General features: G+C 71.8%; 50 protein-coding genes and 3 pseudogenes (2 of these 53 running past the window's edge). 22 read left to right on the forward strand and 31 right to left on the reverse strand.

All coding sequences use genetic code 11. The features are described 5' to 3' along the window. A protein-coding gene (locus tag DMA15_RS32705; protein ID WP_125516295.1) for a LysR substrate-binding domain-containing protein crosses the window boundary here: on the reverse strand, positions 1-194 show its 5' portion. 715 nt of this gene lie to the left of the window's left edge; 194 of the gene's 909 nt are visible here — the first part of the coding sequence; the start codon lies at positions 192-194; its stop codon lies beyond the left edge, outside the window. 70 nt (positions 195-264) lie between these two features. Here DMA15_RS32705 and DMA15_RS32710 point away from each other — a divergent pair, with 70 nt between their 5' ends. The 4 genes from DMA15_RS32710 to DMA15_RS32725 all read left to right on the forward strand — a co-directional run bounded on the left by DMA15_RS32710 (position 265) and on the right by DMA15_RS32725 (position 4763). Continuing rightward, positions 265-906, forward strand: a complete 642-nt coding sequence (locus DMA15_RS32710) for a maleylpyruvate isomerase family mycothiol-dependent enzyme (protein WP_125516296.1) — start codon at positions 265-267, stop codon at positions 904-906. A gap of 94 nt (positions 907-1000) precedes the next feature. Continuing rightward, on the forward strand, positions 1001-2656 hold the full coding sequence (locus DMA15_RS32715; protein WP_125516297.1) for a ubiquinol-cytochrome c reductase cytochrome b subunit: 1656 nt from the start codon (positions 1001-1003) through the stop codon (positions 2654-2656). A gap of 55 nt (positions 2657-2711) precedes the next feature. After that, entirely contained in the window at positions 2712-3581 is an 870-nt protein-coding gene (locus DMA15_RS32720) for a metallophosphoesterase (protein ID WP_125518155.1), read from the forward strand. Positions 3582-3704: 123 nt separating this feature from the next. Beyond that, on the forward strand, positions 3705-4763 hold the full coding sequence (locus DMA15_RS32725) for a vWA domain-containing protein (protein WP_125516298.1): 1059 nt from the start codon (positions 3705-3707) through the stop codon (positions 4761-4763). Between the two features lie 10 nt (positions 4764-4773). Here the strand turns inward: DMA15_RS32725 and DMA15_RS32730 are convergent, their stop codons facing one another. Beyond that, positions 4774-5526, reverse strand: a complete 753-nt coding sequence (locus DMA15_RS32730) for a restriction endonuclease (protein WP_125516299.1) — start codon at positions 5524-5526, stop codon at positions 4774-4776. 216 nt (positions 5527-5742) lie between these two features. Between DMA15_RS32730 and DMA15_RS32735 the strand changes: the two genes are divergently transcribed. Together DMA15_RS32735 and DMA15_RS32740 are read left to right on the forward strand one after the other, a co-directional pair. Next, positions 5743-6588, forward strand: a complete 846-nt coding sequence (locus tag DMA15_RS32735) for a TetR/AcrR family transcriptional regulator (RefSeq protein WP_125516300.1) — start codon at positions 5743-5745, stop codon at positions 6586-6588. Positions 6589-6699: 111 nt separating this feature from the next. Then, positions 6700-6927: pseudogene (locus DMA15_RS32740) on the forward strand (3-keto-5-aminohexanoate cleavage protein); the annotation flags it as partial. A 61-nt stretch (positions 6928-6988) separates the two neighbouring features. Here DMA15_RS32740 and DMA15_RS32745 read toward each other — a convergent pair. Together DMA15_RS32745 and DMA15_RS32750 are read right to left on the reverse strand one after the other, a co-directional pair. After that, complete coding sequence (locus DMA15_RS32745) at positions 6989-7210, reverse strand: hypothetical protein (RefSeq protein ID WP_125516301.1); 222 nt, start codon at positions 7208-7210, stop codon at positions 6989-6991. Positions 7211-7262: 52 nt separating this feature from the next. Then, positions 7263-8195, reverse strand: a complete 933-nt coding sequence (locus DMA15_RS32750) for a hypothetical protein (RefSeq protein WP_125516302.1) — start codon at positions 8193-8195, stop codon at positions 7263-7265. A 225-nt stretch (positions 8196-8420) separates the two neighbouring features. Here DMA15_RS32750 and DMA15_RS32755 point away from each other — a divergent pair. Beyond that, positions 8421-8513 (forward strand): annotated as a pseudogene (locus tag DMA15_RS32755) (thioesterase); the annotation flags it as partial. Between the two features lie 64 nt (positions 8514-8577). Here the strand turns inward: DMA15_RS32755 and DMA15_RS32760 are convergent. Further along, entirely contained in the window at positions 8578-9876 is a 1299-nt protein-coding gene (locus DMA15_RS32760; RefSeq protein ID WP_125516303.1) for an MFS transporter, read from the reverse strand. 158 nt (positions 9877-10034) lie between these two features. Here DMA15_RS32760 and DMA15_RS32765 point away from each other — a divergent pair, with 158 nt between their 5' ends. Both DMA15_RS32765 and DMA15_RS32770 read left to right on the forward strand, forming a co-directional pair. Further along, complete coding sequence (locus tag DMA15_RS32765) at positions 10035-11375, forward strand: 6-phospho-beta-glucosidase (protein ID WP_125516304.1); 1341 nt, start codon at positions 10035-10037, stop codon at positions 11373-11375. Between the two features lie 7 nt (positions 11376-11382). Next, a complete protein-coding gene (locus DMA15_RS32770) occupies positions 11383-11772 on the forward strand; it encodes a (2Fe-2S) ferredoxin domain-containing protein (protein WP_125516305.1) in 390 nt (129 codons plus the stop codon). A gap of 9 nt (positions 11773-11781) precedes the next feature. Here the strand turns inward: DMA15_RS32770 and DMA15_RS32775 are convergent, their stop codons facing one another. From DMA15_RS32775 to DMA15_RS32785, 3 genes are all read right to left on the reverse strand, one after another. After that, a complete protein-coding gene (locus DMA15_RS32775; protein WP_125516306.1) occupies positions 11782-12282 on the reverse strand; it encodes an FBP domain-containing protein in 501 nt (166 codons plus the stop codon). A gap of 96 nt (positions 12283-12378) precedes the next feature. Next, positions 12379-12927 (reverse strand): DinB family protein, encoded by a 549-nt coding sequence (locus DMA15_RS32780; RefSeq protein WP_125516307.1) that lies wholly within the window; start codon positions 12925-12927, stop codon positions 12379-12381. Positions 12928-12989: 62 nt separating this feature from the next. Then, positions 12990-14192, reverse strand: coding sequence for a serine hydrolase domain-containing protein (locus DMA15_RS32785; protein ID WP_125516308.1), 1203 nt, complete (start codon positions 14190-14192; stop codon positions 12990-12992). A gap of 245 nt (positions 14193-14437) precedes the next feature. Here DMA15_RS32785 and DMA15_RS32790 point away from each other — a divergent pair, with 245 nt between their 5' ends. Both DMA15_RS32790 and DMA15_RS32795 read left to right on the forward strand, forming a co-directional pair. Beyond that, positions 14438-16495 (forward strand): phospholipase C, phosphocholine-specific, encoded by a 2058-nt coding sequence (locus tag DMA15_RS32790; protein WP_125516309.1) that lies wholly within the window; start codon positions 14438-14440, stop codon positions 16493-16495. Positions 16496-16542: 47 nt separating this feature from the next. Further along, entirely contained in the window at positions 16543-17448 is a 906-nt protein-coding gene (locus tag DMA15_RS32795; protein WP_125516310.1) for a phospholipid scramblase-related protein, read from the forward strand. A gap of 43 nt (positions 17449-17491) precedes the next feature. On the opposite strand, the gene DMA15_RS32800 is transcribed toward DMA15_RS32795, so the two are convergent. Together DMA15_RS32800 and DMA15_RS32805 are read right to left on the reverse strand one after the other, a co-directional pair. Next, positions 17492-18436, reverse strand: a complete 945-nt coding sequence (locus DMA15_RS32800; protein ID WP_206302887.1) for a DMT family transporter — start codon at positions 18434-18436, stop codon at positions 17492-17494. Next, the gene (locus DMA15_RS32805) at positions 18433-19356 is read right to left on the reverse strand and encodes a phosphatase PAP2 family protein (protein ID WP_125516311.1); all 924 of its coding nucleotides are present in this window, start codon (positions 19354-19356) and stop codon (positions 18433-18435) included. The genes DMA15_RS32800 and DMA15_RS32805 overlap by 4 nt, the downstream gene beginning before the upstream one ends. 188 nt (positions 19357-19544) lie before the next feature. Between DMA15_RS32805 and DMA15_RS32810 the strand changes: the two genes are divergently transcribed. Beyond that, positions 19545-20129 (forward strand): TetR/AcrR family transcriptional regulator, encoded by a 585-nt coding sequence (locus DMA15_RS32810; RefSeq protein ID WP_125516312.1) that lies wholly within the window; start codon positions 19545-19547, stop codon positions 20127-20129. A 207-nt stretch (positions 20130-20336) separates the two neighbouring features. Here the strand turns inward: DMA15_RS32810 and DMA15_RS32815 are convergent, their stop codons facing one another. The 4 genes from DMA15_RS32815 to DMA15_RS32830 all read right to left on the reverse strand — a co-directional run bounded on the left by DMA15_RS32815 (position 20337) and on the right by DMA15_RS32830 (position 25109). Further along, positions 20337-21281, reverse strand: coding sequence for a DUF2510 domain-containing protein (locus DMA15_RS32815; protein ID WP_125516313.1), 945 nt, complete (start codon positions 21279-21281; stop codon positions 20337-20339). A gap of 146 nt (positions 21282-21427) precedes the next feature. Further along, positions 21428-22612, reverse strand: a complete 1185-nt coding sequence (locus DMA15_RS32820) for an anhydro-N-acetylmuramic acid kinase (protein WP_125516314.1) — start codon at positions 22610-22612, stop codon at positions 21428-21430. 332 nt (positions 22613-22944) lie between these two features. Then, complete coding sequence (locus tag DMA15_RS32825; RefSeq protein WP_125516315.1) at positions 22945-23931, reverse strand: acyl-CoA dehydrogenase family protein; 987 nt, start codon at positions 23929-23931, stop codon at positions 22945-22947. Next, positions 23931-25109 (reverse strand): acyl-CoA dehydrogenase family protein, encoded by a 1179-nt coding sequence (locus DMA15_RS32830; RefSeq protein WP_125516316.1) that lies wholly within the window; start codon positions 25107-25109, stop codon positions 23931-23933. The genes DMA15_RS32825 and DMA15_RS32830 overlap by 1 nt, the downstream gene beginning before the upstream one ends. A 174-nt stretch (positions 25110-25283) precedes the next feature. Between DMA15_RS32830 and DMA15_RS32835 the strand changes: the two genes are divergently transcribed. From DMA15_RS32835 to DMA15_RS32850, 4 genes are all read left to right on the forward strand, one after another. Continuing rightward, positions 25284-26102 (forward strand): SDR family oxidoreductase, encoded by an 819-nt coding sequence (locus tag DMA15_RS32835; protein ID WP_125516317.1) that lies wholly within the window; start codon positions 25284-25286, stop codon positions 26100-26102. 120 nt (positions 26103-26222) lie between these two features. Beyond that, complete coding sequence (locus tag DMA15_RS32840; protein WP_125518156.1) at positions 26223-26810, forward strand: TetR/AcrR family transcriptional regulator; 588 nt, start codon at positions 26223-26225, stop codon at positions 26808-26810. 46 nt (positions 26811-26856) lie between these two features. Beyond that, positions 26857-28014 carry an acetyl-CoA C-acetyltransferase gene (locus DMA15_RS32845; protein ID WP_125516318.1) on the forward strand — a complete coding sequence of 386 codons (1158 nt, stop codon included), beginning with the start codon at positions 26857-26859 and terminating at the stop codon, positions 28012-28014. A 160-nt stretch (positions 28015-28174) separates the two neighbouring features. Beyond that, the gene (locus DMA15_RS32850) at positions 28175-30820 is read left to right on the forward strand and encodes a tetratricopeptide repeat protein (protein ID WP_125516319.1); all 2646 of its coding nucleotides are present in this window, start codon (positions 28175-28177) and stop codon (positions 30818-30820) included. A gap of 190 nt (positions 30821-31010) precedes the next feature. Here the strand turns inward: DMA15_RS32850 and DMA15_RS32855 are convergent, their stop codons facing one another. The 4 genes from DMA15_RS32855 to DMA15_RS32870 form a co-directional block, all read right to left on the reverse strand. Then, a complete protein-coding gene (locus tag DMA15_RS32855) occupies positions 31011-32072 on the reverse strand; it encodes a nitronate monooxygenase (RefSeq protein WP_125518157.1) in 1062 nt (353 codons plus the stop codon). Between the two features lie 17 nt (positions 32073-32089). Then, a complete protein-coding gene (locus tag DMA15_RS32860) occupies positions 32090-32872 on the reverse strand; it encodes a CoA-transferase (RefSeq protein WP_125516320.1) in 783 nt (260 codons plus the stop codon). Next, positions 32869-33744, reverse strand: coding sequence for a CoA transferase subunit A (locus DMA15_RS32865; protein WP_206302981.1), 876 nt, complete (start codon positions 33742-33744; stop codon positions 32869-32871). The genes DMA15_RS32860 and DMA15_RS32865 overlap by 4 nt, the downstream gene beginning before the upstream one ends. Positions 33745-33833: 89 nt before the next feature. Further along, positions 33834-34589 (reverse strand): enoyl-CoA hydratase family protein, encoded by a 756-nt coding sequence (locus tag DMA15_RS32870; protein ID WP_125516321.1) that lies wholly within the window; start codon positions 34587-34589, stop codon positions 33834-33836. Positions 34590-34657: 68 nt separating this feature from the next. Here DMA15_RS32870 and DMA15_RS32875 point away from each other — a divergent pair, with 68 nt between their 5' ends. Together DMA15_RS32875 and DMA15_RS32880 are read left to right on the forward strand one after the other, a co-directional pair. Then, complete coding sequence (locus DMA15_RS32875) at positions 34658-35422, forward strand: SDR family oxidoreductase (protein ID WP_125516322.1); 765 nt, start codon at positions 34658-34660, stop codon at positions 35420-35422. 44 nt (positions 35423-35466) lie between these two features. After that, a complete protein-coding gene (locus tag DMA15_RS32880; protein WP_125516323.1) occupies positions 35467-36417 on the forward strand; it encodes an SDR family oxidoreductase in 951 nt (316 codons plus the stop codon). A 55-nt stretch (positions 36418-36472) separates the two neighbouring features. On the opposite strand, the gene pcaD is transcribed toward DMA15_RS32880, so the two are convergent. The 6 genes and pseudogenes from pcaD to DMA15_RS32905 form a co-directional block, all read right to left on the reverse strand. Then, positions 36473-37609, reverse strand: a complete 1137-nt coding sequence (gene pcaD, locus DMA15_RS32885) for a 3-oxoadipate enol-lactonase (protein ID WP_164551876.1) — start codon at positions 37607-37609, stop codon at positions 36473-36475. After that, a complete protein-coding gene (gene pcaB, locus DMA15_RS32890; protein WP_125516324.1) occupies positions 37606-38994 on the reverse strand; it encodes a 3-carboxy-cis,cis-muconate cycloisomerase in 1389 nt (462 codons plus the stop codon). The genes pcaD and pcaB overlap by 4 nt, the downstream gene beginning before the upstream one ends. After that, complete coding sequence (gene pcaG / locus DMA15_RS32895) at positions 38991-39560, reverse strand: protocatechuate 3,4-dioxygenase subunit alpha (protein ID WP_125516325.1); 570 nt, start codon at positions 39558-39560, stop codon at positions 38991-38993. The genes pcaB and pcaG overlap by 4 nt, the downstream gene beginning before the upstream one ends. Then, entirely contained in the window at positions 39560-40312 is a 753-nt protein-coding gene (gene pcaH / locus DMA15_RS37150) for a protocatechuate 3,4-dioxygenase subunit beta (protein ID WP_206302982.1), read from the reverse strand. Before pcaH ends, pcaG begins: the two co-directional genes overlap by 1 nt. 117 nt (positions 40313-40429) lie before the next feature. Then, positions 40430-41062 (reverse strand): annotated as a pseudogene (locus tag DMA15_RS37155) (CoA transferase subunit B); the annotation flags it as partial. Beyond that, positions 41062-41817, reverse strand: coding sequence for a CoA transferase subunit A (locus tag DMA15_RS32905; RefSeq protein ID WP_125516327.1), 756 nt, complete (start codon positions 41815-41817; stop codon positions 41062-41064). The pseudogene DMA15_RS37155 and the gene DMA15_RS32905, both read right to left, overlap by 1 nt. A 160-nt stretch (positions 41818-41977) precedes the next feature. On the opposite strand from DMA15_RS32905, the gene DMA15_RS32910 reads away from it, so the two are divergent. After that, positions 41978-42445: a MarR family transcriptional regulator gene (locus tag DMA15_RS32910; RefSeq protein ID WP_125518160.1), complete on the forward strand. Its 468-nt coding sequence runs from the start codon at positions 41978-41980 to the stop codon at positions 42443-42445. A 6-nt stretch (positions 42446-42451) separates the two neighbouring features. Here DMA15_RS32910 and DMA15_RS32915 read toward each other — a convergent pair whose 3' ends face one another. The 3 genes from DMA15_RS32915 to DMA15_RS32925 all read right to left on the reverse strand — a co-directional run bounded on the left by DMA15_RS32915 (position 42452) and on the right by DMA15_RS32925 (position 46453). Beyond that, positions 42452-43384: a DUF3048 domain-containing protein gene (locus DMA15_RS32915; protein ID WP_125516328.1), complete on the reverse strand. Its 933-nt coding sequence runs from the start codon at positions 43382-43384 to the stop codon at positions 42452-42454. 30 nt (positions 43385-43414) lie between these two features. Then, positions 43415-45208 carry an FAD-dependent oxidoreductase gene (locus DMA15_RS32920; protein WP_125516329.1) on the reverse strand — a complete coding sequence of 598 codons (1794 nt, stop codon included), beginning with the start codon at positions 45206-45208 and terminating at the stop codon, positions 43415-43417. A gap of 174 nt (positions 45209-45382) precedes the next feature. Further along, positions 45383-46453, reverse strand: a complete 1071-nt coding sequence (locus tag DMA15_RS32925; protein WP_125516330.1) for an ATP-dependent DNA ligase — start codon at positions 46451-46453, stop codon at positions 45383-45385. Between the two features lie 73 nt (positions 46454-46526). Here DMA15_RS32925 and ligD point away from each other — a divergent pair, with 73 nt between their 5' ends. Continuing rightward, positions 46527-47558 carry a non-homologous end-joining DNA ligase gene (gene ligD / locus DMA15_RS32930; protein WP_125516331.1) on the forward strand — a complete coding sequence of 344 codons (1032 nt, stop codon included), beginning with the start codon at positions 46527-46529 and terminating at the stop codon, positions 47556-47558. 22 nt (positions 47559-47580) lie between these two features. Here the strand turns inward: ligD and DMA15_RS32935 are convergent, their stop codons facing one another. Continuing rightward, a complete protein-coding gene (locus tag DMA15_RS32935; RefSeq protein WP_240660069.1) occupies positions 47581-49803 on the reverse strand; it encodes a family 16 glycoside hydrolase in 2223 nt (740 codons plus the stop codon). Then, complete coding sequence (locus tag DMA15_RS32940) at positions 49800-52238, reverse strand: ThuA domain-containing protein (protein ID WP_240660317.1); 2439 nt, start codon at positions 52236-52238, stop codon at positions 49800-49802. Before DMA15_RS32940 ends, DMA15_RS32935 begins: the two co-directional genes overlap by 4 nt. Before the next feature lie 286 nt (positions 52239-52524). Here DMA15_RS32940 and DMA15_RS32945 point away from each other — a divergent pair, with 286 nt between their 5' ends. Then, positions 52525-53535: a multicopper oxidase domain-containing protein gene (locus DMA15_RS32945; protein WP_125516333.1), complete on the forward strand. Its 1011-nt coding sequence runs from the start codon at positions 52525-52527 to the stop codon at positions 53533-53535. Between the two features lie 81 nt (positions 53536-53616). Here the strand turns inward: DMA15_RS32945 and DMA15_RS32950 are convergent, their stop codons facing one another. After that, positions 53617-55098 (reverse strand): HEAT repeat domain-containing protein, encoded by a 1482-nt coding sequence (locus DMA15_RS32950; protein WP_164551877.1) that lies wholly within the window; start codon positions 55096-55098, stop codon positions 53617-53619. Positions 55099-55234: 136 nt separating this feature from the next. Here DMA15_RS32950 and DMA15_RS32955 point away from each other — a divergent pair, with 136 nt between their 5' ends. Beyond that, entirely contained in the window at positions 55235-56293 is a 1059-nt protein-coding gene (locus DMA15_RS32955) for a LacI family DNA-binding transcriptional regulator (RefSeq protein WP_125516335.1), read from the forward strand. Between the two features lie 90 nt (positions 56294-56383). Here DMA15_RS32955 and DMA15_RS32960 read toward each other — a convergent pair whose 3' ends face one another. Further along, on the reverse strand, positions 56384-56981 hold the 3' portion of the coding sequence (locus DMA15_RS32960; RefSeq protein ID WP_125516336.1) for a glycoside hydrolase family 64 protein. Its footprint extends 641 nt past the window's final position; 598 of the gene's 1239 nt are visible here — the last part of the coding sequence; its start codon lies off the right edge, out of view; its stop codon occupies positions 56384-56386.

Raw genomic sequence — 56981 nt, forward strand, 5'->3', positions numbered from 1 at the left:
AGCACGGCCCGGCCCACCTCCGTCGGTGTCACCGTACGACCACCGCGGTCGAGAAGGCGGTGGCCCAACTCCCTTTCGAGGCCGCGGATTTGCGCGCTCACACCGGGCTGCGCCAGATGCAGCCGGGCGGCGGCACGGGTGAAGTTGGCCTCCTCGACCACGGCCACGAAGTACTGGAGTTGCCGGAGTTCCATAACTGACGATGCTAGTGGCGAGAACAGAAAGCTCTTGGACTTATGGCCGGACCTTGATCACCCTGGAGCCATGGGGAAGACGACAGAGGACGAGACCCGCATACGCGCCGAGATCGCCGCCGAACGCCGGGAACTCGCCGACTGCTTCGACGGGTTGAGCCCCGCCCAGTGGGACGCACCCTCGCTCTGCGCGGGCTGGCGCGTACGCGAAGTCGTCGCGCACATGTCCCTCGGTTTCCGCCATTCGCTGCCCAGGACCCTCCTTGAGATCGTCAAGGCCCGCGGCAGCCTGCACCGCATGACGGACCGCTGCGCCCGCGCGGACGCCGCCGCCTTCACGACCGCCCAACTCGCCGCATCGATAAGGGATAACGCGCACCACCCGTGGACGCCTCCGGTCGGCGGCTACACGTCGGCGTTGGGCCACGACGTGGTCCACGGCCTCGACGTCACGGTCGCCCTCGGCCTGGAGCGCGCGGTGCCGGTCGAGCGCGTACGCATCCCCCTGGGGGCCGTCGACAGGAAGAGCCTCACATTCTTCGGGGCCGATCTCACCGGTGTCGCGCTGCACGCCGACGACCTCGACTGGTCGTACGGCAGCGGCGCCCCCGTGCGGGGCGAGGCGCAGGACCTGCTGCTCGTCGCGTTCGGCCGCAAGGTGCCTCCGGGCAGGCTCCGCGGTGAGGGGTGCGAGCGGTACGTCCTGAGGTGAACGAGCAGTACGAGGGGGCCAGTTGTCACAAAAGGGCCTGTTGGATACGTCGCAGATGCGACCTACTCTGGATAGCCGCCTGAAAGGGAGTCGCATGAGCGGAAGCATCGAGCGCACCGGGCCGAGCGGACGACCAGGGCGACCGGGGCGGCCCGGCAGGGGCGAGCGGGTCGCGGACTGGGCGGATGGCCGCCTCGGCCTCCACACCCTGGCCAAGAGCAATATGCGCAAGGTCTTCCCGGACCACTGGTCGTTCATGTTCGGCGAGATCTGCCTCTACAGCTTCCTGATCCTGATCCTCACCGGCACCTATCTGACCCTCTTCTTCGAACCGAGCATGGCCGAGGTCACCTACGACGGGCCGTATGTGCCGCTCAAGGGTCTCCAGGTGTCCCGGGCCTTCGAGTCGACGCTGGAGATCAGCCTGGAGGTGCGCGGCGGTCTGCTGATCCGGCAGATCCACCACTGGGCGGCGATCGTCTTCGTCGCGGGCATGATGGTCCACATGATGCGGGTGTTCTTCACCGGCGCCTTCCGCAAGCCGCGCGAGATCAACTGGCTCTTCGGCTGGACTCTGCTGATGCTCGCCATCATCACCGGGCTCACCGGATACTCGCTCCCGGACGACCTGCTCTCCGGCACAGGCGTCCGCTTCGCGCACGGCGCGATCCTCTCGATCCCCGTGGTGGGGACGTATCTCGCCTTCTTCCTGTTCGGCGGGGAGTTCCCGGGCGAGGACATCGTGGCGCGGTTCTACCCGATCCACATCCTGCTGCTGCCGGGCATCATGCTCGGGCTGGTCGTGGCCCACCTGATCCTGGTCTTCTACCACAAGCACACCCAGTTCGGCGGGCCGGGAAAGACCGAGAAGAACGTGGTCGGCGCCCCGTTCCTGCCCGTCTACATCGCCAAGGCGGGCGGCTTCTTCTTCCTCGTCTTCGGCGTGCTCGCGATCATGGGCGCGGTCGCCTCCATCAACCCCGTCTGGGCGATCGGCCCCTACCGCCCCGACACGGTCTCCACCGGCGCCCAGCCCGACTGGTACCTCGGCTTCTCCGAGGGGCTGATCCGGGTGATGCCCGCCTGGGAGATCAACATCTGGGGGCACACGCTCGCCCTGGGCGTCTTCATCCCGTTCGCGCTCTTCCCGCTGATCATGATGGCGATCGCGGTCTATCCGTTCGTCGAGGCCTGGGTCACGGGCGACAAGCGGGAGCACCACATCGCGGACCGGCCCCGCAACACACCCGTGCGCACCGGGTTCGGCGTCGCCTGGCTGACGCTGTACTTCGTACTGCTGATCGGCGGCGGCAACGACATCGTCGCCACGCACTTCCACCTGTCGATCAACGTCATCACGTGGTTCGTGCGGATCGCCTTCTTCGTGGCGCCCGTCCTCGCCTTCGTCATCACCCACCGGATCTGCCTCGGCCTCCAGCACAGGGACCGCGAGAAGGTCCTGCACGGCAGGGAGAGCGGCACCATCAAACGCCTCCCGCACGGCGAGTACGTCGAGATCCACGAGCCCCTGCCGCAGGCGGAGTTGTACCGCCTGACCGCCCACGAACAGCCCCAGCCCTACGAGATAGGCCCCCTGGTCGACGCCAACGGCGTGGTCCGCAAGGTCCCCCGCTCCGCACGCGTGCGCTCGCGCCTCTCCCGCGCCATGTACGGCCCCAAGGCGCAGGTGCCCAAGGCGACGGCGGAGGAGTACCTGGCGATCCAGCGGGGCGAGGGAGATCACCACTGACGATCGGTACCGAAGATCACCACTGGCGGGGCAACTCGGTTAGCCTCGCACGGTGATGGCATCCGAGAGCACTCCGAAGCTACTGGCGATCAGCGACCTGCACGTCGCGTACGCGGAGAACAGGAAGTACGTCGAGTCCATCCGGCCGGAGACGGACGGGGACTGGCTGATCGTCGCCGGTGACGTGGCCGAACGCATGGCCGACATCGAATGGACGCTGCGCACGCTCGCCGCGCGGTTCGCCAAGGTGGTGTGGTCGCCCGGCAACCACGAGCTGTGGACCCCCAAGGAGGACCCGGTCCAGCTGCGCGGCGAGGAGCGCTACCAGCACCTCGTCGCGCTCTGCCGCGAGCTGGGCGTCGCCACCCCCGAGGACCCCTATCCGGTGTGGCGCGGCGCCGGTGGGCCCGTCGCCGTCGCCCCTCTGTTCCTCCTCTACGACTACAGCTTCCGCCCCGAGGGGACGCACACCAAGGAGGAGGCCCTCGCGGTCGCGCACGAGTCGGGCGTCGTCTGCACCGACGAGTACTTCCTGCACCCCGACCCCTACGCGACCCGCGACGACTGGTCCCGGGCCCGGGTCAAGCTCACCGAGGAGCGCCTCGCGGAGCGGCCCGCAGGCATGCCCACCGTCCTCATCAACCACTGGCCCCTGCTGCGCGAGCCCACCCGGATCCTGCGCTACCCCGAGTTCGCCCTGTGGTGCGGCACCGAGCTGACCGCGGACTGGCACGTGAAGTACGACGCGGCGGCCGTCGTCTACGGCCATCTGCACATCCCGCGCACCACCTGGCACGACGGCGTGCCGCACGTGGAGGCCTCCGTCGGCTACCCGCGCGAGTGGCGCCGGGACTTCCACCCCGACCCGCACCTGCGGCAGATCCTGCCGGCGCCGACGCCGCCGAAGGGCGAGTCGAAGGGCTGAGCCGAAGGGCTGAGCGGAGGCCGGGCGCGCGGGCGGCTGCCCCTGGGCGGAGGCGAGGGCCGTTGTCAGTGCCTCCCCATAGAGTGAAATCACTCGGTAAGCCTGGGGAGAAGGAGCAGCAGCATGTCCGCAAACAGGATTCAGCACAAGGTGAATCACGTCGCGCTGGTAGTGGACGCTTCCGGTTCCATGCGTCCGCACGAGAATCAACTCGTGCGCGTCGTGGACGAGTTCGTGGCGGGGCTGAAAGCCGAATCGGACAGCCTCGGCCACGAAACCCGTATCAGCCTCTACTCCTTCGACCACAGGGTGGAGAATCTGGTCTGGGACATGGACGTGAAGCACCTGCCGTCGATGCGGGGCCTTTACCGGGTGAACAACGGGGCGACGGCACTCATCGAGGCTTCCCTGAAGTCCCTGGACGACCTGGGGCACATATGGGAGGAGTACGGCGAGCACAGCTTCCTGCAGATCGTGGTGACGGACGGCGAGGAGAACGCCTCCGGCGGCGACCGGCGCCACGACGGCGACATGACCATCCTCGGCCCCTGGCTCGACAGGATCACGGCGAAGATGGGCGGACTGCCCGGCCACTGGACCTCCGCGATCCTCGTCCCGAACTCCCTGGCCAAGCGCACCGCCCAGAACTACGGCTTCCCGGCCGGGAACATCGCCATCTGGGACGCGGACTCGAAGGAGGGCGTCGAGGAGGCGATAGGCACCGTGCGCGCCGCCGCCACCAGCTTCCTGCGGGCCCGCGAGCAGGGCGTGCGCGGCACGAAGAACCTGTTCGCCGTCGGCCAGGACATATCGATCGACGAGGTCCGGGCGAACCTCGAACCGATTCCGGCGAACAAGTACCGGCTCTTGAAGGTCGACAAGGAGGTCGAGATCCGTCCCTTCGTCGACTCACATCCGGGTGTGACGTACGAACGCGGTGCGTGCTATTACCAATTGGGCGCCCGCGCCCAGGTCCAGCCGAACAAGGAAGTCATCGTGGTGGAGAAGGACACCGATCGCGCCTACACGGGCGACGCGGCACGCAGCCTTCTGTTCGGTACGGGAATTCAGGGAACCGTCTCGGTAAAGGCGGGCAACAATCCCAAGCTGGAGGTCTATGTGCAGAGCCGTTCGGTGAACAGGAAACTGAAGCCGAATACGCGCCTGCTCATCATGCTCTGAGCAATACCCCTCAGGCGTCGACGGCCACCAGCTCCCAGGGGCTCGGCCCGGTGCCTTCGCACCAGGCCTCAAGCTCCGCGCCGTTCACGCAGACTATTCCGCACTGCTGCGCGTATTCCAGGGCGGGGGCGGTGAAGTCGCTCGTCGTCACGAGCGCCGCGACGTCGGCCTCGTGGACGGTGAAGCAGGTGCCGCCGAAGCGCTGGAGGTCCTGGGAGCCGACCTTGTTCTCCTCGCCGTAGCGCTTGCACTGGATGACGATCCGGCGCCCGTCGGGGGACACCGCCAGGACATCCGCGCCCAAGTCGCAGGCGCCGCCCACCACAGCCACCTCGTGGCACGCGTCACGGACGCACAGGTCGGCTATGGCCTGCTCGAAGCCGTCGGCGTCGAGTGCGGTGTAGTCGACCCGTGTCCTCTCCTCGTCCTCGACGACGAGGGCGGCGGGCGCGCCCCGCGGCGGTTCGAGGATCTCGGAGGCCTGCTCGGCCGCCTCGTCCAGGACCTCGGCGGCGCGGCGCGCGTACCGCGCCGCGGAGAAGCGGCGCCACCTGGACCGGCCCAGGAAGGCGGCGGCGAGGCCCACGGTGATGAGTGAGCCGATCCACAGCGGCCTGCTCTCGGCCATGTGCGCCGCGGCGCGGACCAGGAACACCGCGCCGCACAGGATGACGGCCAGGAGGACGAAGAACAGGGCGGTCGCGCGCAGATCGAAGCGCCGCCGACGGTCTCTGCGTCGAACGGGGCGCGTGGGTACGGTCATTGCACTCCCTCACGGTGGACGCCTCGGCGGACGCCGGCGAAGATCACTCGTTTCCGGATGCCCAAGATCGACACGGCTAAAAGGGCGTTCGGTGAGGTGTGGGGAGTGACTGATGCGTCAGTCAGTTTGGCAATCGTGCCAGGTGGGCGTGGGGTGAGCCGTTTTTGGGCGTGCTTGTGTTGTGATTATCGCAACGCATATGTACCGTGGCCCACCATGCAGCCAGAGCAGGGGGACGGCGTGGCCGAGCGCGTGCGCAAGGTCATCGCCGACGCGGGCGTGACCCAGCGGGAGTTCGCGCGCCGGATCGTCATGGACCCCTCCAAACTCTCCCGCTCCCTCGGCGGCACACGCAGGTTCACCGCCGCCGAGCTGGCCCGTGTCGCGGCGACCGGCGGCGTCGACGCGGGCTGGCTCCTCGGCACCCCGGAGGCGGCGCCCCCGGCACGGCCCCGGCGCGCCGGTGGGCCGCTGCCGGAGGGTGGCAGGCCCCTCCAGATCGTGCGCGAGACCGTGCGCCTCATCGCGGAGCACGGCTTCCACGCCGTCCGCGTCCAGGACATCGCCGCGGCCTGCGACACCAGCAGCGCCACCATCCACTACCACTTCCCGGGCCGTGACGACCTCCTCGAAGCCGCCGTGCGCTGGTGCATCGACGAGGACACCGCGCGCCGCGCCGCCCGGATCGCGGACGCCGCCGACACCGCCGACGAGCTGCGCCGGCTCATCGAGCTGCAGATCCCGCGGACCGCGCGGCAGCGGTGGCAGTGGAGCGTCTGGCTCGACCTGTGGGCGGAGGCCGCGCGCTCCACCGCCGTGGGGCGGCTGCACACCGACTACTACCGGCAGTGGCGCGCCACCGTCGCCGACGTCATCCGGCGCGGCATCGCCGAGGGCGTCTTCCGCCCCGCCGACCCGGAGGCGGCGGCGCTTCGGCTGACCGCGCTGATCGACGGCCTCGCCGCGCAGGTCCTCGCCTCGGCGTCCGGCGGGGGCGGTACGAGCCCCGATGACATGCACGGGGCGCTTGTCGCGTATGTCGACGCGACGCTTGTCCTGTGACCGTCCTTGTAGCGGGTAGCGGCCGTTCCCGCACTGGCCGCCGTTCCCGTACGCAACACCCGGCCCCCGAGGGAGAGGTCCGCATGCCCGTGAACGACAACGTAATCATCACCTGCGCCTGACCCGCGCCTGTACCGCGAGGTCGTGGAGCGTATCAAGGAGACCGGCTCGGACGTCATCGTCAATCTGGCGGCGGGCATGGGCGGCGACCTCGTCATCGACCCCGACGAGCCGCTCAAACACCTGCCCGGCACGGATCTCGTCAGCGGCCTCGACTGCGGCTCGCTCAACTTCGGTGACGGCAGCAACCTCTACGTCTCCACCCCCGACATGCTCCGCCGGGTGTAGCTCTCCCCGGGGGACGCCTGCGGTTCAGACCGTGAGGTCGTAGCCGTGCTGGTCAGAGGTGGAAGGCGAAGTAGGCGTCGAGGTCACCGTAGTCCTTCACTGCCCGCAGCACCCGCAGCAGCTCGCGGCCCCGCGCCTCGATCAGGTCCTCCAGATCGTGGTGGGTCACCGCGGTCGAGGCGGGGTCGGCCAACTCCTCGGTCAGGCAGTCGAAGGCCCTTGCGGCGGCGGCGAACGGATCGATGCCGGGCAACGCGCCGTAGGGTTCCACCACGGCTCTTCCTGTTGGGTGCTTAGGTCTGGCTGGTTACCTGCGCACTCGTACGTCAGCCCGCCCGCTCATAGGTAAGGACGGTCTTCTGGTGGTTGCCGATCGTGCGTAGGCGCAGCGGGCCGTCCGAGGACTTCACGTCGAAGTCGTACTTGAGCTCCTCCGGCGGGCAGTTGACGGTCCTGGTGCCCTGCTCGAGCTTGAAGTTGCTCATGGACAGGTCGTACTGGGCGACGCCGGAGACAGTGGCGCTGCCCTTGCATCGCGGGCCGGTGCGGGACTCGATGACCACGCGTGCGCGTCTGCCCGACTCGACCTGGTGGATGGTCAGCTGCTGGCTGCCGTCCGTGGCTCGCCACCGGCCCACGAACCAAGGGTGGATGGGCTTGTACTCCGTGGCCACCTTGGCGAATCCGGAGCCTTTGCGCCAGGTCAGCGTGGTGGTCTGCAGCATGCTGCGATCGACGAAGTCCACTCGGGCGCCACCGTCGCGAATGCGGACCTTCGGCCAGACGAGGTAGTTTTTGGTCGGGTCGGCGGTCCAGGAGGAGAGGTCTCCGGTGGCGACGGCCGCGATCACCTCTTGCGGTTCTTCGCCGTCGCTGCAGTACTGGCCGAAGCCGGCCGCGAGCCACACGGTGTCCCGGTACGCCTTTGCCCTGATGCCGTCGCACGGTTTGGTGCCGGTCTCATAGACCGTCTTCCGGGCGGACCAGGCGTCGTCAGAGGTGTGGCGATGCTGTGCCTCCAGGCCGCGGCGAGTGAAGCGGAGGGACACCTGCCGGCCGTCGGACAGTTCGAGGACGGTGTGGTCGTCGTCGTCCTCGACGACCCGTGAATCAGGCTTGTCCTCCGGTGCGTGGTGGGATTTCGTGTGCTTCGCGTTGCTGCCGGACGGTCCCTTGTCCGTTTTCTCGCCGCAGCCGCCGACGGCTGCGCCGAGCATCAGCACCGCTACCGCCCACGCCGCTGTGCTCTTCGTTCTCATGCCGTGTCAGCTCCCCTGTACGCCGTGCCGCGATGCCCGGGCCGGTGGGTGGCACGAACTCGGCGATGCTAGTCGGTGGGCGGCCCGCCCCGCTCGGCCCCCGGCACGGTGCGGCCCCGGCGGTTCCGTCACTCGTCGAGGACGGCGGCGACCGCACCCGGGCCGCCGCCTCCCGCGCCTTTCTACGAGATCGCCGGCAAGTCCGTGGTCACGATGAAGAGCGGGCACGAGATGTACGTCGTCGAAGGCGCCGGTGCCGACCCCGCCCCGGACGCGGTGCCGGCGGCCACCACGGAGTTGCTCGCGGTCCACGTCGACTGATGTGCGGTCCGGATGTGGCTGGTCGCGGAGTTCCCCGCGCCGCTGCCGGGACGCCGGTGGCTCAGCGGTCCAGTTCCTTGTGTGCCGTTTCCGGCAGCCGCAGATAGACCACCGACGACACGAGGCACAGCACGGCCACGTACACGGGGAAGAGCCCGGGTGAGCCGATCTCCTTGAACAGGGTCCCCACGTACGGGGCCGTGCCGCCGAACAGCGCCACGGTCAGCGAGTACGGAAACCCGATCCCGGCCGCCCGAACCCTCGCCGGGAACACCTCCGCGTTCACCGCCGCCGAGATCGACGTGAACCCGGTGAGCAGGACCATCCCCGCACACTGCACGAGCAGCAGCGAACCGAACGAACCGGAAAGGGACTTGAGCAGCGGCACGCTCAGGACCGCGAAGCCGATGCCGAAGAACAGCAGCAGCGGCCTGCGCCCCACCCGGTCGGAGAGCGCTCCGCCGACCGGCTGGAGCAGGGCGAAGAACGCGAGCGAAAGGGTGCCCGCGAGCAGCGCCTGACCCTTGCTGATGTCGGTGTTCAGCTCGGCGTACGTCGGCAGGTACGACGTCCACGTGTAGTAGGCGATGGTGCCGCCCGCCGTGATGCCGCAGATCAGCAGCGACTGGCGCGGGTGCCGCCGAAGCGCGTCGAAGAGCCCGGGGCGCTGGCCCTCCGCTGCGGGCGCCCGGTGTGTCTCGTACGCGCCCTGCCTGATCCAGAAGCCGACCAGACTGAGCACCGCCCCGAGCAGGAACGGCAGCCGCCAGCCCCAGCCGTCCATCTGGCCCTCGGAGAGCGTGGCCACCAGCACGGCCGCGACGCCCGACGCGGCCAGCTGGCCCGCGGTCGTGGAGACGTACTGGAAACTGGAGAACAGGCCGCGCCGCCCCGGGCCCGCCGACTCCACCAGGAACGTCGTCGACGCGGCGAACTCCCCGCCCACGGAGAGCCCTTGGAGCAGCCGCGCCGTGACCAGCACGACCGGCGCGAGCACCCCGGCGGACGCGTATGTCGGCGTCAGGCCGACCAGCAGACTGCTGCCGCCCATCAAGAGGATGGTGATGGTCAGCGCGACCCGCCTGCCGCGCCGGTCGGCGACGGCGCCCATCAGCAGACCGCCCACCGGCCGCATGAAGAAGCCGACCGCGAAGACGGCGAACGTGGAGAGCAGCGGCACCAGGGAGTTTCCCGAGCCCTTGGGGAAGACCTGGTCGGCGATGTAGGTGGCGAGGAAGGTGTAGGCGTACCAGTCGTACCACTCCACGGCGTTGCCGACCGACGCGGCGAGCAACTGCCGTATCGGACGCCGCTCGTGGGCGGGGGAGCCATCGGTGACCTGCTGGTCGTGCTGTGTCATGATCACGACCTTCCCCTGCCCGCAGGTGGCCCACACGTCGTGTCCGTCAGCCGGACACGCGGACACGGCCCGGTTCGCGGCCCGGGTCGGAACGCCGCCGCGCATCGTACGTAACGTGAGTCCCGGCGGTAATGGTCCGACAGAAGGCGGTTGAAGACGTGAAGCTGACGATTCTCGGCGGGGGCGGTTTCCGCGTGCCGCTCGTGTACCGGGCCCTCCTCGGCGACCGCGCCGAGGGGCGCGTCACCGACGTCGTCCTGCACGACCTGGACGCCGGGCGGCTCAGCGCCGTCGCGCGCGTCCTCGCGGAGCAGGCCGTGGACGTGCCGGACGCGCCCTTCGTCACCGCCACCACCGACCTCGACGAGGCGCTGCTCGGTGCCGACTTCGTCTTCTCCGCCATCCGCGTCGGCGGCCTCGAGGGGCGGGCCGCCGACGAGCGCGTCGCCCTCGCCGAAGGCGTACTCGGGCAGGAGACGGTCGGCGCGGGCGGCATCGCGTACGGGCTGCGGACCGTGCCCGTCGCCGTGGACATCGCCCGGCGCGTCGCCCGGCTCGCCCCGGACGCCTGGGTCATCAACTTCACCAACCCCGCGGGCCTGGTCACCGAGGCGATGTCGCGTCATCTCGGCGACCGCGTCATCGGCATCTGCGACTCGCCGGTGGGACTCGGCCGCCGGGTCGCGCAAGTGCTCGGCCACAACCCTGACGAGGCCTTCATCGACTACGTGGGCCTCAACCACCTCGGCTGGCTGCGCGGACTGCACATCGCGGGCCGCGACGAGCTGCCGCGCCTGCTCGCCGACCCGGAACTCCTCGTCTCCTTCGAGCAGGGCAGGCTCTTCGGCGCCGACTGGCTCCAGTCGCTCGGTGCGATCCCCAACGAATACCTGCACTACTACTACTTCAACCGCGACACCGTGCGCGCCTACCAGCAGGCGGAGCTGACCCGCGGCGCCTTCCTCCGCGGCCAGCAGGCCCTCTTCTACGACGACATGCGCCACCCCGACACCCCCGCCCTCAAGGCCTGGCACGACACCCTCGCCGAGCGCGAGGCGGCGTACATGGCCGAGAACAGGGAAGCGGCGGGCGTGGGGGAACGGGCCGAGGAGGACCTGGAGTCCGGCGGGTACGAGAAGGTCGCCCTCGCCCTGATGCGGGCCATCGCGCGCGACGAACGGGCGACGCTGATCCTCAACGTCCGCAACGGCACGACCCTCGCCGCCCTGGACGCGGACGCCGTCATCGAGGTGCCGTGTTCCGTCGACGCCAACGGCGCCCACCCCATGTCCGTCGCCCCGCTGCCCGGCCACGCCACGGGCCTGGTGTGCTCCGTCAAGGCCGTCGAGCGCGAGGTGCTCGCCGCGGCGGACAGCGGGTCGCTCGCCACCGCGGTCAAGGCCTTCGCGCTGCATCCGCTCGTCGACTCGGTGACGGTGGCCCGGCGCCTGGCGGAGGGCTACCGCGAGGTGCACCCCGGTCTCGCGTACCTGAGATGATCACGGCATGAGTCCCGTCGTCTCCATCGGTGCCGCCGCCCGCCGCCCCTGCACGCTCGTCGTGTGCCGGGGCTGCTGCTGCGGCGACGCGCGCAAGAACCCCGGCATCGACCACGCCTGGCAGCTGGAGCGGCTGCGGTCCGCCGCGGCGGCCTCGCGGGGCCGGTTCGCGGTGCGTACGAGCGACTGCCTCGGGCCGTGCGGCCAGGCCAACATCGTCGTCGTCCAGCCCTCGTACGAGGGGCGCAGGCGCGGTGGCCGTGCGGCCTGGGTCGGCTTCGTCACGGACGACGAGTCGCTGGAGGAGATACTCGCCTGGGCGCGGGCGGGCGGCCCCGGCCTCGCCGAGCCGTCACCGACGCTGGCGCTGCAACTGGTGGATCCGCGCGCCGTATAGCCGCGGCCCTCAGCCGGCGAGGACCTGGTCCATGAAGCCGTGCAGGTTCTGCAGGGTCCTTGCGTTCTGCTCCTCCGACGACAGGCTCTCCTCCAGGCGGCGGGCGAGCACCGTCGTCTTCTTGCCGCGTACGTAGAGGGAGCAGGCCAGGTCCGCGCAGATGTACAGGCCCACCGAGTTGCCCTGGCGGCCCGCCGCGCCGGCCTTGGGGGCCACGAGCAGCGTGATGCCCGAGCCGGACTGCGGGGTCACGCAGACCGAGCAGATGCTGGACTTGAGCAGGCTCTTGCGCGGCCCGCTCGACGCGCGCAGCGCGATGCCGACGGGCTTGCCGTCCCGCCACGTCACCGCGTAGCCGCGCTCGGGGGCCTTGGGGTCGCGCCAGCCGAGAAAGTCCAGGTCCGACCAGGGGGTCTCGGCGAAGTCCGTCGGCAGCGTGAGCCTGCTCGCCTCGCCCTTCGAACAGTTCACGAAGGAGGCGCGGATCTCTTTTTCACTGACGGGTTCCATGATCCGGAAGGTATCAACGGACAAACGGAACGTCCTCCTATTTTTCTCCGGCGATGGCGACGGTGAGGGCGGACTTCCCGGGCGGGCCCCCTCACGTCACAGCCCCACCGCGCCATCGATCCGCTCCCGGAGCAGATCCGCGTGGCCGTTGTGACGCGCGTACTCCTCGATCATGTGGATCAGGACCCACCGCAGCGAGATCGCGCCGGGCCAGGGGTCCTGCCCCGTGACGTCGAGGTCGGCAGCCTCGGCGGTGAACGTCTCGGAGAACTCCACCTCCGCGCGCCAGGCCGCCCAGGCCGCGGCGACGGCGTCCGGGTCCGCCACCGCGCCGTCGAAGTCCTGATCCGCGTTGTCCGGCGTGGCGTAGAGCGGCTCCGCGTCCTGTCCGGCGAGGCCCCGGCGGAACCAGCGGCGCTCCACGTCGGTCAGGTGGCGGACGAGGCCGAGCAGGGACAGCGCGGAGGGCTCCACGGAACGTCGGCCCAACTCCTCTCCCAGGCCCGCGCACTTGATCTCCAGCGTCGTGCGGTGGGTGCGCAGGATGTGGACGAGCATCGCGCGCTCGTCGCCGGTCGTGGGGGCGCCGGACCGCGGGTCGGTCTCCGCGCCGGTGAAGAAGGCGGCTCGCCTGTGTGAGGTCATGCCCTCATCCTCTTTCCCCGCCTCTGCGGCATGCGCGCCGCCCCCGTGCGACCGACGGCCCGTCAGCCACGCCGGTCCCGCAGCGACTTGTAGAGCGCGCCGACCAGATGGATGCTCCGCAGGTCCTCACCGGACGTTCCCGCGCCCATGCGGTTCATCGTGTACGCGTACGAGACGCGGTTCTCCGGGTCGGCGAAGGCGTACGACCCGCCCGCGCCACCATGCCCGAACGCGCGCGGGTTGGGGCCCGCCTGCCCGTACTGGTTGAGCATGAAGCCGAGCCCCCACTGCCACGTCTCGGCGAGCGGGGTGCCCGCGCGCAGCACCACGTCCGGTTCGTCGGGCCCGCCCTGCCGCGTGCGCAGCCGCTCCAGCGTCTCGGCGGCGAGCAGACGGCCGCCCGCCAGCTCCCGGTAGACCGTGGCGAGCCCGCGCGCGGTGGCGTGGGCGTTGGCGGCCGGGATCTCCGCGCCGCGGTAGGCGGCGCTGTTCACGTCGCCGATCGGCAGATAGCCGAGGGCCAGGGTGAGCGGCGCCAGCGGATGCTCGTCAAGACCGCCCACCGGCGGCGCGGGAAGCCGGCCGAAGGCGCTGCCCGCCGACAGGGTCCCGCCCGCCGCGCTCAGGGCCGGTGCCATGTCCGCGCACCGCCCCTGCTCGCTCTCCGGCGTACCGACGAACACGTCGGCGCCCAACGGCCCGGTCACCTCGGAGCGCAGGAAGGTGCCGAGGGAGACCCCGCTGACCCGCCGCACCAGCTCGCCGACCAGGAAGCCGAACGTCACCGCGTGATAGCCCTGGGCGGTGCCCGGCCGCCACCACGGCGCGCTGCCCGCCAGGGCATCGGTGACCCTCTCCCAGTCGTAGACGGCGTCTCGCCCCATCGGCTCCCGGGGGGCGATGAGTCCGCCGCGGTGGCTCAGCAGCCACCGCACCGGAATGTCCGCCTTGCCCGCCGCGGCGAACTTCGGCCAGTACCGCGCGACCGGCGCGTCCAGATCCAACTCGCCGCGCTCCACCAGCAGGTGGGCGCAGAGAGCCGTCATGCCCTTGGTCGTGGAGTACACGTTCACCAGCGTGTCGCGCTCCCAGGGGCGCCCGCAGGACCGGTCGGCGGCGCCGCCCCACAGGTCCACGACGAACACGCCGTCGACCGTGGCCGCGACGGCCGCCCCCAGATCGCCGCGCTCAGTGAAGTTCCGCTCGAACTCCTCGCGCACGCGCTCGAAGCCGGGCGCACAGGTCCCGTGGACGCGCACAGACATGGACTCTCCCCGGCGTTGAGACGGGCTCGGCGCCCCATCGTCCCGCATGGTTGGCCGCAGCACCTACCCCTGTGCGGCGTTCGGGAAACCCCCGCGCCACCTCCGTCAGAAGAGCCGCCTCGCGTCCCGCCCACCAGAGGTTGCGCTTCTCTTCACCCACCGGTCACGGGCCCTTCCGTATCGCTTGCTCCCCTTGGCACACTTCACCCGCTCGCGTCCCCACACCACATGAGGTCGACTCATTCATGACTGAACTCAATCGGCGCCGTTTCATGCAGCTGGCCGGCGGCACCGCGACCTACGCCCTGCTCAACGAGAGCATCGCCCGCGCCGCCTCCCTGCCCGCCAGGCGCGCCACCGGCACCCTCCAGGACGTCGAGCACGTCGTGGTGCTGATGCAGGAGAACAGGTCCTTCGACCACTACTTCGGGACGATGAAGGGCGTACGCGGCTTCGGCGACCCGCGCCCGGTGACGCTGCCGAACGGCAAGCCCGTCTGGAACCAGCCGAGCGCCGGCAAGGAGGTCCTGCCCTTCCACCCCGACGCCAAGGACCTCGGCATGCAGTTCATCGCGGGCCTCGACCACGACTGGGCCGGCGGCCACAAGGCGTTCAACAACGGCAAGTACGACCAGTGGATCCCCGCGAAGTCCGAGCGGACGATGGCCTACCTCAAGCGGTACGACATTCCGTTCCACTACGCCCTCGCCGACGCGTTCACCATCTGTGACGATTACCATTGCTCGTTCATCGGGGCCACGGACCCCAACCGCTACTACATGCTCACCGGTCACGTCGGCAACGACGGCAAGGGCGGCGGCCCGGTCCTCGGCAACCAGGAACTGGGCTATGACTGGACGACGTACGCCGAGCGCCTGGAGCAGGCGGGCGTCTCCTGGAAGGTGTACCAGGACATCGGCGACGGCCTGGACGCGGCCGGCCACTGGGGCTGGATCGACGACGCCTACCGGGGCAACTACGGCGACAACTCGCTCCTGTACTTCAACAAGTACCGCAACGCCAAGCCCGGCGACCCGCTCTACGACAAGGCCCGCACCGGCACCAACGCCAAGGCGGGCGACGGCTACTTCGACATCCTCACGGCCGACGTGAAGGCGGACAGGCTCCCGCAGGTCTCCTACATCGCCTGCCCCGAGGCCTTCACCGAGCACCCCAACTGGCCGGTGAACTACGGCGCCTGGTACATCGCGAAGGTCCTCGACGCGCTCACCTCCAACCCCGAGGTGTGGGCCAAGACCGCGCTCTTCATCACCTACGACGAGAACGACGGCTACTTCGACCACATCGTCCCGCCGTACGTGCCCAAGGACGCCGCCCAGGGCAAGTCCACCGTCGACACCACGCTGGACTACTTCCCGGGCAACTCCTCCTACGCGGCCGGGCACTACGGCCTGGGCCAGCGCGTCCCGATGATCGTCGTCTCGCCGTGGAGCACCGGCGGCTTCGTGAACTCGGAGGTCTTCGACCACACGTCGATCATCCGGTTCATGGAGCGGCGCTTCGGCGTGAAGGAGCCGAACATCTCGCCCTGGCGGCGCGCGATCTGCGGCGACCTGACCTCCGCGTTCGACTTCAGCGGCAAGGACACGGACCCGGCACAGCTGCCCGACACCGCCGCGTACGAGCCGCCGGACAACAAGCGCCACCCCGACTACGTGCCGAAGGCGCCCGCCAGCCCGGCCTTGCCCAAGCAGGAGCGTGGTGCCCGCCCCGCCCGCGCCCTGCCCTACGCGCCCCTGGTGGACGGCAGCGCGGACGCGGCCGCGGGCAAGTTCACGCTGACGTTCGGCGGCGGGGACAAGGCGGGCGTCTGCTTCCACGTCCGCTCCGCCAACCGCACCGACGGCCCCTGGACATACACCACGGAAGCGGGCAAGACCGTCTCCGACACCTGGAACTCGGCGTACTCCAAGGACGCGTACGACCTGTCGGTGTTCGGGCCGAACGGCTTCCTGCGCACGTTCAAGGGCCCCGGCAAGAAGGCGGGCCCCGAGGTCACCGCCCGGCACGACCGGACGACGGGCAACCTCAAGCTGACCCTCAAGAACGCGGGCAGCGCGGACGTGAACCTCACGCTGACCAACGCCTACGGAGGCACACCCCAGACGTTCAAGGTCAAGGCGGGCGCCACCGTCCTGCACACCGTCGACCTGCGGGCGACCAAGCGCTGGTACGACGTGACGGTGAAGTCCGACACCGACACGGGCTACCTGCGACGGCTCGCGGGCCACGTGGAGACCGGCGCGGCGGGCGTGAGCGACCCGGCGATCATCACGGCCTGAGAAAGGGACTGGCGGACGTCCCGTACACGGAAGGTAGGGTCTCCCGGGTGACAACGCATTCGAACACTCCTGCAGGCTGGTACCCGGATCCCCAGGGCGACCCCCAGCAGCTCCGCTGGTGGGACGGCTCCCAGTGGACCCAGCAGACCAGCCCGGCCCAGCAGGTCCCGCAGCAGCAGGCTCCGCAGCCCGCGCAGGCCCAAGCGGCCCAGCCGCAGGGGCAGTTCGCCCAGCCGCAGGGCCAGTTCGGCCAGCCGCAGGCCGCGCCGGTGGCGCCCCCGGCGGTCGACCCGGCGAAGGTGCAGCGCCAGGTGCAGAAGCAGGCGGGCGTCACGCCGAACGCCCAGGGCGGCGGCACGCTCTTCACCGAGCCGGTCTTGGTGGTCAACCAGAAGGCCAAGCTCATCGAGCTGACGAACGAGTACAGCGTGATGGACCAGGCGGGCAACACGCTCGGCTCGGTCGTGCAGGTCGGCCAGAGCACGCTGAAGAAGATCGCGCGTTTCGTCTCCAGCATCGACCAGTTCATGACGCACAAGCTGGAGATCCGCGACGCCTACGGCCAGCCGCAGATGCTGCTGACCCGCCCGCGGAAGTTCATGAAGTCCCGGGTGATCGTGGAGCACGCCGACGGCCGGCCGGTCGGCGAGATCGTCCAGCAGAACATGATCGGCAAGATCAACTTCGCGATGATGGTCAACGGCCAGCAGGTCGGCGCGATCAAGGCGGAGAACTGGCGCGCCTGGAACTTCGCGATCGTCGACCACGCGGACAACGAGGTCGCCCGGATCACGAAGACCTGGGAAGGTCTCGCCAAGACCATGTTCACCACCGCGGACAACTACGTCCTGCAGATCCACTACCAGCTGCCCGAGCCGCTCCTGAGCCTGGTCGTGGCGACGGCCCTGACGGTCGACACGGCCCTCAAGCAGGACTCCCGCGGCTTCGGGTGATCAGTGCCCGCCCCGCGGACGGACCGCAGGTGCCCCGCGTCCCTCAGTGGGCGCGGGGCACCGCGCGTTCCAGACCGGCCACGTTCACCCCGCGGATGACACCCGGTTCCACTGCCTGAACGGGGATCGACGCCAGGAAGTCCGCCTCCGGCCCGCCCGCGACGGCCCGCGGTGAGCGCGTGAGCACCACGACCCCCAGCGCCGCCACCGCCGCACCCGCGACGGCGAGCAGGATCCCGCCGGCGCCGCCCCGCAGCCGCTCGCCGAGCAGTGCCACGCCGATGATCGAGGCCGCCACCGGGTTGGAGAGGGTCACCACGGCGAGCGGCGCGCCGAGGCCGCCCCGGTAGGCGGTCTGCGAGAGCAGCAGCCCCCCGGCGGCGAGCGCCGCGACGAGCAGCGCCACGATCACGACCTGCGGGCTGAGCAGCGGGCCCGAACGGTCGGTCACGGCGACCGTCACGGTCTGCGTCAGCGCCGAGGCCACCCCGGAGGCGAAGCCGGACGCGGTCGCGTGCCGCAGTCCCGGCCGCGCGCCCGGGCGGGAGAGCATCCCGATGACCGCCATCGTGGCGGCGGCCACGACCAGCGCCTCGGGCACCGTCAGCGTGTCGTCCGGCGCCGGTCCCGTGGCGGTCAGGAGCAGCGCGCCCAGGCCGATGAGCGTGAGCCCGGTGCCTCGCCACTCAAGGCGCGTGACCCGGCGCCCCGCGAGCCGCGCGCCGAGCGGCACGGCGGCGACGAGGGTGAGCGCCCCCAGCGGCTGGACCAGCGTGAGCGGTCCGTACTTCAGGGCGGCCACGTGCAGCAGCGCGGCGGCCGCGTTGAGCCCGACCGACGACCACCAGGTGGTGCTGCCGAGCATCCGCAGGACCCCGCTCTCGCCCTCGGCGACCCGCGAGGCGAGCCGCTCCTGGGCGACGGCGGCGGCCGCGTACGCACCCGCCGAGACGAGGGAGAGCGCGACGGCGAGAAGCGTGGCGTTCACTGTCCGGCCCCTGAGGGGATCAGTTCGGAGGAGGGTGCGGGAGAGGAGGGTGAGGACGGAGAGGAGGGTGAGCGGGCGGGCTCCGGCTTGAGCGGAGGCGCGGGCTCGTTCTCTGGGCGGGTCGCCGCGGACCTCCGTACGACCAGCGAGCGGGCCGGACGCGGCAGCCGGATGACCGCGAGCGCGATGCCGAGCAGGGCCGTCGCCACGAGCGCGTCGAGCCAGTAGTGGTTCGCGGTGCTGACCACGACGAGCAGGGTGAACAGCGGATGCAGCAGCCACAGCCAGCGCCACCGCGTCGAGGTGGCGGCGATCATGCCGATGGCGAGCATCAGCGCCCAGCCGAAGTGCAGCGAGGGCATGGCCGCGAACTGGTTGGCCATGGTGTCGGTCGCGGGCTTTGCGGCGTAGACCGAGGGCCCGTACACCTGCGCCGTGTCCACGAGGTGCGCGGCGTCCAGCATCCGCGGCGGCGCGAGCGGGAAGCCGAGGTGGAGCACGAGCGCGGCCGCGGTCAGCGCGGCGAGCACCCGCCGCGACCAGACGTAGTGCCGGGGGCGGCGCGCGTACAGCCAGACCAGGAAGAGCAGCGTCGCCGGGAAGTGCACGGTCGCGTAGTAGGTGTTCGCGACGTGGATCAGCGTCTCGCTGCTCAGCAGGGCGTCCTGCACGGCGCCCTCGCCGGGCAGGCGCAGCGTCCGCTCCGCGTCCCACACGCGGTGCGCGTTGCGGAAGGCCTCGCCGGTGTGGCCGTTGGCGAGCTGCCTGCCGAATTTGTAGACGAGGAAGAGTCCTACGACGAGGAGGAGCTCGCGGACGAGGGGCGGTCGGGCAGATGTGTCCGGCTTCCGGACGGTCGCGTCCGGCTCCCGGACTGCTGAGTCCGGCTCCCGTTCGGCAGGCTCGGTTCGGGATTCCATCCCCCGGCCCCTTTGCGTGATGACTGGTGGTGCGAATGGTGGTGGTGCGGTGCCGAGCGAGTCGCCTCGCTCATCGATACGACAATGTACCGATACGTCAGTGTACCGATACGACGGCGTACCGGTACACTGGCGTATCGAAGAGGGCCGATCGCGCTGATCCGGCCGCCGTACCGAGGGGAAGAGCCATGACGTCGACGTCGAGTCGCTCGAAGATCACGCCCGAGCGTGAGCAGGAGTTCTACGACGCCGTCCTCGACCAGCTCCGCGAATGCGGCTACGAGGCTCTGACCATGGAGGGCGTGGCCGCCCGCACCCGGTGCAGCAAGTCCACGCTCTACCGCCAGTGGAAGACCAAGCCCCAGTTCGTGGCGGCCGCGCTGCGGGCCAACCGCTGCGTGCGGTTCGCGGGAATCGACACCGGCAGCCTCGCCGGGGACCTGCGCGAGGCGGCCCGGGCCGCGGGCGAGCAGTCGGGGCGGGACACGATGCTGGTCCAGGCGCTCAGCCACGCGGTCCTCCAGGACGTGGACCTGCAACGGGTGCTGCGCGAGACCCTGGTCGAGCCGGAGCTGCAGGCCATGGACGTGATCATCCGGCGCGGCGTGGAGCGCGGCGAGATCCCCGAGGGGCACCCGGCGGTGGAGTTCGTCACGGTGCAGCTGTTCGGCGTGCTGCGGGCGAGGCCGATCCTCGAGGGCGCGCACGCCGACGGCGCCTATCTGACCCGTTTCGTCGAGGCCTGCGTGCTGCCCGCGCTCGGCCTCACCTGATCGTGGGCCCGAGTCCGGTGGATGACGGGACTCGGGCCTGCCCGCGCCGCACCGTGGGGACGGGGGCGGCGCGCACCCCCGGGCCGGACGGGGTTCCTCCTGAGCGGCGAGGAACCCCGCCCGGCCCCTGGGGCGTACACACCCCGCCCGGCCCCTGGGGCGTGCACACCGCGCGCGTGCCTCGCCCGGCTCGCGCGGTGACGCGTGCTACACGTCCTGCCCGGCTCCCGCGCCGCCGCCGGTCGGCCCCGCCTCGATGCCCTTAACGATCTTGTCCATGGTGGACGGCGAAGGGGCCTGGTCGTTGTCGTCGATGCCCATGCGGATGATGACGAGCTTCGACTTGTCGGCCGGGGAGGGGAAGGCGAGCGATTCGACGTAGCCGTCGTCGCTCTTCTGCGTGATGGCCTTCCAGCGGACGTGGTAGCCCTTCTGGCCCGCCACGGTGATCGGCTTCGAGGCCAGCACCTTGTGCGAGGTGATGCGGCCGTAGGTCTTGCCGCCGTACCCCTGCTTCGCGTTCCGCTTGATGTCCGCCTTGGCGGCCGCCTCGGGCGTCTTGGCGTCGATGTCCAGCTTCTCGGCGGGCTGGGAGTACGCGCTGCCGCGCGTGCACTGCTCCTCGGGATTGCCGGGACACGGGATCGGCTCCGTCTGGACCGCGGCGCCGAACTTGGTGGGCACGCCGAGCCAGTTGTCCGGTACGGGGATCTTGATGCCGTTCACCGAGTCGTTCGCGAAACCGGAGTCCTGTTCCGGGGACTTCGGGTCCTGCGAGCCGTCCGGGGAGCGCGGTGCGTCGGGCGTCCTCGGGTTGCCGGGGTCCTTCGGGGCGCCGGCCGACGGCTCCTTGGCCGCGGAGTCGCCCTCGCCCCCGTCGTCATCGGCGGTCAGGGCGTACACGCCGCCGCCTATCCCGGCGAGGACGACGAGCACCACGCCGACGGCTATCGCGACGCGCAGGCCGCGCCGTGGCGCGGGGTCCTGCCCCGGATGGGCCGGAAAGGCCGACTGGGTCGGATACGCGTGCGTGCCCGCGGCGGCGCGCACCTGATCCGTCCATACGTTCCCGTCCCACCAGCGCTCGGTGGGCGGACCGCCGGCGGTCTGGCCGGGGTCGGGGTACCAGCCTGGGGGAGTCATCTGCGTCATGGGCGCCAGAGTATGAGCCCCGCGTGAAAGCGGCATGAGAGGGGGGCGTCAAAGGCGAGACGAACGGGCGATCGCTCTTGGCACTCGGCGCCCTCGCGTCCAGCGCCGCGGGCGACCGGCGAGGCGATCGGCAGGACGGCGGTGGCCTACCGTCCCCGGCTTCCATGGCCGTTGAGGACCAGCCGGGTCGGGGCGTCCTTCTCGGGGATCGCCTCGGGCCACGGCATGCCCCCGCGCCCCGGTGTGATCGAGCCCAGCACGCTCGCGTGACGTGCCCCCGTGCTCGTCGGGACCGTTCCCGGCAGGCCGTGCAGGGTAAGGAAGCCGAGGACCGCGAAGGCGTACGCCTCCTTCGCCGCGGACGGCAGCCCCAGCTCGTCGGAGGAGCGCACCGGGATGCCGCCCCCCAACTCGGCCCGCAGGAAGGCCATCAGCACCGGATTGCGCGTGCCCCCGCCGGAGACGACGACCTCCGACGCCCTCACCGAGCGGACGGCGTCGGCGGCCGTGCGGGCGGCGAGGCGGGTGAGCGTGGCGACGACGTCTTCCGTGGGCAGGGCCTCGTACCCCTTCAACGCCGTACGCAGATACGGCAGATGGAAGAGTTCCTTGCCCGTCGTCTTCGGTGCCGGACGCGCGTAATACGGCTCGGCGAGGAGACGGTCGAGGAGAGCCGTGTGAACCGTGCCCCGGGCGGCCAGCTCACCGTCCATGTCGTAGGCGAGGCGGCCGCCCGTCGCCTCGCTCACCGCGGCGTCGAGCAGGGCGTTGGCGGGGCCCGTGTCGAAGGCCGTGCCGTCGGCGGCGGTGATGTTCGCGATGCCGCCGAGGTTCAGCGCGGCGGGAGCGCCGGGGCGGCCGCTCAGCCACATCCGGTCCACCAGGCTGACCAGGGGCGCGCCCTGGCCGCCCGCCGCGATGTCGCGTGGGCGGAAGTCGGCGACCACCGGGAGCCCCGTGGCCTCGGCGATCCAGGCGGGCTGGCCGATCTGGAGGGTGCCGTGCACCTGCCCCTCCGCCACCCAGTGGTAGACCGTCTGACCGTGCGAGGCGACCAACTGCGCCCGCCCGTCGCACAGTTCGCGGTCCGCCTCGACCGCGGCGGCGGCGAAGGCGCGGCCGATGGCGGTGTCCAGGCGGCAGACGTCGGCGAGCGTGGTGGTCGCGGGCGGCAGCGCGGCGGCGAGCGAGGCGCGCAGCCCTTCGTCGTAACCACGGCTGATCAGCCCGAGAGGGGTGAGCGTCAGACGGTCCCCGTCGAGGGTCAGATCGGCCGCTGCCGCGTCGATCGCGTCGTACGAGGTCCCTGACATGAGCCCGATCACGCGCACGTGGGGCCTCCTTCTCGGTCGGCTCACCAATGAGCTTGATCATCGCATCCCGTGGGAGGCGGGTGGCGCGTCTTCCCCGAACGCGGCACGGGGTGCAGCCGCGTACCGGCCCCGCTCGGCCGGTTCAGCGCGCTTCACGGGAGCGCGGGAGGCGCGCCCGGCCGTGGCCGAGGCGCGGGGTGCGTCTCCCGCGCGGGCCGTGCGCCGAGCGCCCGCCCTCTGCGCCGCGTGTCCGCCTGGCGTCGCGCTCGCCCCTTCACTCGGCGAGGACCCACGTCACCTCTCTCTTCGGTATGGACCCCCGTCACCTCTCAGCTGGGCCAGGGCCCACCTCACCCCCACCCCGCGAGGGCCCGGCCCCGCCACACCCCCGGGTCCCCCCACGCCCCGCGCAGCGCCCGCGCCTTGGTGAGCCACAGGGAGAGGTCGAACTCCGCGGTATACCCGATCGCCCCGTGGAGCTGGAGCGCGGCGCGGGACGCCCCGTATGCCGCCTCGGCCGCCGTCACCTTGGCGGCGGCGATGTCCCCCGGCGCCATGGTCAGCGCGGCGCCGAGCACCAGGGGCCGGGCGAACTCCAGCCGGATCAGGACGTCTGCCAGCCGGTGCTTGACGGCCTGGAACGACCCGATCGGTGTCCCGAACTGGCGGCGCTGCTTCACGTACGCCACCGTCCTGTCGAGCAGTGCCAGCCCGACGCCGAGCGCCTGCGCGGCCGTGGCGAGCGCCGCCCAGTCCGTCGCGTGCCGTGCCGCGGCGGCCACGGCGGGGCCGGTGGCGAGCAGTTCACCGCCGGGCAGCGGCGCGGCCAGCCGCCGAGCGGGGTCGAGGGACCGGCGCACGCGCGCGTGCCCGGGTGCGAGCCGCAGCTCACCGTCGGCCACGGCGAAGACCAGGCCCGCCTCCTCCGCGTCGAGCGCGTACGGCCCCCCTTCGGGCAGCGTCAGCGTCGCGCACGCCGCCCCCGAGGCGAGCGAAGGCAGGAACCGCTTGGCCGGTTCCGGCTCGCCCAGCTCCGCCAGGCGCGCGAGCAGCGCTTCGGCCGCCACCGTCTCCACGGCAGGACCCGGCACCGCGTGCCGACCCAACTCCACGAAGGCGACAGCCGTTTCGACGGGCAGCGGGCCAAGTCCCTCGTACGCCCGCGGCACCGGCAGCGCGAACACCCCCGCGTCCGCGAGCCGCGCCCATACCGCGCGCCCCGGCCCGTGGTCGCCCTCGCCCCACGCGCGCGTGGCCGTCACCGTGTCCGCCGCACCCAGCATCGCGTCGAGCGAGCGTGCGAAATCGCGCTGCTCGTCGTCGAGGAGAAACCTCATCAGCGGCGTCCCTTCGGCAGTCCGAGCAGCCGCTCGGCGATGATGTCGCGCTGGATCTCGTTGGTCCCGGCGTAGATGGGCCCGGCGAGCGAGAAGACGTACCTCTCCATCCAGTCCTGCCCGGCCGCCGTGCCGTCGGCCAGCTCGCCCTCGGCGCCCAGCAGATCCAGCGCCGTCTCGTGCAGCGCGATGTCGTACTCCGACCAGAAGACCTTGTTGAGGCTGGACTCGGCGCCGAGCGTCTCCCCGGCCGCGGAGCGCGACGCGCAGGCCCAGGTGAACAACTCATAGGCGCGCGCCCCGATGACGGCGTCGGCCACCCGGTCGCGCAGCGCGGTGTCCGCCGGGTCCCCCCGCGCCCGCCACCGCCGCGCGAGACGGTCGGCGGCGGCGAGGAAGCGGCCGGGGGAGCGCAGCGTCAGACCGCGTTCGTCGCCCGTGGCCGCCATGGCGATACGCCAGCCCTGGCCCGGCTCGCCGATCACGTCCTCGTCGGGCACGAAGACGTCGTCGAGGAAGAGTTCGGCGAAGGCGGGCTTGCCGTCCAGGCGGCCTATGGGGCGGACCGTCACCCCGTCCGCGTCGAGCGGGAACATCAGATACGTGAGCCCCCGGTGCGGCTTGCCCGCGGCGCCCGCACCGGTGTCGCACGGCTCGCTGCGGAAGAGCCCGAACGCGCGGTCGGCGAACGCGGCCCGCGACGACCACGTCTTCTGCCCGCTCAGCAGCCAACCGCCGTCCGTGCGGCGGGCGGTGGAGCGCAGCGACGCCAGATCGGAGCCCGACTCCGGCTCCGACCAGGCCTGTGCCCAGATCACCTCGCCGGTCGCCATGGAGGGCAGCACCCGCGCGCGCTGTGCGGCGGTGCCGAAGTCGAAGAGCGTCGGCGCGAGCAGGCTGATGCCGTTCTGCGAGACCCGGCCCGGGGCGCCCGCCGTGTAGTACTCCTCCTCGAACACCAGCCACTTCACGGTGTCGACGCCCCGACCGCCGTACTCCTCGGGCCAGGACACCACCGACCAGCGGTCGGCCGCCAGCTCGCGCTCCCACTCCCGGTGGGCCGCGAAACCCTCCTCGGTCTCCAGGGAGGGCAGCGGCGCGGCCGGTACGTGCGCCGCGAGCCAGTCACGCGCCCGCTGCCGGAACTCCCCTTCCTCGGCGGTGAAGTCGAGGTCCATCAGCCCACCTCCCAGAGTTCTTCTCCCACACTTCCCTAACAAGTGTTTGGTAGGTTACCGTGTGGGCAGTCAAAGAGTCGAGGGTCAGTAGCCGTCAGGCCGGAAGTTCAGAAGCCAGAAGCCGAAAACCGAAAGCCATAAGTCGGAACGCAGCACCGAGCCGGAGGGCCGCCCATGGACGCACCCGTTTGCCCGCCGGGACACGACCTGCTCGCGGGGCGCACCGCCGTGATCACGGCGGCGGCCGGAGCGGGCATCGGTGGCGCCACCGCGCGCCGCTTCCTGGAGGAGGGTGCGCGCATCGTCATAGGTGACGCCCACTCCCGCCGCACCAAGGAGGCGGTGACCGCGCTCGCCGAGGAGTTCGGGGCGGACCGGATCGACGGCGTCCCGTGTGACGTGACCGTCGAGGCGCAGGTCCAGGACCTGTTCGAGCTGGCGGAGCAGCGCCACGGCCGTCTGGACATCGTGGTGAACAACGCGGGCCTCGGCGGGACGGCCCCGCTCGCCGAGATGACCGACGAACAGTGGGGCAAGGTCATCGACGTGACGCTGAACGGCACGTTCCGGTGCACGCGCGCCGCCCTGCGCCGCATGCGGGCGGACCCTCCCGGCGGTGGCGTCGACCGGGGCGGTGACGGCGTCGACGGCGGGGTGATCGTGAACAACGCCTCGGTGCTCGGCTGGCGCGCGCAGGAGGGCCAGGCGCACTACGCCGCCGCGAAGGCCGGAGTCATGGCCCTCACCCGCTGCGCGGCAATCGAGGCGGCCCCCCACGGCATCCGGGTCAACGCGGTGGCGCCGAGCCTCGCCGTCCACCCCCACCTCGCGAAGGTCACCTCACCCGAGCTGCTCGAACAGCTCACCGCCCGCGAGGCCTTCGGGCGGTACGCGCAGCCGTGGGAGATAGCCAACGTGATCGTCTTCCTGGCCAGCGGCTACTCCTCGTACATGACGGGCGAGACGGTCTCGGTCAGCAGCCAGCACGCCTAGGCGGAGAATGACCGTGTGTCGAAACCGAACCAGAGCGCCAGCGAACCGAACCAGCGCACCAACGAACCGAACCAGCGCACCGGCGCACCGAAGCAGACCGCCGGCAAGAAGAAGCCGCAGGTGAGTCCCTCGCCCGAGCGCCGACGCGAACTCCTCGGCATCGCCGCCGACGTCTTCGCCGAGCAGGGTTACAACGCCACCACGGTCCGCAAGATCGCCGACGCCGCCGGCATGCTCGCCGGCAGCCTCTACTACCACTTCGATTCCAAGGAGTCGATGCTCGAAGAGATCCTCCGCACCTTCCTCACCGAGCTGTGGGACGGGTACGACTCCGTGCTCCAGGCCCAGCTCGGCCCTCGCGAGACGCTTGAAGCGCTCGTCACCGAGTCCTTCCGGGAGATCGACCGGCACCGCGCCGCCGTCGCGATCTACCAGAAGGAGTCCAGGCACCTCGTCGCCCAGAAGCGCTTCCAGTACCTGTCCGACTCGCAGCAGCGCTTCGAGAAGGCCTGGCTGACGACGCTGGAGCGAGGCGTCGCGGAAGGCGTCTTCCGCGACGACCTGGACATCCGGCTCGCCTACCGCTTCGTGCGCGACACGGTCTGGGTCGCCGCGTCCTGGTACCGCCCCGGCGGCGGCCACAGCCCCGAGGAGATCGCCCGCCAGTACCTGTCGATGGTCCTGGACGGCATCTCCGTACGCACGTAGAGCGGCGCGCCGTCCCACGGCGTCCACGACCGAGGAGTACGCAGTCATGGCCGAGGCCTACATCGTCGAAGCGGTCCGCACCCCCGTCGGCAGGCGCCAGGGAGGGCTCTCCCGGGTCCACCCCGCCGATCTCGGCGCCCACGTCCTCAAGGCCCTCGTCGCGCGCACCGGCATCGACCCCGCCGCCGTGGAGGACGTCGTCTTCGGCTGCCTGGACACGGTCGGGCCGCAGGCCGGGGACATCGCCCGCACCAGCTGGCTCGCCGCCGGACTGCCCGAAGAGGTCCCCGGCGTGACGATCGACCGGCAGTGCGGATCGTCCCAGCAGGCCATGCACTTCGCGGCGCAGGGCGTCCTGTCCGGTACCCAGGACCTCGTCGTCGCGGGCGGCACGCAGAACATGTCGATGATCCCCATCGCCTTCGCCTCCCGGCAGGCCGCCGCACCGCTCGGCCTCACCGAGGGCCCGTACGCGGGCAGCGAGGGCTGGCGCGCCCGGTACGGCGACCGGCCCGTGAACCAGTTCCACGGCGCGCAGCTGATCGCCGCCAAGTGGGGCATATCCCGCCGCGACATGGAGGAGTTCGCCCTCCGCTCCCACCTGCGGGCGGTCCGCGCCATCGACGAGGGCCGCTTCGACCGCGAACTCGTCGCGTACGGCGACGTGACCACCGACGAAGGCCCGCGCCGCGACACGACCCTGGAGAAGGTGGCGGGCCTCAGACCCGTCCTGGAGGACGGCACGATCACCGCCGCCTGCTCCTCACAGGTCTCGGACGGCGCCGCCGCACTGCTCATCGCGAGCGAACGCGCCGTGCGGGAACACGGGTTGACGCCCCGCGCGCGTGTCCACCACCTTGCCGTGCGCGGCGAGGACCCCATCCGGATGCTCTCCGCGCCGATCCCCGCCACCGCGCACGCGCTCAAGAAGACCGGCATGACCATCGGCGACATCGACCTCGTCGAGATCAACGAAGCGTTCGCGCCGGTCGTCCTGGCCTGGCTGAAGGAGACCGGCGCGGACCCGGAGAAGGTCAACGTCAACGGCGGTGCGATCGCCCTCGGCCACCCCCTCGGCGCGACCGGCGTGAAACTGATGACGACCCTCCTGCACGAACTGGAGCGCACAGGCGGCCGGTTCGGGCTCCAGACGATGTGCGAGGGCGGCGGCCAGGCCAACGTGACGATCATCGAACGCCTCTGACCGCCCCTTCGTACGCCCCCGGGAGCCCCAGCCGCGCACAGGAAACGGACTCCCCCTCACCCCTTGTGGGAGTACCTGCGCCGACCGCGCTCCACAGCGGCCCCGACCCGGCTAGTCTCGACTTCTGTACGTCGATTGAGCGACCCCGGGAGGTAGCGCGATGACGCATGGACGGCCCGGAGGAGCCGCCGTGGCCCCACTCTGGGAGCGCGACGTCGAACTCGCCGCGGTGACCCAGGCCGTCGAGGAGCTGTGCGCGGACTCGACGAGCGGGGGAGGCCTGCTCGCCTTCAGCGGAGAGGCCGGCATCGGCAAGACCGCGCTGCTCGCCGAAGTGCGCCGCATCGCCGAGGCCCACGGCGCCACGGTCTGGTCGGCACGCGGCGGCGAGGCGGTCACCTCCGTCCCCTTCAACGTCGTACGCCAGCTCCTCCAGCCCGAACTGGTCTCCTTCTCACCCGACGAGGCACGCGAATACCTCGGCGACTGGTACGAGATCGCGGGCCCGGCCCTCGGCGTGGTCGAGCCCGGCGGACGCCAGGCGGACCCGAAAGCCGTCTGCGAAGGCCTCGTCGAAGCGGTCTCCCGCCTTGCCCAGCTGAAATGGCCGCTCGCCCTGCTCATCGACGACGCGCACTGGGCCGACCAGGAGACGCTGCACTGGCTCGCCGCGTTCGCCCAGCGGCTGGCCGAACTGCCCGTGCTCGTCGTGATCGCACACCGGCCCGGCGAGGCCAAGGACGGCGGCGCACGCCACCTGGCAGAGGTCACCGCCACCGCCCGCACCTTCAGCACCCTGCGCGCCCTCACCCCGGACGCCGCCGCGGGCCTCACCCGCGCCACGCTCGGCGAGCACGCCGACGCCCCCTTCTGCCGCGAGGTGTGGGCGGTCACCGGCGGCAATCCGTACGAGTCGGTCGAACTCCTCGCCAAGGTCCAGGACAGCGAACTGGAACCGGTCGAGAGCTCGGCGGACGCGCTGCGCGCCCTCAACCGCACGGCCAAGGGCCACGGACTCATCGCCCGCCTCGAAGACCTCGGCACCGATGTCACCCGCTTCGCCTGGGCGGCCGCCATCCTCGGCACCGCCATCTCCCTCGACACGGTCACCCGGCTCGCCGGAATGTCCCGCGCCACCGCCGAGGCGTGCGCGGAACGCCTGTGCACCGCGCGCATCCTGATCCGCGACGCGGAGGGCCTGGAGTTCGTCCACCCGCAGATCGCCAGCACGGTCTACCGCTCCATCCCCGGGGCGACCCGCACCGCCCTGCACGGCGTGGCCGCCGCGGTCGTCACCCACGACGGCCGGAGCCCCGCGGCCGCCTCCCGGCACCTCCTCGAGGTCCATCCGGAGGACGACCCCGAAGTGGTCGAGCAGCTGCGCCGGGCCGCCGCCGAACACCTCGCGGTCGGCGCGCCCGAAGCGGCCCGCCGCTGTCTGGAGCGGGCACTGAAGGAACCACCGCTGCCCGAGATCCACGCGCGCGTGCTCTACGAACTGGGCTGCGCCACGCTGCTCACCTTGCCCGCCACCACCATCAGGCATCTGCGCGAAGCGCTCTCCATGCGCGGCCTCGACCAGGAACTGCGGGTCGACGCGGTCTGCCGCCTCTCCCAGGCCCTCGTCCACAACGACCAACTGGAAGAGGGCCTGCGCGCCATCGACGAGGAGGTGGAGCGCCTCGACGAAGGACCCGCCCGGCTGCGCCTGCAAGCCGTCCACTACATGTGGGAGGGCATCCACGCGGGCGAGGAGGACTCGCCGGGACGGTCACGGCGGCTCGCCGCGCTCGCCGGTCCGCTCAGCGGCCGCGACAACTCCGAACGCGCCCTGCTGATCCTGCGCGCCTTCGACGCCATGACCCGCGGCGAGAACGCGGAGCTGGTCGTCGAGCTGTGCGACCGCGCCCTCGTCAACGGCCGCCTCGCGCCCGGCCTCGGCTGGACCGACACGGAATGGAGCTTCGAACTCCGGCTGATGCTCGGCGGTTCGTACGCCTTCGCGGACCGGCTCGACCGCGCCGAGAGCCTGTTCACCGAGGCCGTGCGCGCGTACGAGACAGCGGGCTGGAGCGGCGGGCATCTCGCCCTCTCGCACGCCTTCCTCGGCTATGTGTACCGCAGGCGCGGGCGGCTGATCGACGCCGAGAGCTCCCTGCGCGAGAGCCTGCGCCTCGCCGACCGCGTCGGCCAGGGGCTGCCCATGCACTGGGAGGCCGCCAGCATGCTCGTCGACACGCTGCTGGCGCGCGGGCACATCGACGAGGCGGGCGCGATCGCCGACCGCTACGGCTTCGCGCCGCCCTCCGCCTCCACGATCTACGTGCCCGACGCCCCCTGCGTACGCGGCAGGCTGCTGCTCGCCCTCGGGCGCACGAGCGAGGGCCTCGCCGAACTGGAATCGACGGCGAAGGCGCTGACCGCGCGCGGCCAGTACAACACCGTGCTCGCGCCGTGGGCCTACGACCTCGCCCGCGCCCTGGCCCACGAGGATCCCAGGCGGGCCGCCCACCTCGTCTCCGACGCCCGTATGCAGGCCGAGCGGTTCGGCACGGACACCGCGATCGGCGAGGCGCTGCGGTGTGCCGCCGCCCTGGAGAGCGGGGCGCGATCCATCGCCCTCTACCGTCAGGCCGCCACCTATCTGGAGGCCTCGCCCTGCGCGTACGAGCACGCGGTGGCCCGGGTGGAGTACGGGATCGCCGCCGGTTCCGCGCCGGATCTGGAGCGGGGGCTTGCGTTGGCGCGGAGCTGTGGGGCGGATGGGCTTGTCGCGCAGGCGCGGTTGGCCCTGGGGCGGGGGTGAAGGCGCCTTCGGTTGGGCCCGCCGGTCCGCCGGGCGGTGCCGATGCTGACGCCTCGGGGCTCTGCCCCGGACCCCGGTCCTCAATCGCCGGACGGGCTGAATCCAGGCCCCCTGGGCCTAGCCGTGCACGTCGCCCGGGCCCGGGCTTCGGCCCACGGGCCTGAGCTTTAGCCCTCCCCGGACCTCGTCCTCAGCCCCCGTCCCAGCCCAGCCGTCTCAACCTGCCCATCACCTCCCCCGCCTCCACCATCACCCGCTCCACCAGCTCCGCGCACGACGGGAGGTCGTCGATCAGGGCCGTCACCTGGCCCGCGGCCATCACGCCCGCCTCCGGGCGGCCGTCCACCATCGCCGATCTGAGCAGCATCGGGGTGTTCGCCGCGAGGAGGAGCTGGCTCCACGTCAGGTCCTTGCCGTGCTTCATCGCCAGGCCGTCCCGTGCCATCCGCACCCAGCCAAGCCCGGAGACCTTCCGGAACGCCGCCGCGTGCCGCACCGCCCGGGCCGACGAAGCGATCCGGCCCGACCGCTCCAGGGCGGCGACCAGCTCCGTGCGCAGCATCCGGTGCGGCAGGCCGTCCACGCGCGTGGTGACCGTGATGTCCTTGACCGTGGCTGCCAGATAGCGCGCTTTGACCGCGTCCGGCACCGGTGAGTCCGACGTGAGCAGGAAGCGTGTACCCATGGCCACGCCCGCCGCGCCGTGGGCGAGCGCGGCGACCAGGCCGCGTCCGTCGTGGAACCCGCCCGCCGCGATGACGGGGATGTCCACCGCGTCGACGACCTGCGGCAGCAGTACCGTCGTCGCCACTTCGCCCGTGTGGCCGCCGCCCTCGCCACCCTGCACGAGCACCGCGTCCGCGCCCCACGCGGCGACCTTCTCCGCGTGCCTTCGCGCGCCGACCGAGGGGATCACCACCACGCCCGCGTCCTTCAACTCGGCGATCAGCTCCCTCGACGGCGCGAGCGCGAAGGACGCGACCCGCACCCCCTCCTCGACGATGATCCGGACGCGGTCCCGCGCGTCCATCGCGTCGGCCCGCAGATTGACCCCGAACGGCGCGTCCGTACGGGACTTGACCTCGCGCACGGCCGCCCGCAGCTGCGCGACCGTCATGGTTGCGGAGGCCAGGATGCCGAGCGCCCCCGCGCCCGCCGTGGCCGTCACCAGGCGGGGGCCCGCCACCCAGCCCATCCCGGTCTGCACGATCGGGTGCCGCACCCCGACCAGCTCGGTCAGCGGGGTCTCGATGACGGGCGGGCCCGCCGTCACGCGCGCACCTCGCGCTCGCGCAGGCCTCGCGGGTCCACCACGTCCCGTATCAGCCGCAGCTCCTCGTCGGTCGGCTCGCGGGTGCACGGGACGCCGTCCTCCGGCACGGCGAGGGTGAAACCGGTGGCCTCGCGCACCTGGCCGAGCGTGACGCCCGGGTGCAGGGAGACCAGCCGCATCGCGTGATCCGGCGTCGCGAAGTCGAAGACGCCGAGGTCGGAGACGACGCGGCGCAGATCGTGGAAGCGGGTCGCGGAAGGCCCCGCGGCGGCCGCGCTGTCGTAACCGACACCGCTGATCATGTCGACCTTCTCCACGAAGACCCGTGTCGAATGCCTCGGGATCCAGTAACTCACCGGGTTGTTGATCGTGTTGGCGGGGGCGCCTCGCACGCCGAGCAGCTGCCGCCGCGGACGCTCCCAGTCGCCGACGCAGGAGATGTTCTGATTCCCGAAGCGGTCGATCTGGCTGGCGCCCATCATCACGTGCCGCCGCCCGCCCATCACCATCGTCAGATGCCTGCGGTACGGAAGCCAGCCCTCCGTCACGCTCGACGCGGCGCCCACGGCAGGCACATCGCCGATCAGCAGCGCCTCGCCGTCCGTGAGCAGCAGCTCGGGGGCGAAGGTCAGCTTCGCCAGGCGCGCCCCGATGGCCGGGACCGTGCCCATGGGGGACGCGAGGATCTCGCCGTCGCCGCGCCAGGCCTCGGCGCAGGCGACCACGCAGTACTCGGCACGGGTGGTGGTCCGCCCCCTCGTCGCACCGGTCTGCGTCATCGCTGCTCCTTGTGCCAGGCCTGGACGGCCAGTTGGTAGTCCTGCTCGGTGCCGGCGAGGAAGCGGTCACGGAAGGCGCCCCACGCCTCGGGGTCGGCCGCGGCGGTGGCGTACGCCTTCTGGAAGGGCTCGTCGCGGCCGTAGTCGGGCGCGCAGGACGTGAAGTGCGCGCCCTTGGGCGTCTCGGTCACGCCCGTCACCGCGTGCCGGGAGATCAGCATCGTCTGGGGCGCCGCGTGCGCGGTGAGCTGCCCGGAGTCGACGATCCGCTCGCACGAGACGTACGCGCTGTCGGAGGCCTCGCAGAACAGGTCGTCGAAGTAGGGGTCGGGGCCCAGATACTGGCCGTTGCCGAAACGGTCGGCGCGGTTCATGTGCACCAGCGCCGCGTCCATGCGCAGGGCGGGCACGGCGACCAGCTCCTCGCCGTCCTCGTACGGCGAAGTGACCGTACGCAGCCGGGGGTTGACCCGCATGACGTCCGAACCGAGGCCCGCGCGGATCGGCAGGAACGGCAGCCGCTGGGCGCCCGCGGTGAGGCCCTGCATGAACATCGCCTCGTCCAGCTCGACGAGTTCGAGGGCGCCACGCTCGCGTGCCGCGCGGAAATGCGGCTCCAGGGGGATCGAGTCGAGGGTCGTGAACGCCGTGATCAGCTTGCGGACACGGCCCGCCTCGGCGAGCAGACCGACGTCCGGGCCGCCGTACGACACGACGGTCAGGTCCGTGACATCGGACCGCAGCAGCGCGCGCACCAGTGCCATCGGCTTGCGCCGCGAGCCCCAGCCGCCGATGCCGAGAGTCATCCCGCTCTCCAGGCGCCCCACGATCTCGTCGGGCGTCATCACCTTGCCCGGCCGCACCCCACCCATCGCCCCCATGCCTGCCCGCACCTCACCCGTCGCCCCCATGCCTGCCCATGCCTCACCCGTCGCCGCCGAGGCCGTCCGTGCCGTGTGGGTCATGCCCTGCCCTCCCCTTGCGTCCCGAAGTCCTCGCGGATGCGGTCGGCGAGGCCGCTGAGGTTCGCCTCGAAGGTGAAGCCCTGCTCGAAGCGGTAGCTGCGGTGGACGTCCACCGGGTCGATGCCGTTGATCGACGCCTTCGCGAACCGCAGCAGCGTGCCGTCCTTGCGGGCGATCTCCCGCGCCAGCTCCAGTGCCGCCTCGCGCAGTTCCGCGCGCGGGACGACCCGCCACACCGAACCGTGCGCGTGCAGCTCGGCGGCCGTCACCGTGCGCGAGGTGTAGTACAGCGCCCGCATCAGGTGCTGCGGGACCAGGCGGGCCAGATGGGTGGCCGCGCCCAGCGCGCCCCGGTCCAGCTCGGGCAGGCCGAAGGTGGCGTCCTCGCTCGCCACGATCGCGTCCGCGTTCCCCACGAGGCCTATGCCGCCGCCCAGGCAGAAGCCCTGCACTGCGGCGACCACCGGCACCTCGCAGTCGTACACCGCCGAGAAGGCCGCGGAGCAGCCGCGGTTGGCGCCGATCAGCGCGTCGTGGCCGCTGTCGCGCCGCAGCTCCTTGATGTCCACGCCCGCGTTGAACCCCCGGCCCTCGGCCGTCAGCACCACACAGCGCGTGCCGGGGTCGCGCCCCGCGGCGCGCACGGCGTCGGCCAGGTCGAACCACCCCTGCGCGGGAAGGGCGTTGACGGGCGGATGGTCGACCGTGACGACGGCCACGCCCTTGTCCGGGACGGAGGTGGAGACAGACATCAGAGGATCCGCTACCTTTCGACCACACGCCTTCAACCAAACATTTGTTAGTTGGAAAGGTAGCAGCGATGACTGACACCCGACAGGTGGTCGTCGTCACCGGCGGCACCCGCGGCGTCGGCGCCGGAATCGCCCGCGGCTTCCTCGCCGCCGGGGCGCGGGTCGTCGTCTGCGCCCGTAGAGCGCCCGACAGGCCCGTCGAAGCCGCGGGCGCCACCGCCGAGTTCCGCCCGCTAGACCTGCGGGACGCGCAGGCCGCCCAGGTCTTCTTCCGCGAAGTGGCCGCCGAGCACGGCAGGGTGGACGCCCTGGTGAACAACGCGGGCGGCACACCCTTCGGCCTCCTCGCCGACACCGCCCCGGCCCGCCAGGCCAAGGTCGTCGAACTGAACCTGCTCGCCCCGCTGTACGCCTCGCTCGCCGCGTACGACGTGATGCGCACCCAGGAGGCGGGCGGCAGCATCACGATGATCGGCAGCGTCAGCGGCACCCGGCCGTCCCCGGGCAGCGGTGCGTACGGCGCCGCGAAGGCCGGCCTGGAGAACCTCGCCCGGACCATGGCGGTCGAATGGGCGCCCTCCGTGCGGGTCAACACCGTCGTCCTCGGCCTCGCCCGCACCGAGAGCGCCCACCTGCACTACGGCGACGAGGAGGGCGTCGCCAGAGTCGCCCGCACGGTCCCGCTCGGCCGCCTCGCCGACCCCTCGGACGTCGCCGACGCCTGCGTCTTCCTCGCCTCCGACCGCGCCCGCTACATCAGCGGCGCCGCGCTCCACCTGCACGGCGGCGGCGAACGCCCCGCCTTCCTCGACGCCGCCTCCGTCAACCGCTGAACGTCACCAAGCCAACCGTTGAACGTCACCAAGGGAGTTGCCGCATGACCGCACCCGCCGCCCCGTCCGCCTCGCCACCCGGCCGGCCGGGCATCTGCGCGGACCGCGTCGTGATCGTCACCGGCGCGGGCCGTGGCCTGGGCCGCGCCCACGCGCACGCGTACGCGGCCGAGGGCGCCAAGGTCGTCGTCAACGACCTCGGCGTGGGACCGGACGGCTCCGGGGTCTCCGGCGGGCCCGCGCACGCGGTGGTCGGGGAGATCCGCGCCGCGGGCGGGGACGCGGTCGCGCACGGCGGTGACATCGCGACGTCCGAGGGCGCGGCCTCGCTGGTGCGGGCCGCCCTCGACACGTACGGCCGCCTGGACACCCTCGTCAACAACGCGGGCTTCCTGCGCGACCGGATGCTGGTCAACCTCGGCGAGGACGACTGGGACGCCGTCATGAGAGTCCACCTGAAGGGGCACTTCCTGCCGCTGAAGCACGCGGGCGCGCACTGGCGGGCCGAGGCGAAGGCCGGGCGCGTGCCGCACGCGTGCGTGGTCAACACCAGCTCGGGAGCGGGCCTTCTGGGCAGCGTCGGGCAGGGCAACTACAGCGCGGCGAAGGCCGGGATCCTCGGCCTCACCCTGGTCGCCGCGGTGGAACTGGCCGCCTACGGAGTACGCGTGAACGCCATCGCCCCCGCCGCCCGCACCCGCATGACGGAGCAGACCTTCGCCGACACGATGGCCGCCCCCGAGCCCGGTGCCTTCGACGCGATGGCCCCCGAGAACGTCTCCCCGCTGGTCGTCTGGCTGGGCTCCACCGCCTCCGCGGGTGTCACCGGCCGCGTCTTCGAGGCGGAGGCGGGCCGCATCACCGTGATGGAGGGCTGGCGCCCCGGCCCCACCGCGGACAAAGGCGCCCGCTGGACCCCGGCCGAGGCGGGCGAGGCGGCCCGGAGACTGCTTGCCGACGCGCTGCCGCCGGGACCGGTGTACGGGGCGCGGTGAACGGGCACGCGCGCGTGCGGGTCACCCGGCCCCCTGTCCTGCGCGGCGCCCTCTGCTACTGCTCCTCCGCGAGGACCCGCTGGGCCACCGCGAACGCCGAGTTCGCCGCCGGGACTCCGCAGTAGACCGCCGTCTGGAGGAGGACCGCGCCGATCTCCTCGGGGGTGAGGCCGTTGCGGCGGGCCGCGCGGATGTGCAGGGCGAGTTCGTCGAGATGGCCGTGGGCGACCAGCGCGGTCAGCGTGATCAGGCTGCGCTCGCGGCGCGGCAGCGTGGGGTCGGTCCAGATCTCGCCCCACGCGTAGCGGGAGACGAAGTACTGGAAGCGGGCCGTGAAGGACGTGGTGCCGGCCTGGGCGCGGTCGACGTGGGCGTCGCCCAGTACCGCGCGGCGCACGGCCATGCCGCCGCCCTCCGCGCGGGCCGGGTCGGCGAAGTGGGCGCGCAGGGCGGCGGCCACGGCGGCCGGGCGTTCCGCGGGCGCCAGGTGGGAGGCACCGGCGAGTTCCATGAGGGACGCGTCCGGTACCGCGTCGGCGATCTCCCTGGCGTGGGCGGGCGGTGTCGCCGGGTCCTCACGTCCGGCGATCACCAGTGTGGGCGCGGCGATCGACGCCAGGGCCTCCCGCAGGTCGTACGCGGCCAGGGCGTCACAGCACGCGGCGTACGCGCCCGGATCGGCGGCCCGCAAGTCCGCCACCAGGCCGGGCACGGTGAAACCGGGTGTGAACCAGCGCTGCGGCGCCGACTCCGCGAGCCCGGCCAGGCCCTCGCGGCGCACGGTCGCGGCCCGCTGCCGCCATGGCTCGGCGCCACCGAAGTGGGCCGAGGTGCAGATCGCGGCGAGACGCGTCACGCGCTGCGGATGGTGGGCCGCGAGGTGCAGTCCTACGGCGCCGCCCAGGGAGACACCCGCGTACGCGAAGCGGTCGACGCCGAGCGAGTCGGCCAGCGCGAGGACGAGTCCCGCGAGATCGGCGACCGTGGCGCCGGGACCGATCAGGTCGGCGGGGGAGCGGCCGTGGCCGGGCAGGTCCCAGCGCACGACCCGGTGGGCGGCGGAGAGTTCGGGCGCGACCGCGTCCCACAGGGCGGTCGACGTACCGAGAGAGGGGCCCAGAAAGAGCGGGGGAGCGGTGTCCGGTCCCTCCGTGATCTGGTGCGGCAGCCTGCCGGTCGTGTCGAGGGTCAACGTCGCTCCAGGGCGCGGTCGGTGAGGGTGCCGGCGGAACCGGTGTAACGGGTGGGGTCGGTGATTTCGCCGAGGTCGAGGCCGAGGTCGGGGCCGACGTCCTTCAGGGCGGGTTCCTCCGCCAGGATCTGTGCGAGGACCTCCGCCAGGATCTGCGCGAGTGTGCGCCCCTCGGCGCGCGTACGCCGTGCCGCGTCGGTGAGGAACTGCTTCGCGCGGGCCTGACCGAGCAGGGGCGTCAGCTCGGCGACGAGCCGCTCGGAGACGATCAACCCGCCGCTGAGATGGAGATGTTCACGCATGGCCTCCGGGTGCACGCGCAAGCCCTCCGCCATCTCGGCCGCGTCCCGGGCGGCGCCGCCGACCAGGCGGAGCAGGTCGCGCAAGGGCTCCCACTCGGCGTGCCAGGCGCCCGCCGGCCGCTCGTCCTCGGCCACCAGCGAGCCGTACAGGGTCGCCGCGAGGGCGGGCGCGCGGCGCGCGGCGGCGGCGATGAGCGTGGCGCGGACCGGGTTCGCCTTGTGGGGCATCGCGGACGAGCCACCCCCCGCCCCTTCGGAGACCTCGGCGATCTCCGTGCGGGAGAGCGTGAGGACGTCCGCGGCCGCCTTGCCGAGGGCCCCCGCGGTGAAGGCGAGGGCGCCCGCGAGGTCGGCGACGGGGGTACGGAGGGCGTGCCAGGGCAACAGCGGCTCGGCGAGCCCCAGCTCGCGCGCGAAGGCCGCGACAAGGCCGCCACAGGCCTCGCGGCGCCCCTCACCCGCACACAGTCCGCCCCTCCCATACACCCCGAACACCGCCAACGTCCCCGCCGCGCCCCCCAATTGCGCCGGAAGCGTCCCCCGGGCCCCCGCGACCCGGTCCCGCGCGTCGAGCACGAGTGAGCGCCACCCCGCCGCCTTCAGGCCGAACGTGGTCGGCACCGCGTGCTGCGTCAGCGTGCGGCCCGGCATCACCGTGTCCCGGTGCCGCGACGCGAGACGGGCCAGCGCGCTCTCCGCGCGGGCCAGGTCCGGGAGGATCAGGTCCAGCGTCCGCGCGGCGAGCAGCATCAGGGCCGTGTCGAGGATGTCCTGGCTCGTCGCGCCCCGGTGGACGTAGGGCGCCGCGTCGGCCGGTACCGCCGCCGTCAGCTCCGCCACCAGGGGGATCACCGGGTTTCCGCCCTCCCGCGCGCGGAGCGCGAGGGCGCGGGCGTCGAAGCGGCTCGCGTCCGAGGCCGCTTCCGTGACCGCCTCGGCCGCCCCCGTGGGGGCGAGGCCGACCGCCGCCTGGGCCCGCGTCAGTGCCGCCTCCGCGTCAAGGAGTGCCTGGAGGAAGGCGGGGTCGCCGGTCGCCTCCTCGGCGGCGGACCCGGCCCACCCGGGGGAGAACAGGCCGCTCACGAGAACTCCAGGAAGACCGTCTCGTCCGCCCCTTGGAGCCGGATGTCGAACCGGTACGTACGCGGCGCCTCGCTCCGCGTGATCAACGTGGCGCGCCGGTCGGTGTCCAGGGAGGCGAGCAGCGCGTCGCCGGGCTCGTCCACCACGTACGCGCGCGTGTAGAGGTGGTGCAGCAGCCCGCGCGCGAAGACGGCCAGCGAGACGTACGAGACGCCACCCGGCGGCAGCGTCCGCACCGCCCAGTGACCGTCCGCGTCCGTCGCCACCCGCCCGAAACCGGTGAACGCCACCCCGTCGCGCCCGATGACCTGTCCCGTCACGGGGTCGCGCCGCAGCGACCCGGGCGCGCCCGTCCGCGTGCCGTCCGGAGCGGGCTGCCAGGTCTCCACCAGGGCGTCGGGGACGGGCTGCCCCGCGCCGTCGTACACGTACCCGTGCAGCGTGATGGTGTCCGGGTGGCCGAGGGGCGCAACCTCGCCGCCGCGCGGGAAGGGCAGCGCGTAGCCGTAGAAGGGGCCGACGGTCTGGGAGGGCGTCGGAGGCGTGGGGAGCGCGTGCGGGGGCATCAGCGGTGGTCGCCTTCCTCGAAGAGGGTCGCGGACGGGCCGTCGAGAACGATGTCCCAGCGGTACCCCAGCGACCACTCGGGGACGGACAGATCGTGGTCGTACGCGCAGACGAGCCGCTGCCGCGCGGACTGGTCGGTCACCGAGCGCAGCACCGGGTCGTAGGGGAGGAGCGGGTCCCCGGGGAAGTACATCTGCGTGACCAGGCGCTGGGTGAAGGCCGTGCCGAAGAGCGAGAAGTGGATGTGCGCGGGGCGCCAGGCGTTGACGTGGTTGCGCCACGGATAGGCGCCCGGCTTGACGGTCGTGAAGGAGTACGTGCCGTCGTCGTCGGTCAGGCAGCGGCCGAAGCCCGTGAAGTGGGGGTCGAGGGGTGCCGGGTGCTGGTCCAGCTGATGGGCGTACCGCCCGGACGCGTTGGCCTGCCACAGCTCGACCAGCTGGCCGCGTACGGGGCGCCCCCGGCGGTCGAGGACCCGGCCGCTCACGGTGATCCGCTCGCCCAGCGGCTCGCCCTGGTGCTGTCGCGTCAGATCGCGGTCCAGGGCGGTGACGTCGGTGACGCCGAACGCGGGACCGCTCAGCTCCACCGCCTCGGGGTCCCGCAGCGGGACCAGCGGCCGCTTGGGGTGGCGGAAGTGGCTGCTGCGGTAGGGCGGGTAGTCACGCGGCGGATGGCCCCGCCCGTCCGACGCGGCCCGCGCCTTGGCGACCTCGGCGTCGATCGCCCCCTGACTGAGCCCGTCGGGCAGCGGCGCCGCGGAGGGGGAGGAGCGCGGCGGGGCTGGGGACGGGGAGGAGCGCGGCGGGGCTGCGGAGGGGGACGGCGGCGGAGGCGGGGACGGGGAGGGAGATGCGGCGGCCGCCTCTTCCCGAACCCGCACCTCGGCCCCCGTCTTCGCGACGATCTCCTCGATCCCGCACCCCGGAGCCGACTCGACCAGCTCCAGACCCCGTTCCGTCACGTCAAGCACGCACAGATCGGTGACGATCCGGTCCACGCACCCCTTGCCGGTCAACGGCAGCCCGCACTCCTCGACGATCTTCGCGGTGCCGTCCTTGGCGGTGTGCGTCATGACGACGATGACCGTGCCGGCGCCGTGCACCAGGTCCATCGCCCCGCCGATCCCGGTGATCATCTTGCCGGGGACCGCCCAGTTGGCGAGGTCCCCGCGCGCGGAGACCTGCATCGCGCCGAGCACGGCGACATCGATGTGGCCGCCGCGGATCATCCCGAAGGAGAGCGCCGAGTCGAAGAAGGAGGCGCCGGGCAGTACGGTCACGGTCTCCTTGCCCGCGTTGATCAGGTCCGGGTCGACCTCGGCCTCGGCGGGGTAGGGGCCCACCCCGAGGATGCCGTTCTCGGACTCCAGGACCACCTCCACACCCGGGGGCAGGTGGTTGGGGATCAGGGTGGGCAGGCCGATGCCCAGGTTCACGTACTGGCCGTCGCGGAGTTCACGCGCCGCGCGGGCGGCCATCTGCTCACGGGTCCATGGCATCAGCCGCTCACCGTCCGCTTCTCGATCCGCTTCTCCGCCGCCTGCCCGGCGGTGAGCGCGACCACGCGCTGCACGAAGATCCCCGGCAGGTGCACGGCGTCCGGGTCGATCTCGCCCGGCTCCACCAGCTCCTCCACCTCGGCGACGGTGACGCGGCCCGCCATCGCCGCGAGGGGGTTGAAGTTGCGGGCGGACTTGGTGAAGACGAGGTTGCCGTGCCGGTCGCCCCGCGCCGCCCGCACCAGCGCGAAGTCCGTACGGATGCCGCGCTCCAGGACGTACGGGGTGCCGTCGAACTCCCGTACTTCCTTGGCCGGGGAGGCGAGCGCGATCCCGCCCTCGCCGTCGTAGCGCCACGGCAGCCCGCCGTCGGCGACCTGGGTGCCCACCCCGGCCGGGGTGTAGAAGGCGGGGATGCCCGCGCCGCCCGCCCGCAGCCGCTCGGCCAGCGTGCCCTGCGGGATCATCTCGACCTCCAGCTCGCCGCCCAGGTACTGCCGGGCGAACTCCTTGTTGGCGCCGATGTAGGAGCCGGTCACCCGGGCGATGCGGCCCGCCGAAAGGAGCAGTGCGAGGCCCGAGTCCATCGCCCCGCAGTTGTTGGAGACCACCCGCAGGCCCGTGGCGCCGGCCGCGTGCAGCGCGCGTATCAGCTCGTTCGGTACGCCGCTGAGGCCGAAGCCGCCGACCGCGAGCGACGCCCCGTCCCCGATGCCGGCCACCGCCTCCGCGACCGTCGCCACCACCTTGTCCATGCGCCCGGCCCCTCTCCTCCGGCCCAATTAATCAGGGCACTGACTATTTCTGGGAGGATAGGTGCCGCCCAACACCCTGACAAGAGTGGCTATATGAGGGACAGGGAAGCGGCTATTGTTCAGTGCACCGATGAAACACGCCGGAGAAGCGGAGGACCCCATGGCCGCGGTGGATCTCGCCACCCACCCCGGGCACCTGGCCCGGCGCCTGCAACAGGCCCACTACCTCCTGTGGACCACGATGGTCTCCGAGGAGACCACCTCACCGCAGTTCGCGGTCCTCAACGCCCTCGTCGCCGAGCCCGGCCTCGACCAGCGGACCGTGGGGGAGCGGGTGGGCCTGGACCGCTCCACCGTCGCCGAGGTCATCAGCCGGCTGATCCGCCGCGAGCTGCTCGACAAGGTCCGCGACCCGCAGGACGGCCGGCGCTATCTGCTGCGCCTGACCGACGAGGGCAGGCGCGCGCACCGCAAGCTGACCGTGCGCACCGCCCGGATGAACCAGGTCTTCCTCGCCCCGCTCTCCACCGACGAGCAAGCCCTGTTCTTCGACCTGATCCGGCGCGTCGCGGACGCCGCGGAGAGCCTGCGCGACCCCGGGGAGCCGCTGGTGGCCCCGCGGCCCTGAGCGCGCTCACGCCTTGGCGTACACCACCCACACCTGGCCCTTGGCGAACGGCAGCCGCTTGCCGTCGGGCGTCGTGAACTCCGTGCCGTCCCCGGCCGACGGCCGCTTCCAGCGCGCCTCGTAGGCCCGCCCGTCCCGCAGGACGCGCGCCGTCCCCGCGCCGACCGTCTCGGTGAACGGCGAGACATTGCCCGACCGGTCGTGGAAACGGGACTGCCGTACCTTCACGTACTGCACGACGACCGTCGACGGGCCCAGCTCCTTGCCGTCGGAGGTCCGCGCCCGCTCCCCGTCCATGGCGACGCGCCAGCGGCCCTCGTACTCCACCCAGTCGAAGGTGAAGCTCGCCGAGGGGAAGCGGACCGTCCGGTGTGTCTCCGGTGTGCCGCCCGCCGGGCGCGGCCCGAACCGGAACCCCGTGCTCTCCAGGGCACCCGCGCGCGGGTCGACCTTCAGCGCCTTGGGGCGTACGAAGAGATCGTGCGGCGCGACCCTGCCGTCGTCCCGGTAGTAGGCATCGCCGGGCGCCTCACCCGGCGACAGGGCCCGCACGGGTGCGCCCGCGATCAGCGGGAGCAGCTTCGACTGCGCCCCGGAGAACGCGAGCACGGGCCGGTCGAACTGCCGCAGCAGTTCGAGATCGGTCTCGCGCGCGCTGCGCACCGGCCCGATCGCGGGCGGCACCCGGGACGCGTACACCGCCATCAGGCGGCTCAGCCCCGCCTCCACCTGCTCGATGTAGACGACGTCCGCCGCGTCCAGGCCGGTGTGCGGGCGTGCCGGGCGGACGTTGTCGATCTTCACGGCGAGGACGGTGCCACCGTCGCCGGGGGGACCCGCGGGGGACCCCCGCCCCTCGGGTTGCACCGTGCAGCCCGCCGCCAGGGCGGCGAGCACCACCGCCCCGGCCCCCATGCGCGTTCGCGTCCACCGTCTCATGCGTACGTCATACCCCGTACGCCTCCGTTCTCAGCCGAGGTCGAGGGCGTTGCGCAGGCCGAGTCGGTAGCGGGTGCGGTCGTGGCGTTTGGCCAGCTCGATCGCCGGGGCGCGGAACATCGGCTTTATCGCGCACGGCTTCTGGTCCGAACCCGCGCGCCGGAGCAGTGCGTTGACGGCCGCGCGGGCCGACGCGTTGGCGCCCTCCATCGTCGCCAGGTCGATGTCCACGGACACGTAGTCGCCGGAGAGGAAGAGGTTGGGGATCCTCGTCGCTGCCGAGGGACGGTTGTGGAGGGTGCCGACGGGGTGGATCAGGAGTTCGTCCTCATTGGTGGGGTGCGGAGTGCCGAGGCCGTCGACGCCCGGGTCGAGGAACCACGAGTGCAGCTTGCCGTCGCTCAGAACCGTCTTGCCGGTGTCGTTCAGCGCCGCCTTGAGCTGCGCCCACACCTCCTTGGCGACCTCGTCGCGGGTGCACTGCTTGGCCGTCTTGCCGTACAGGATCCCCGGCTTGTCCCACTCGGAGATGTCCACCGACAGGCAGTCGACCGCGACGCCGTCGCCGTAGTCGGCGGGGAAGTCGCGCTCGGGCCAGTGGCCCGCCTGCGCGATGCCGGTCAGCGACCAGGGCGAGTCGATGCAGTTGAAGTGGCCCTTCACGAGCGGCGGGCGCTCGGTCAGATAGAACTGGATGCCCGTCATCCAGTCCGTCTGCAGCTTGTCGCAGCGCGCCAGCTGCGGGTCCGCCGCCTTCATAGCGGCGCTCCACGTCCTGCGCGCGTGCTCCACCGGCATGGCCTGCACATAGTGGTCGGCGGTGATGTCACGCCGTACGCCGCCGGGGTCCTCGACCACCGTCTTGGTGACGCGGCCGCCACCGAACGCCAGTTCGCGAACCGTCCAGCCGATGCGGAACTCCACGCCGAGCGACTTCAGATGCGTCACCCACGGGTCGATCCAGGCCTCGTTGGTCGGCGCGTTCAGGAGCCGGTCGGGCGGGCCGTCCGCGCCCTGGCCGAGCGCGTTGAACACGAAGGCCTCGCCGAGGGTGCCCACCGTGCGGGTGCTCGCCTCCTCGGCCTTGGTGGCCACGATGTTGCGGGTGACGCCGATGGCGAGGATGCGCTGATAGTCCTTCGACATCCTCTCGGCGCGCACGAACTCCCACCAGGGCGTCGCCTCCCAGTCGTCGTCGCGGCGCTCGTCGCAGCTGGTCAGGAAGACCAGGGCGCGGTTCACGAAGTACGCGACCTCGTGCGCGGGCAGGTGGAACGCGGTGTCGAGGAGCGCGGTGAGCGCCCGCGCGATGTCGTCCGGGGTGAGCTTCTCCGGCTCGCTGCCCGGCCACGGGATCGGCATCCGGATGTCCTCGCGGCCGGTGCGCGCGAACGACATCTCGCGGGGCGCGACGAGGTTGTCCCACACGCCGTTCGCGTTCCCGGGGAAGGGGATGCGGCGCATCGTGTCGGGGAGGTTGTGGTAGATCCCCGGGATGAAGCGGAAGCCGTGTTCACCGGGCAGCGGCTTGCGATTGCCCTTCGCGCTGTCCGGTACGTCCATGCTGCGGGCCTTGCCGCCGAGCGCCCTGCGCTCGTAGACCGTCACGGCGAAGCCGCGCTCGGCCAGCTCATGGGCGGCCGTAAGCCCCGCGACCCCGCCGCCGAGCACGGCCACGGACTGCCTGGCCCGCGGCGCGCCCGGTGCGGCCGCCGCCGCGGGCAGCGCGCCCGCCCCCACGCCCAGCGCGGCGGCCCCGCCGACCGCCGCGGCCCCCGCGACGAACCCCCGACGCGTGCTTCCCTCGGCACCACTGCGCCCCATGCCCCGCCCCCTTACCGTCGGTAACTGACGTGTCAGGCGCAGGAGCATACGGTCGCGGTCGGTGAGGAGGAAGATACGGGGGAGCGGCTTCGCACATTGGCGTGATTACGGCACCGGAGGCCGTGTCGGCCCTACGCAGTCGGGGCCGCGTCAGCTCTGCGGGGCGGGACCGCGTCAGTTCTGCGGGCCGAGCACATCCGTGAGCGAGTAGCGCACCGGCTCCTCCAGCTGGGCGTAGGTGCAGCTCTCCGGGGCGCGGTCGGGGCGCCAGGTGCGGAACCGCGCCGTATGACGGAAGCGCCGGCCGCCCTCCATGTGGTCGTACGCCACCTCGCAGACCCGCTCCGGGCGCACCGGCACCCACGACAGGTCCTTCTTCCCCGACCAACGGCTCGGCGCCCCCGGCAGCCGCGCCGTCTCATGCGCCGCCTCATCCGCCCAGGCGGCCCACGGATGCTCCTCGGCGCTCTCCATCCGCAGCGGCGCCAGCTCCTCGACGAGCTCCGCGCGGCGCTTCATGGAGAAGGCGGCGGCCACGCCCACGTGCTGGAGGGCGCCCTCGTCGTCGTACAGGCCGAGGAGGAGCGAGCCGACGACGGGCCCGCTCTTGTGGAGGCGGTAGCCCGCGACCACGCAGTCCGCCGTGCGCTCGTGCTTGACCTTGAACATGACGCGCTCGTCCTGGCGGTAGAGCAGGTCGAGCGGCTTGGCGATGACACCGTCGAGCCCCGCGCCCTCGAACTGCTCGAACCAGCGCCGCGCCACCTCCGTGTCGGTGGTCGCCGGTGCCACGTGGACCGGATGCGTCACTCCGGAGAGGGCCGCCTCCAGGCGCGCTCGCCGCTCGGCCATGGGAGTGGTGAGCAGGGACTCGTCCGCGAGGGCGAGCAGGTCGAAGGCGACGAACGAGGCGGGGGTGCGCTCGGCGAGCGTCGCGACCCGCGAGGCCGCCGGGTGGATGCGTTCGGAGAGGGCGTCGAAGTCCAGGTGCCCGTCCCTGGCGATCACGATCTCGCCGTCCAGCACGCAGCGCGCCGGAAGGCGCTCCCGCAGGGCCGCCACCAGCTCGGGGAAGTAGCGGGTGAGGGGCTTGCCCGTACGGCTGCCGATCTCGATGTCGGCGCCATCGCGGAAGACGATCGCCCGGAAGCCGTCCCACTTCGCCTCGTACTGCATGCCCGGGGGGATCTTCGCCACGGGCTTGGCGAGCATGGGCTTCACGGGCGGCATCACCGGCAGATCCATACTCCGATTCTGCGGTGGTTCACTCCATGCCGCCCGGTGTGCGGCGAATGTCCGGCCCGCTTAGCGTGGCTCCATGGGTGAAGCCAAGGGCAAGAGCGCGGCCGTGGAGATCGACACGGGGGAGCGGACGGTGCGTCTGTCCAGCCCCGACCGGGTGGTCTTCCCCGAGCGGGGTTTCACCAAGCTGGACGTCGCCCGCTACCTCGTCTCCGTCGGCCCCGGCATCCTGCGCGCGCTCAGGGACCGCCCCACCACCCTCCAGCGCTACCCGGACGGGGCGGCCGGGGAGTTCTTCTACCAGAAGCGCGCCCCGAAGAACCATCCCGACTGGATCCCCACCGCCACCATCACCTTCCCCAGCGGTCGCACCGCGGACGAGATGTGCCCCACCGAGGTCGCCGCGGTCATCTGGGCCGCCCAGTACAACACGCTCACCTTCCACCCCTGGCCGGTCCGCCGCGACGACCTCGACCACCCCGACGAACTCCGCATCGACCTCGACCCGCAGCCCGGCACGGACTACGCCGACGCGGTACGGGCCGCGCACGAACTGCGCGCGGTCCTCGACGAGTTCGGCGGCCTGGTCGGCTGGCCCAAGACGTCCGGCGGACGCGGCCTGCACGTGTTCGTGCCCATCGAGCCGCGCTGGACCTTCACCCAGGTGCGGCGCGCCGCGATCGCCTGCGGACGGGAACTGGAACGCCGGATGCCGGACCAGGTCACCACGGCCTGGTGGAAGGAGGAGCGCGGCCCCAAGATCTTCGTGGACTACAACCAGACCGCCAGGGACCGCACGATCGCCTCCGCCTACTCCGTACGGGCCCGCCCCCACGCCCCCGTCTCGGCGCCCCTGCGCTGGGACGAGGTCGACGACGCCACCCCGGAGGACTTCGACATCGCCACGATGCCGGAGCGCTTCGCCAGGCTCGGCGACGTCCACGCGCGCATGGAGGACCACCCCTACTCCCTCGAAGCCCTCCTGGACCTCGCCAACAAGGACGAGAGGGAGCACGGCCTCGGCGACCTCCCGTACCCCCCGGAGTACCCGAAGATGCCGGGCGAGCCCAAGCGCGTACAGCCGAGCCGGGCGAAGCACGAGGAGTGAGGGCCGGCCCCCCAGAGCTCGGCTACAGCTCCTTGATCCGGATGTCCCGGTAGGACACCACGTCCGTCACGCCGTGGACCTGGAGCCCGAGGTAGCCGGACGCGTAGCGGCGGCCGTCCGTGCCCGGGTCGTCGGCGCGCGGCGGCGTGAAGTCCTGGCCGCCGGTGTTGTCGAACTCGTTGATCAGGACGCCGTTGCGGTAGACCGAGTAGTGCTGGTCCACCACGCGGATCTCGTAATCGTTCCACGTGCCCTTCGGGGTCACGCCCGCGCCCGCGAGCCCCACCCGGTCGAAGCCGTAGACCGAACCCGTCTTGTACATGTCGCCGTCAGGTCGGTCGAGCACCTGCACCTCGTGCCCGTACTTGATGGCGACCCACTCCGGACGCGACTCCTCCGGATGGTCGTGGACCTGCGGGAAGCGCACGAAGACACCGGAGTTGGTGCGGCTGTTGCCCGGAGCGTCGTCGCGCCACTGGAGCTTCAGGGAGAAATCACCGTACTTGCGCTGCGGGAACCACAGCATTCCCATGCCCTGGACCGTGGTGCTGCTGGTGAGGGTGCCGTCAGCGTGGAGCCCGAACTTGCCGCCGCCCACCTGCTCCCACCTGTCGAAGGACTCCTTGGTGCCGTCGAAGAGCTTGCGGTAGCCGTCCGTCTGGCCCGGCTTGCCGATGCCGGACTCCTTCGCGGCGCGGTTGATCTTGTTGTACTCGCGCTGCACGATGACGCCTTCTTTAAGAAGCCGGTCGGTGACGGTCTTGACGTGCTTCAGGAAGAGCGCGTGCGAGGTCCACTCCTTCTCGTCCTCGATCAGCTCGCCCACCCGGCAGCGGTTGTTCGTGACGCGGTTGGGGATTCCCGTGTCGACCGTGCCCACGAACACCGTCAACCGCTCGTCGTACTCCGGACAGTTGGGCGCGGGCACCCCGCCGCCCGACGAGACGGTGAAGGAGACCGTCTTGGCCGCGGCCGTGTTCCCGGCCTTGTCGCTCGCCCGGTACGCCACGGTGTGCCGCCCCACGCGGTCGACGACGACCGGAGCCTCGTACGCCAGATAAGGGCCGCCGTCGAGCGAGTACTCGATCTCGGCCACCCCCGATCCGGCGTCCGTCGCGGTGACCGTCATCTTCGCCTTGCCGAGGTAGGCGCCGTCCGAGTCCTTGGTGCCCTCGACCTTCGCCGAGGTCTCCGGAGGCGTCGTGTCCTCCGTCGGCGGCGCGACGACCGTGAACTCGACCGCCTTCTCCGCCGCCTGATTGCCCGCCTTGTCGGACGCGCGGAAGCGCACCTTGTGGGTGCCCGTCTCATGGACCATGACCGGAGCGGTGTACGCCTTCCAGGCGCCGCCGTCACCGAGCGCGTACTCGATCCTGTTGACGCCGGAACCGGTGTCGGACGCCGTCACCGTCACCGTCGCCATCGCGAGGTACTGCCCCTGGTCGTTCTTCTCACCGGTCACCGCGGCCGAGGTCTCCGGAGGCGTCGTGTCGTCCGTGGGCGGCGCGACCACCGTGAAGTCGACCGCCTTCTCCGCCGCCACGTTGCCCGCCTTGTCGGACGCCCGATAGCGGATCTTGTGCGTGCCGACCTGGTCGACGACGACGGGCGCGGTGTACGGCTGCCACGCGCCGGACGCCCCGAGCGCGTACTCGATCCTGTCGACGCCCGAGCCCGCGTCCGTCGCGGTCACCGCCACCGACGCCGAACCGACGTACGCCCCATCGGCGTTGGTCTGACCCTCCACCTTCGCCGAGGTCTCCGGGGCCGTGGTGTCCTCGCCGCCGCCCTCGGTGACGACCAGGATGCCCTGCATCGCCCCGTGGCCGGGGATCGTGCAGTGGTAGCGGTAGCGGCCCGGGGTGAGCGTGACCTGCGCGGTGTGCTTGCCGCCCTGGTCGTCGTTGGGGTTGGCCAGGATGTTCAGCGGGACGTCGTTGTTGTACTCCGGGTCGGAGACGTCGAACGTCAGCGTGTGCGGCATGCCCGTCGTGTTGCCGGTCGCCTCGCTGTTCTCGAAGACGATCGTCGTCGGGCCCGCGACCGCCGTGGTGGGCGCCGACTTGTACTTGTCGATGTCGTTGTCGGCGGTCCAGGTGAGGGTCTGCGCCCGCGTGGCGATCCCGGGATCGTCGGGGCGCGCCGTGGCCGCGGACGTCAGGCCGAGCACCATGAGCAGCGACGCGAACAGCGCCGTGCACACTCTTCGCCGCCCTGCGGTACGTGCGATGGGGGAACGCATCATCCCGCCCTCCTCGCGAGGTCGTCGGCGGCCGGGGTCGGCGCGCCGCCCTTGTACGTCACGCGCCACAGCGCCGACTTGGAGTCCGAGGTGAAGAAGCCGCGGCCGTAGTCCAGGACGTACAGGGAGCCGTCCGGCGCGAACTTCCAGTCCATGAGGTTCTTGATGCCGTCGTTGCCGACCGGGATCATCTTCTTCAGCGATTCGGCGTGCACCGGCAGGCTCCCGCCGCCGACCGTCTTCGGGTCGGTGAGCACCGCGTGCCGCGGCTGGTCACCGTCGTAGAAGTCGCCGACGAACCACTTGCCGTCCCAGTAGGAGGGCCACTTGTCGGCGCTCGCGCTCGCCGCGTCGTAGCGGTAGACCGGGCCGTTCATCGTGGCCTGGCCGCCGCCCTTGAGCCACGGCAGGAGCTGCTTCTGCTCCTCCGTCTTGTAGCTCGGCACGCCGTTGGCGTCGCGCGGATAGTCGATGCCGCCGCCCTGCGGCGAGTACCAGATGTTGTTGGGCTCGGCCGGCGGGATCTTCACCAGGCCGTCGTTGTTGGGCGACTCGTTCTTCAGGTTCTGGCAGTCGTACCAGCCGAGCGGCTTGGACGGGTCGGGCAGATTGCGGTCGCGGTAGGGCTGGTTGTTGCCCATGCAGTACGGCCAGCCGCGGTTGGAGGCGTGGGTGATCGCGGCGAACGTGTCGTACTTCGCCGGGCCCCATGTCGTCGACGGCGTGGACGCGTCCGGGCCGACCCATCCCGCGTACAGCGTGTCGGTCTTCTTGTCGACGGAGATGCGCGCGGGGTTCCGCACGCCCATCACATAGATCTCGCCGCGCGTCTTGCCGCCGCCCTCGTCCTGCTCCTTGCCGGTGAAGAGGTTCCCTTCGGGGAGCGTGTACGTCCCGTCGGGCTCGGGGTGGATGCGCAGGATCTTGCCGTTGAGGTTGTTGGTGTTGCCCGCGGTGCGCCGGGCGTCGGCGAAGGAGACGCCCTTGAAGTTCGGCTCGGGGTTGTTGCCCGAGTAGCCGTCCGTGAACCGCGAGGAGTTGTTGTCACCGGTCGCGATGTAGAGGTTGTCCTTGGAGTCCCACGCCATCCCGCCGCCCGCGTGGCAGCAACTGTGGATCTGCACCGGCCACTTGAGCAGCACCTTCTCACTCTCCATGGCCAGCTTGTTCGTGGCCCGGTCGAGCGTGAAGCGGGAGACGTACCGCTCGGCCATGCGCGTCTCGCGGTTGATCTTCGCGTGGGGTGTGTAGTGCAGGTACACCCAGCCGTTCTGCTCGAACCCCGGATCCAGCTCGATGCCGAGCAGGCCCTCCTCGACCTTGGTCAGCTCGTCCCCGCCGCCCTTGTTGCCGAAGACCGACAGCGCGCCCGCGAGCGTCACCTTCCTGGTCTTCGGGTCGTAGACGTGGATCTCGCCTCTGCCCTTGCCGATGGCGGGGTTGTTCCAGTCGGTGATCACCGACTGGGAGGAGTCGGCGCCGCCGCGGCCGATGTAGAGGACCCGGCCGTCGGGGGCGGTGACCAGGCCGTGCGGCTCGCCGATCTGGTCGTTCTGGCCCGGCTGGTTGGCCTGGGTGAGGCGCTCCGCCTTGTAGTGGGCGTTGATCGTGGCCTTGCAGTCGGCGCGGGCGATGCGGGCCGTCCACAGCAGGGCGCCCCGCAGATGGCCGCGGAAGTCCGCTTCGTCGTACGAGGCCGCCGTGCCGCCCATGCCGGTGTAGAAGGAGCGTCCGCCGTCGTAGTCGCGGCACCAGGACACCGGGTGGTCCCAGCCGTTCTTCCCGGCGCCCGGCTGGTACGTCGACTCCCGCACCCGGGCGACCGTGTGCACCTCGCCCGAGGGGTTTTCCGTCCAGTTCAGCCACCGGTCGGCCCGCTTCCACTGGAGCGGCAGGTCCCTGGTCGCCGGATTCTCGCGGTCGCCCACCTCGACGGTGGCGCGCTGGACGCCGGCCGGTCCCGCGTCGGCGGGGCGGGCGCCGATCAGGCCGGTGAACCAGGACGAGTACGGCTCGGCGCGGGCCGCGTCGTGGATGCCGAGGAAGCCGCCGCCCGCTTCCATGTAGGCCTCAAGGCCCGCCTCCTGCTCGGGGTCGAGGACGTCTCCGCCACCGGTCAGGAAGGCGACCGCGTTGAACGTGCCGAGCCTTCGCTCGTTCGTGAAGACGGCCGGGTCGTCCGTGGCCACGATCCTGAACCGCTGCGCGGCCGGGCCCGATTGGCCGATCTTCTCGATGGCCTCGATGCCCGCGTCGACGACAGGGGACTCGTCGCCGTCCGCGGCGGAGCCGTGGAAGACCAGCACCTTGACGTCGGCGCCGCCGGGCGGCGACGGGAGGGACATCGTTGTCAGCGGTGGGTTCGGGAACGGCCGCGCGGTCGCGGCCTGTGCGGAGAGGGCCCCGGTGACCAGCGCGCCGGACAGCAGCGCGGCCATCCAGGCCCGGCGCGAGCGGTTCGCTCTCGGTCGTGCTCTGCTCAACTCTCGTACGGTCAAGGGCCTTTGATGCGGTGTGCGCCGCATGAGTACACCCACCCCTCGTCGGTCACAGCAACAGCGCCGACGAAGCTAGACCTCTTTTCGCACCCCGCCAATAGGTATCACCGCGATAGCACGAACTTTGTCCCGACTGTGGATAAACGAAGATCCCATCGCTACCGTGTGGCCGTCCCCGGGGCCTCTCATGCCCCGTCAGTCTCCGTACCGCAGTGGGGAGTTCGGCATGGACAGACGGAGCTTCAACCGGCGGATGCTCGCGGGCGGCGCGGCGGCCGCGGCAGGTGTGACATCGTTGTCCCTCACCCACGCACCGGAGGCGCGGACCGCCGAGGGACCGCCGCGGACCGCCCCGGCGGGCGGTGAGGTCAAGCGCCTCAAGATGTACGCGGAGAGGCTCCCCGACGGGCAGATGGGGTACGGCCTGGAGAAGGGCAAGGCCTCCATCCCGGGGCCGCTCATCGAGCTGAACGAGGGCGACACGCTGCACATCGAGTTCGAGAACACGATGGATGTGGCCGCGAGTCTGCACGTCCACGGCATGGACTACGAGATCTCCAGCGACGGCACCAAGCACACCAGGAGCGACGTCGAGCCGGGCGGCAAGCGCACCTACACCTGGCGCACGCACGCCCCGGGCCGCCGCAAGGACGGCACCTGGCGGCCCGGCACCGCGGGTTACTGGCACTACCACGACCACGTGGTCGGCACGGATCACGGCACCGGCGGGGTCAGGAAGGGGCTGTACGGTCCGCTGATCGTGCGGCGCAAGGGCGATCTGCTGCCGGACAAGACCTTCACGATCGTCTTCAACGACATGACGATCAACAACAGGTCCGGCCACGACAGCCCCGTCTTCGAGGCCACCGTGGGCGACCGGGTCGAGTTCGTGTCGATCACGCACGGCGAGTACTACCACACGTTCCACGTCCACGGTCACCGCTGGGCGGACAACCGCACGGGCATGCTGACCGGCCCCGACGATCCGAGCCAGATCCTGGACGACAAGATCACGGGCCCGGGCGACTCCTTCGGCTTCCAGGTCGTCGCGGGCGAGGGCGTGGGCGCCGGTGCCTGGATGTACCACTGCCATGTGCAGAGCCACTCGGACATGGGGATGGCTGGCCTCTTCCTGGTGAAGAAGGCGGACGGGACCATCCCGGACTACGAGCCGCACCATCCGGCCAAGGGGGCGGGGGAGTCCGGTGAGGGGGCCGGGCACGACCACCACGACTAGCCGGGCCCGGGGCGTCCGGCGCCAGGGCGTCCGGCCCCGGGGCGTTGGACCGGTGGGCGTCCCGCCCCAGGCCCGCTGGGCTCAGGAGCCGCGCACGTGCTCCAGGAGGGTGGCGAGGATCTCGGCGCGGTCCTCCGCGTCGGGGTAGTCCTCCTCGCCGTCCCAGCGCTCGGCCCACCCGGAGGCCTCAAGGCGTTCCAGGCGCTCCACGAGCCGGGGCCGGACGCCGGCCGGGAGGCGGACCTCGGCGTTCTCGGCCACGACGGTGTACTGGGTGAGGAACGCCCAATGGACGTCGGGTGATTCCAGCTCCCGGAGCAGCCGGTCGAACGCGTCCGGGGTGCCGCGCTCCTCAGGGGTGCCGCGCTCCAGGGCCGCGCGGAGGCTGAGCGCGCGGACTTCGGCGACGGGCGAGTCCGCGGCGCGTACCAGGGCGTCGGCGGCCGCCCGGGCCTCGCTCTCCCCGGCGCAGTCGAGACCGGCCAGCGCCCTCGCGGCGGCCGCGCGGACCTTGTCGTCCGTGTCGTGCTCCAGGAGGCCGGCCAGCGCGGTCACGGTCTCGGCTTCCAGCGCACTGCCCTCGGCCATCGGGTTCAGCCCCTCGGCGGCGGCCGCGCGGACCCGCGCGTCCTGGTGCCGCAGCCCGTCGAGGAACAGCCGCAACGGCGGGTCGTCCAGCGGGGCGCCCATGTGCAGGACGTCGTAGGCGTGCAGCAGCTCGCTCAGCGACACCGCGTCCAGCGGCTCCGAGGCCAGCCCGGCGAGGGTCTCGCCCACCGGCCCCGGCCGGAACACGCCGTGGAAGAGCAGGAGATCGGAGAGCGTCTCGACGCCGAGCTTCCTGCGGTCCGCGTCCTCGTCGCCGCAGAGGGCCAGCGCCTCGTCGAACAGCAGGCCGAGCCGCGCGCGGTCCGTCCAGGAGCCCTCTTCGGGCTGCTGGGTGAGGTCCACCAGGATGTCGCCGCGCTCCGCGCCGCCCGTCGGATGCGCGAGGGCCTCGGCGAGGGCGGCGAGGATCCCGGACCGCGCCCGCTGCGCCTCGTCCGCCGGAAGCGGCTCGTTCCTGCGCACGACAAGGGCCGCCAGGATGACCGCGATGTCGAAGGCCAGGTCGCGCGCGAAGTCGCCCGGCCGCCCGAGCCCGGCGATGCCCTCGGCCGTCCAGCCCTGGCCGCGCAGACGGACGATCCGCTCCCGCATGTCGTCGGCCATGTCCTGGCCGACGTCCCGCACGGCAGGGGGCCCGCCGATCCCCGCCACGAGTTCCGTCCAGGCCCGCACGAGGCCCTCGGGGTCGTCCAGGTGCTCCGCGAAGATCCGCTCCGTCCGTTCACGGATCGCGGGGTCGCGGCGCAGCGCGGCGGCGAAACCGTCGGCCACTGTCTCGGAGAAGGACTCCGCGTACGGCTCGCGGGCCACCGCCTGCGCCAGCTCCCGCAGCGCCCACGGCACGTCGGCGCTCCCGGCGGCATCGGCGGCGGCCTTGGCGCGCACCGCCCTGTCCGGGTGCCGCAGCAGCTCGGCCAGCTCGGCCTGCTCACGCTCTCTGCGCTTCTTGAACATGGGGGCAGCGTATGCGCCGCACTCCGCGGCACGTACGGGGCCTCTCCTGCGCATCTCCTCTACGGGGCCTCCCTGGGGAGGGAGCGGCCGATACGGGAGGATGCCTCCTGACACCATCAGGGAGGAGTGACCGAAGGTGACCGAGGAACCGCGCCCCACCTTGGAGGCCGTGGCCGCGCGCGCCGGGGTCTCCCGCGCCACCGTCTCCCGTGTCGTCAACGGCGACCCGGGGGTGCGCGAGGAGCTTGCCGGGAAGGTCAGGCACGCGGTCGACGAACTCGGCTACGTCCCCAACCGCGCCGCCCGCAGCCTGGTCACCCGGCGCCACGACGCCGTCGCCGTGGTGATCGCCGAGCCCGAGACCAGGGTCTTCGCCGACCCGTTCTTCGCGCTGCAACTGCGCGGCATCAGCAAGGAGTTGACCGCACGGGACGTCCAGCTCGTGCTCCTTCTCACCGAGGGCCGTGACGACCACGAGCGGGTCGGGCGGTACCTCGCGGGCGGCCATGTCGACGGCGCCCTCGTCTTCTCGCTGCACCTCGACGACCCGCTGCCCGGCATCATCCGGCGCGCCGGGGTGCCCACCGTCTTCGGCGGCCGCCCGGGCTGGGACGCCGCGTCGGGCGAGCGGAGTGCGCCCTACGTCGACTGCGACAACCGCGGCGGGGCGCGCGAGGCGGTGCGCCACCTGGTCGGCCTCGGCCGCGGCCGCGTCGCGCACATCACCGGGCCCCTCGACCAGACCTCCGCGGTCGACCGGCTCGACGGCTTCCGCGACGTGCTCGTCGACGTGGACCCGCGGCTGATCGCCGAGGGCGACTTCACCCCCGCGGGCGGGGAGCGTGCCATGCGGGAACTCCTGGACCGCGTACCGGAGTTGGATGCCGTCTTCGCCGCCAACGACCTGTCGGCGTCCGGCGCCCTCCGGGTGCTGCGGGAGCGGGGCAGGAGGGTGCCGGACGACGTGGCGGTGGTCGGGTTCGACGACATGCTGCCGGTGGCCGAGCAGGCCGATCCGCCGCTGACGACGGTCCGTCAGGACATCGAGGAGATGGGCCGGTTGATGGCCCGGCTTCTTTTGCGCGGCAGGGCGGACGACAGCCGGGCGGAGGACGGCAGGACGGAGGAGGCCCTGGGCTCCGGCCCGGCGAGCGTCGTACTGCCCACGGCACTGGTGCGCAGGGCCTCGGCATAGGCGTGACGGGTGCGTCCGGGCGCGGGACCACGCCCGACGCCCCCGCCCCGAGCGGACTACGCACCCGCGTCGGCTACTCATTCACACCGGCTACGCCCCCACGCTCACCGTGAAGCGCCGCGGATTCCCGTCGTGGGCGGCGCCCGACACGTCCGGCTGCCCGTCGGGGCGCACGTCGTCGTACGGGAACGCGTACCCGATGGGGGAGTTGGCGTGCACCACCCGTGACCAGTGGTTGGTGACCGCGCCCCGGTAGTAGTCGGCCGCGGTCGCGCCATTGGGCTGCGAGGGATGCGTGAGCATGATGCTGCGGTTGAACCCGGCCGCGAGCCGCGCGAGGAGGGCCTTCTTGTCGTCCGGGTCGCCGGGGTTGTTGGCGAACGGGCCGTGGTTGCAGGTGAAGATGTCCTTCGACGTCGGCTTGGTGAAGGAGTGGCCGCCGTTGAACGTCAGTACGTCACCGCTGACGCGACCGGTGAAGACCCCGCGGCCGCCCTGGAGATCGATCCTGAGGTCGGTGGTGCGGTACTTGGCCCACACCTGGTCGACATAGCTGGTCCACGCGTGGCGGAACGGCATCTGCTCGGGCCTGTCGAAGTAGGGCGCCATGAGGTTCTGCGGGGAGATGACCCGCAGTACGCCTCCGCCGGCGCCCCGGATGACCAGGCGGTCCCAGGGCTGCCCGTCC

This window comes from Streptomyces sp. WAC 01529 (genome assembly GCF_003945545.1).
Lineage (GTDB): Bacteria > Actinomycetota > Actinomycetes > Streptomycetales > Streptomycetaceae > Streptomyces > Streptomyces anatolicus.

Coding starts and splice junctions, on each gene's coding strand:
- DMA15_RS32750 (WP_125516302.1), bottom strand. CDS start 8,195: ATGAGAACGAAGAGCACAGCGGCGTGGGCGGTAGCGGTGCTGATGCTC.
- DMA15_RS32950 (WP_164551877.1), bottom strand. CDS start 55,098: ATGTTCAAGAAGCGCAGAGAGCGTGAGCAGGCCGAGCTGGCCGAGCTG.
- DMA15_RS32775 (WP_125516306.1), bottom strand. CDS start 12,282: ATGGAACCCGTCAGTGAAAAAGAGATCCGCGCCTCCTTCGTGAACTGT.
- DMA15_RS32940 (WP_240660317.1), bottom strand. CDS start 52,238: ATGGCCGCGCTGCTGTCCGGCGCGCTGGTCACCGGGGCCCTCTCCGCA.
- DMA15_RS32835 (WP_125516317.1), top strand. CDS start 25,284: ATGGACGCACCCGTTTGCCCGCCGGGACACGACCTGCTCGCGGGGCGC.
- DMA15_RS32845 (WP_125516318.1), top strand. CDS start 26,857: ATGGCCGAGGCCTACATCGTCGAAGCGGTCCGCACCCCCGTCGGCAGG.
- DMA15_RS32730 (WP_125516299.1), bottom strand. CDS start 5,526: ATGACCGTACCCACGCGCCCCGTTCGACGCAGAGACCGTCGGCGGCGC.
- DMA15_RS32910 (WP_125518160.1), top strand. CDS start 41,978: ATGGCCGCGGTGGATCTCGCCACCCACCCCGGGCACCTGGCCCGGCGC.
- DMA15_RS32870 (WP_125516321.1), bottom strand. CDS start 34,589: ATGTCTGTCTCCACCTCCGTCCCGGACAAGGGCGTGGCCGTCGTCACG.
- DMA15_RS32865 (WP_206302981.1), bottom strand. CDS start 33,744: ATGGGTGGGGTGCGGCCGGGCAAGGTGATGACGCCCGACGAGATCGTG.
- DMA15_RS32905 (WP_125516327.1), bottom strand. CDS start 41,817: ATGGACAAGGTGGTGGCGACGGTCGCGGAGGCGGTGGCCGGCATCGGG.
- DMA15_RS32935 (WP_240660069.1), bottom strand. CDS start 49,803: ATGATGCGTTCCCCCATCGCACGTACCGCAGGGCGGCGAAGAGTGTGC.
- pcaG (WP_125516325.1), bottom strand. CDS start 39,560: ATGCCCCCGCACGCGCTCCCCACGCCTCCGACGCCCTCCCAGACCGTC.
- DMA15_RS32790 (WP_125516309.1), top strand. CDS start 14,438: ATGACTGAACTCAATCGGCGCCGTTTCATGCAGCTGGCCGGCGGCACC.
- DMA15_RS32875 (WP_125516322.1), top strand. CDS start 34,658: ATGACTGACACCCGACAGGTGGTCGTCGTCACCGGCGGCACCCGCGGC.
- DMA15_RS32945 (WP_125516333.1), top strand. CDS start 52,525: ATGGACAGACGGAGCTTCAACCGGCGGATGCTCGCGGGCGGCGCGGCG.
- DMA15_RS32880 (WP_125516323.1), top strand. CDS start 35,467: ATGACCGCACCCGCCGCCCCGTCCGCCTCGCCACCCGGCCGGCCGGGC.
- DMA15_RS32805 (WP_125516311.1), bottom strand. CDS start 19,356: ATGGAATCCCGAACCGAGCCTGCCGAACGGGAGCCGGACTCAGCAGTC.
- DMA15_RS32725 (WP_125516298.1), top strand. CDS start 3,705: ATGTCCGCAAACAGGATTCAGCACAAGGTGAATCACGTCGCGCTGGTA.
- DMA15_RS32850 (WP_125516319.1), top strand. CDS start 28,175: ATGACGCATGGACGGCCCGGAGGAGCCGCCGTGGCCCCACTCTGGGAG.
- DMA15_RS32815 (WP_125516313.1), bottom strand. CDS start 21,281: ATGACGCAGATGACTCCCCCAGGCTGGTACCCCGACCCCGGCCAGACC.
- DMA15_RS32715 (WP_125516297.1), top strand. CDS start 1,001: ATGAGCGGAAGCATCGAGCGCACCGGGCCGAGCGGACGACCAGGGCGA.
- DMA15_RS32780 (WP_125516307.1), bottom strand. CDS start 12,927: ATGACCTCACACAGGCGAGCCGCCTTCTTCACCGGCGCGGAGACCGAC.
- DMA15_RS32810 (WP_125516312.1), top strand. CDS start 19,545: ATGACGTCGACGTCGAGTCGCTCGAAGATCACGCCCGAGCGTGAGCAG.
- DMA15_RS32710 (WP_125516296.1), top strand. CDS start 265: ATGGGGAAGACGACAGAGGACGAGACCCGCATACGCGCCGAGATCGCC.
- DMA15_RS32925 (WP_125516330.1), bottom strand. CDS start 46,453: ATGGATCTGCCGGTGATGCCGCCCGTGAAGCCCATGCTCGCCAAGCCC.
- DMA15_RS32915 (WP_125516328.1), bottom strand. CDS start 43,384: ATGAGACGGTGGACGCGAACGCGCATGGGGGCCGGGGCGGTGGTGCTC.
- DMA15_RS32720 (WP_125518155.1), top strand. CDS start 2,712: ATGGCATCCGAGAGCACTCCGAAGCTACTGGCGATCAGCGACCTGCAC.
- DMA15_RS32830 (WP_125516316.1), bottom strand. CDS start 25,109: ATGGACCTCGACTTCACCGCCGAGGAAGGGGAGTTCCGGCAGCGGGCG.
- ligD (WP_125516331.1), top strand. CDS start 46,527: ATGGGTGAAGCCAAGGGCAAGAGCGCGGCCGTGGAGATCGACACGGGG.
- DMA15_RS32825 (WP_125516315.1), bottom strand. CDS start 23,931: ATGAGGTTTCTCCTCGACGACGAGCAGCGCGATTTCGCACGCTCGCTC.
- DMA15_RS32770 (WP_125516305.1), top strand. CDS start 11,383: ATGAGTCCCGTCGTCTCCATCGGTGCCGCCGCCCGCCGCCCCTGCACG.
- DMA15_RS32785 (WP_125516308.1), bottom strand. CDS start 14,192: ATGTCTGTGCGCGTCCACGGGACCTGTGCGCCCGGCTTCGAGCGCGTG.
- DMA15_RS32920 (WP_125516329.1), bottom strand. CDS start 45,208: ATGGGGCGCAGTGGTGCCGAGGGAAGCACGCGTCGGGGGTTCGTCGCG.
- DMA15_RS32760 (WP_125516303.1), bottom strand. CDS start 9,876: ATGACACAGCACGACCAGCAGGTCACCGATGGCTCCCCCGCCCACGAG.
- DMA15_RS32860 (WP_125516320.1), bottom strand. CDS start 32,872: ATGACGCAGACCGGTGCGACGAGGGGGCGGACCACCACCCGTGCCGAG.
- DMA15_RS32735 (WP_125516300.1), top strand. CDS start 5,743: ATGCAGCCAGAGCAGGGGGACGGCGTGGCCGAGCGCGTGCGCAAGGTC.